Consider the following 57,671-nt stretch of genomic DNA (forward strand, 5'->3'; position numbering starts at 1 on the left):
GCTGACCATCTCGATCGGCGACGCCACGCCGACCGTCACGCTGCCGGCGGCGGGCGATGGCGTGACCACGGTCTATGAAGCCGGCCTGCCGGCCCGCAACGTGACCGAGCCTGCCGGCTCGCATATCGGCGCCACCAACACCACCGCCTCGGGCGTGATCGCGGTGACTTCGGTCGACGGCGTCGCCTCGGTCTCGCTCAACAACACGGCAATCACCGGCACCAGCGCGGCAACCGCGACGACAGTGCTCTCCAACAGCACCGGAACGCTGACGGCATGGTACGACGCCGCAACCAGCCAGATCCACTACACCTACACGCTGCTCGACAACACCGGCGACACCAACAACACCACCATCAGCGTCCCGGTCAGCGTCACCGACAATGACGGCGACACGCCCGTCAGCGGCAGCAACCTCACCATCACCATCGTCGACGACGCGCCGGTCGCCCACAATGACACCGACACAACCGTCTCCGCTGTCGCGACCGGCAACGTCATCACCGCCGTTGGCACCACAAATTCGGGCGCGGATACGCTCGGCGCGGATGGCGCCTCGATTTCAGGCGTGGTCGCGGGAACCAGCGGCACCCCGGTCATCAACGGAACGGGCGTTGGAACCGCAATCAGCACCGCGCTCGGCACCCTTACCCTGGGCGCCAATGGCAGCTACACTTACACGGCTAACCCGAATTCATCGGGCACCGACGTGTTCTCCTACACACTCAAGGATGGTGACGGCGATACATCGGTCACGACGCTGTCGATCACAGTCATCAACAGCTCACCCACTCTGGTGGCGGCGGCGGCGACAACGAGCGACGCGGCAGGCGACGACAACATCGTCGATTCCAACACCGATGGATTTACGGCCCAGAACCAAACCGGCACGATGAGCTTCAATTTCGGCGGAGACGGACCGAATGCGACAACGCCTTTCGCCTACAGCTATGACGGCGGTCTCGGCTCCGCAACCCAATCGCTTTCTCCCAACGGCCTGGGCCAGACGATCCTGACCCTCACCAGCGCGTCGTGGGTGCTTGTTCTCAACGAGGTGACGGGGGACTACTCCTTCAAGCAGACAGCTGCCTACCAGCACGATCTGGGGGCTTCGACGGATAGCGGCATTGTCACGGTCACTCTCACCGACAGCGACGGAACCACCGCGATCAAAGCCTTGACCATGACCATCAATGACGATGTCCCGACTCTCGGGACAATCGACCATGGCGTGGTGTCCAACGAAGCCAACGTTACGATTACCGGACAAATGCCGGTGGACGGCGGCGCCGATCATCCGATCACGGCGAGCTTGGCGGCGAATACCGCGCCGGCCGACCTGGCGGTGGGCGGCAACCCGGTTCACTACTATATCGATCCGGCGCACCCGGACATCCTGATCGCTTATACAGGCAGCGACCACACCATCGTCGCCAACCAGGTGTTCACGCTGACGGTCGACCCGGTCAATGGAACCTACACCTACAATGAACTGAAGGCGATCGACACATTCCACGCAAATACACTGGTCGGCGGCTCGTCATTCGGGTCCGGACCGCACGACTACCAGCAGCTAACCGCCGCCGGTGGAACGCAACTTTCGATCGTCAGCGGCTGGCATACCGACGGTTCGTTCGACCTCAATGCATGGCTCGCCGCAAACGCGGGCACAACCACGACTGGCATTGTGTTTGATCAGGTCAACGGGTCCACCGGAGGCTGGGGCGTTCAGAATGCAAATTTCAACAATGGTGAGTTGCTCAGATTCGATTTTGGCAGCGTGACTGACTACGATGGAGGCGGCACATTTGCACCGCCTGCGGCGGCATCGACCAATGTCACCGCCGCCACGTTCAGTTTCGACAATGCCGGCGCCAACTCGATGGCCTATGTCATCCACTATACCGACGGAACCACCGAATCCGCCAAATTCCAGCCTTCAACAAGCGGGATCACCATACCCGCGGGCACAAACACCAAATTCATAGACTATATCGAGTTCTACGATATCAGCGCCAACAACAACAAGGTTCAGCTGGTCAGCGTTACGACCGCCGACAACAGTGGCACGCGCGATCTCAACTTCAATGTCTCCGTCACCGACCATGACGGCGACACGGCCAGCAGCACGATCGGCGTCACCGTCGACGGCGACCACACTCTCAACGGAACGACCGGCGTCAACACGGTGATCGCCGGCGGCACATCCGCAGACTCGCTGGTCGGCAATTCCGGCAACGACACCCTCATCGGCGCTCAGAACGATACGTTGCTGAGTGGTGGAGCAGGCACCGACACGCTGCAAATCGGCGCCAATTTCACGAGCACAGGCGACAGTCAGATCACCGGCATCGAGACGATCCAGCTGACGTCGGCGGTGACGCTCAATCTTGCCAACCAGACCGAAGGGTTCAAGATTCTGGGATCGTCGGGCGCCGATACGATCACCGGCAGTTCGGGCGCCGACATCATCAATGGCGGCGCCGGCAACGACACCGTCACTGGCGGTGGCGGGGCAGATCAATTCCGGATGGCGACCAACACCGGGACGGACATCGTCAAGGACTACACGGACGGCACCGACAAGATCGGGCTTCTCGACACCGGCGTAACCGGCAACGGCAGCGTCAATTTCGCCAACACGACGGGAACGTCCGCCGGCACGGCCCTCAATGCCAGCGACTTCTCGGTCCGGGCCTCGATCTCCGCTCTCACAGCGGGCGATTCGGCGCATGTCGTTCAAATCAGCGGCGCGCAGACGTCGGCGGAAATCCAGACCACGACGGCCGGGGTGGCCGCGAACGCCTACGCGCTCGTTTTCGACTCGACCACCGGTCGCGGCGAACTCTGGTTCGACGCGGACTGGAGCACCACCGCTGGCCGCACCCAGGTCGCGACCTTCGACAACATCACTACACTGGCAGGGATTACGGCAATCACCGCGGCAGACATCGTCGTCTACAACAGCGCTACCGATCCGATCATCCTCGACTTGAACCATGACGGCTTTGCCTTCTCCGACCTCAGTCACGGTGTCCAGTTCGACATCAACGGCGATGGGCACAAGGACCAGGTCGCCTGGAACACATCGAATGACGGCATGCTGGCGATGGATCTCAACCATGACGGCAAGATCGACGACGGCAAGGAACTGTTCACGCAGAACTTCGCCGGCGGCAACTTTGCCAGTGGCGCGGCCGCGCTGGCTTCGCTCGACAGCAACCACGACGGCGTCATTGACCACAATGACGCGGCGTTCAGCAGCCTGCTGATCTGGAAGGACCCCAATGCCAACGGCATCAGCGATGCCGGCGAATTGTCGAGCCTTGCCCAGAATGGCGTGACCTCGATCAGCACGACGCCGACCGCCGCCGCCGACCAGATCGACGGTCAGGCCGTGACCGGGCACGGAACCTTCCAGATGGCCGACGGAACGACCGGCAACTATGTCGAGGTCGAGCTCGATACGTCGCTCGCGGCGGCGGCGCAGCCAGCCGTCGCTGCCGACGGCAGCAAGCTCTTCCACCTCGCCTCGCTCGAGGTGACCGACCTGATCGCCGACTTCCATGACGGCGACAAGATCGATCTTTCGAACCTCCTCAAAGGGCTCGGCGGTGTCTCGAACATGGTGGCCGAAGGTTTCGTCGAGATCGCACAGGCGAAGGACAATCCGGCCAACACCGAAGTCAAGGTCGACGCCAATGGCGGCGGCGACAACTACCACACCGTCGCGGTGCTGGAAAACTATGTCTTCCATAGCGCCGCCGATGCTGTGAAGATACTTTACGATGACAGCCACGCTAACAACCACCACGGCGCGGCCTAACGGGGCGAAAGGAACGGGGTAAGGAGCATGAACAGAATTTTGCGGGTAGCCTTCGGGGCCGGTCTCTTGTCGCTTTGCGCGACGGGGCTTGAAGCGGCCGACATCATCGGCGAGCCGACGGTCGACTATTGCCGGACGGCCGGCACGTCCAACCTGGTGCTGAACGACAACATCGTCGACCTCAAGGCCCAGGTGGTGAAGCTGATGGACGAGTCGGTCGCCGTCGCCAACAGCTCGGAATGGATCAACTCTTCGCGCCCCGCCTTCGTCTGGGCCTCGGAAGCCAAGGTCGCCTGCGGCATGGCCTATGGCTACCTGAAGACGAACTACAAAGACGAAGACACGCTCAACAAATGCGAGTGCTTCCACGACCGCATGGTCGAGTACATGAACTGAACGCACTTTGAAGCCACCGGTTGGCCGATGAGAGCCGGTGCAAGACTTGCCGAAGCCGCTCACCGGTGCGATCAGCACCCGGTTCTCAATGGACGAGACGGCGGGGTCAGGTCTGGCGTAAGATGAAGTGAAGATCAGACCGGGAGATACCCGGCGCGATATGGGGTTGGGGATATCTATGGTGGATGGCCGGCAGGTCCACGCTTCGTGGACGTGGGCGATTGCCCTCACGATCGGGGCGATCGTGTCGGGCTGCCAGTCGAAAAGCAACGTTTCCGACGTGCTCGACCCGGCCGCGATCGCGGCGACGTCGGTGCCGGCCGGCAGTGCGGTAACCGCGCCGGCCAAAGGCGCCCAATCACTCGGCACCGGCCCGACCAAGATCACCATGCTGCTGCCGTTGTCGGCCCCGGGGACCGCCGGAGAAACCGGCAGGAAGATGCTCGATGGCGCCAAGCTGGCGATGGCCGATCTCGGCGACAAATTGCTGACGCTCACGGTGGAAGACACCAAGGGCGACAGCGTAGTTGCCAGCGAGATGGCGGTGAAGGCGATCACCACGGATGCGAAGGCCGTCATCGGCCCGGTCGAACTGCCGTCCGCCCAGCACCTTGCCAAGCTGTCGGGGTCGAAACATCCGCCGGTGCTGGCGCTGGCCGACGATTTCGCCGGCGCTCCGGGTGTCTATGCGGTGCGCCTCAGCGAGGCGGACAGTGCGGCCGCCGGGGCCGCGGGCCTGGCGGCGAAGGGCCGCAAGAAATTCGTTCTGCTGGTCGCGGCCGGCCCGGACGCCGCCGCTGTCGAAAAAAGAGTGACCAACGGCCTCAGCATCTATGGCGCGGCGCTTGCTGTCACCATCCCTTACTCGGCAAGCGACGGCGGCACGAAGGTGGTCAACGACATGCAGGCGGTCGTCGATGCTCCCGACGCGGTCATCATCGCCAGCGGCGGCGCCAGCCCGTCGGCTATTCTCGATGCGTTGAAGTCGAAAGGAATTCCGGGAAAGGCGACCGCGGTGGTGGGGACCAACCGCTGGCTGGAACGCCCGCTCGAACCGGGGTTCGAAGGAGCCTATATCGCCACGCTTGATGCGAGTGAAGCAGGCCCTATCGCCGACCGCTTCAAGTCGGCCTACAATTATCCGGCCGACGCCAATGTCGCCTACGCTTATGATATGGTTGCGCTCACCGCGGGCATTGCCAGCTCGGTCGGGCCTGACGGCTTCAGCAATCGGGTCCTTGAGAACCGGAGCGGATTTCGCGGATCGACAGGTCTGTTTCGGTTTCGAACGGATGGGGCCAGTGAACGATCGATGCCGTTTTATCAGGTCCAGAAAGGTGCGCTCAAACTGGTCGAGAAGTCGACGGCCGCTTACTGACCAGGCCTCGGGATCTCGCTTGGGCTGATGGTCGCTCCGGCCCGCAGCCAACTGGCGACAGCGCTCGCAAGCGTGCTGCTTCTGGCCGGCGCGCTGCTGATCGTCTGGGCAAGGGGTTCGCTTTCCGTCGACGAGTCCACGCCGACGCCACCATCCACTAAGGATCATCAGACCGACCGGCCAACCATGCTCGCAATCCCGGAGCAACGACGCTCGCCGGCGCGCACGATCGCCGAGGATCTTATCGCGCCGCCGCAGCTCGATCCCGACCAGCTCGAACGGGTCGAGGCTCGCCCGCCGCTCAGCGATCTCGGCCTGGCCGTGCCTCCGAAAACGCCAATGCCGCAGGATTGGCGCGAGGTCCTGCTCTACCGTCCGATCGCCACGTCGTCCGTGACCTTCGAAGCGATGGGGCGCAGTCTGGCGATCAGTGGGGTCCGTGGTGTCGACCTAGACAAGATCTGTTCGTTCCACGATGTCGCATGGCCCTGCGGGCAGCGTGCGCGCGCCGCGTTCAATTCATGGCTGCGCGGGCGAGCGCTGAGCTGCTTCGTGCCGCCTGAAACCGAGCGCTTTGCCATCGCCGTGCCCTGCAGACTGGGCAGACAGGACGCCGGTGCCTGGCTTGTTTCCAACGGCTGGGCGACGGCGCTGCCGAGCGGCATCTACGGCAAGGCCGAGGCAGTGGCCAAGGGCGCCCAAATGGGGATTTTCGGCCCGCCCCAATAGCCGCATTGGCCCCAAACCGCCGCGCCTTGCCGGAAGCGGACGAGCTTCGGGCTAGGCTTGAGTCCCGCGGGCTGCCAGGCGCGCCGTCAGAAATGCTCCGATCGCGTCCATCGCCTTGTCCGCTGCCGACAGGTGGCCGACACCGGACAGAAAGCCGTGTGGCATTCCGTTCCAAATGTCGAGCGTGGCATCGACCTCGGCCGCAACGGCCCGCTCGAAATAGCGCGTAGCGTCATCAAGGAGCATCTCGTCGTCGCCGACATGTACGCGCACTGGAGGAAGGCCCGCCAGGCTCCCGTATAATGGCGAAGCCAGAGGATCGGCCGGGTTGTGACCAGCAAGGTAGGAGCGAACCAGCTCAACAACCTGGACCCGGGTGAAATACGGGTCGGCGGTCGCACGGCTCTCCCAGGATGCACCCGAGAGCGTCAGGTCCGTCACCGGCGACAATGCGACAGCTCCGGCTGGTTTGACGGTGTCGGAGCGGCCCGCAAGGATTGAGAGCAGCGACAGCGCGAGGTTGCCTCCTGCCGAGTCGCCGAGGATGACGATCCGCTGGGTGCCCGCTGCGACCAGGCCATCATAGGCGGCTTCAACGTCGCCCAATCCGGCCGGAAAGGGATGTTCGGGGGCCAGCCGATAGTCGGGGATGAAGGCTTCCGTTTTGGCACGCGCGGCTATGTGCCCGACCAAGTGGCGGAACGCCTCCGCCGTGCCCCAGTTGAACCAGCCGCCGTGGCAGTGCAAGAGCGCCTGCCCGGCCGCGGCGTCACTTGGTATGCACCACCAACCCGGGACGCCGCCCACGGTGTCAGATCGATAGGTGACATCCTCGGGCGCACCGACCTTGCTCATGATGGTGTCGAAGGTGACGCGAGCTCCGATGCCCTGCATCCGACCCTTATTTGGCATGGCGAGGCTGCCTAGTGCCACCATGGTTGCAGCGTCCTCAGAGGTGAGCGGGTGGATTGTGACCTGCGGTCCGGACCGAGCCGGGCTCTGAACGGCTGCCGATTTCATGACTGTTCTCTCCACTGGTAGAGCGTCCGTGCTCGATTTCAATTAACGAAACGTACCGTAATCATAAATCGACGTCAATTGCCTTTACGTACCGTTCTGTTAATTTTGGCTCATGTCCAAAATCCCCGTTTCGACACCCCGCTCCGGTCGGCCACGGAGCGATACCGCCGAAGCCCACACGGCGATCATGGATGCTGTTTACGAGCTGTTGCAGGAGACCTCGGCTCGCGACCTGACCATGGAAGCCATCGCCAAGCGCGCCAGGGTCGGCAAACCCACGCTCTACAAATGGTGGCCGAACAAAGCCGCACTGATCATGGCGATGTTCCAGGAGCGCGTTTCGGGGCAATTGAATGCGGTTGAAGCCGCGACGGCGGAGGAAGCCCTGCGTGGCAGGGTGCGTATCCTGATCGGCGAGTTCAACGGCCTGTTTGGCAAGTTCTTCGCCGACCTGATTGCAGAGGGTCAAAGCGATCCCGCGGTCTTACGGGAACTCTACGACAAGCACATTGCCGAACGGCGCGCGGCGGCGGCGGCGGATGTCGAACGCGGCAAGGCAAGGGGCGAATTTTCTACCGACACTGATCCTACCTTGCTGATCGATGCTATCTTTGGCTCGATCTATCTCCGCCTGCTGCTGAGGTTCGCTCCACTCACGGAAGGATATGGCAACGATCTTGTCGATCAGATCTTGCGTGGAGTACGACCAAAAGATCGCACGACGTGATGACGCACGAGCGTGAAAAGGCAAGTCAGAGGCTAGCGCCGTCAGTAATCGTAATCGCCATCGGCCGGAAGTTCAGTACGGCAGCTTTTCAAACGAAACGCCGACGCCGCTTCAAGCGATAGCAGCTCGGCTTCCGACCGGATTACGGCAAGCGTCGCCGGCGACCTGCCGGGCATCAGTCGCGCGATATGGACAGCCCTGCGAGAAGTGGAGCGTAGGCGGCGAGCCTGTGGGACACGAACTCGGTGAAGAGCCGGACGCGCTTGGTCTTGCGTGTCTCCCCCTGTGTGAGAAGCCAGAGCGTTCCATACATGTGCAGGTCGGTGCCCGGCACCCTCACCAGCAGAGGATCGGCATCGCCGACGAAGCACGGCAGCGTCGTGATCCCGAGCCCTTGTCGTACAGCAACGATCTGCGACCCGGCGTCCGTGGTCCTGAATGGAACCTCCGTGGTGCGAACCTCACCCTCGCTGGCCCAATCCGGAATTCCATGAATGCTTATGACGATCCACCGGATGGGATCGGGCGTGCCTGCACGCCATGCGGCTAGCCGATCGCGAGACATGTAGACGCCGCCGAACAGCTCCGGTCCCTTCAGGCCGTGAAGATTGAGTGGCAGGGTTTTGCGGTCGTAGACGACGCGGATCGCGACATCGGCCTCTCGGTTGGTCAGATTTGCCAGCTCGCCGAACGACAAGATTTCCATCTCGATGTCGGGATGCAGACGCGCGAAATCGGCGAAGTCCGGCATGAGCAGGTGTGTCGCAAGGGGCGGTGCCAGCGTTACTCGCAGAAGCCCGCGCACGCTCTGGTCGCGCCCGAAGACGCGCGTCTCCAGCTGGTGCGACGACGCTTCCATCTGGTTCGCGAGCTCGAGGACCTCCTCGCCCGCAGCCGTCAGGCGGTAGCCCGAAGGCAGTTTTTCGAACATCTGCGCCCCGAGGCGTTCCTCGAGCTGTGCGATGCGTCGCAGCACCGTCGAGTGGTTCACACCGAGGCGCCCGGCGGCAGCTCGCACCGAGCCGCCGCGCGCGACGGCAAGAAAGTAGCGAACGTCATCCCAGTCGATCATGGTGCAATCCCGCACCGCGCGGTGCGCCTTCCAAAGCCCGCACTCTAACGCATCCTACAGCGATACGGGCAGTCATTATAGCTTCTGTGTACGAGCGCAGCCCAATTCCGAACCGCGGACACAGATCGTCGCGGCTGGTGTCAGTTGCCCGGCCGGATCGATTTTGCACCACCGATGTGCGCGCTTCCGCACTCAACGCCTGACTCCGGCGAACTTATCTGCAGGCTCTCGGGGTTCTTCCCGAACGACCAAATGCAGAACCCGAAAGGAAAAGTCATGGGAAAGCTAGACGGTAAAGTTGCAGTCATCACGGGTGGATCGAGCGGCATGGCGCTGGCGAGCGCCAGGCGGTTCGTCGAAGAAGGCGCCTATGTTTTCATCACCGGCCGCAAACAGGAGGCGCTGGACGAGGCCGTCAAACTGATCGGCCGGAACGTGACCGGCGTGCGCGGCGACGCGGCCAATCTCGACGACCTCGACCGCTTGTTCGACACGGTCAAGCGGGAAAAGGGCAAGATCGACGTCCTGTATGCCAGCGCCGGCACAGGCGAAGCCGTCCCACTGGGCGAGATTACCGAGCAGCATTTCGATGCGACCTTCGGCCTGAATACGCGCGGCACGCTGTTTACGGTGCAAAAAGCGTTGCCGCTGTTCAACGATGGCGGATCGATCTTCATGACCGGATCGGTTGCTTCGTTGAAAGGTTTTCCTGGTTACAGCGTGTATGCCGCGAGCAAGGCGGCGCTGCACGCATTCGCCCGCGGGTGGCTCAACGAACTGAAGGGCAGGAATATCCGGGTGAACGTGCTGCACCCGGGGCCGATCGCCACACCGATGCAGGACCAGGTTCTCACCGAGGAAGCGAAGCTAATGTTCGAATCCCTGATCCCGCGGGGAAAGATGGGGCGTCCGGAGGAAATTGCGACGGCCGCGCTGTTTCTTGCTTCGGATGATTCAAGCTTCGTGAATGGGCTGGAGTTGTCTGTCGACGGCGGCTTCTCGGCCATCTGAATTCGCGCCGGATCGCCGGAAGCGGCTGACCGGCGGGATGCCCGGGTAGACACCACGCAAAGGCCGCCACACAGCGGACGGATAACCCAGCGCCGTTGAAGGCCGGGGATCGATATCAACACAAGATCGGAGAAGCATTATGAGTTACGCAATTGTAGGATTCGGCAAGATAGGCCAGGCCCTTGCCCACGCCTTTGCCCGTAAAAACATCAACGTGACCGTCGCGAGCCGCCGGCCGCCGGAGGCGTTGGCGCCGCAGGCTCGGGCGATTGGACCCACGGTCGTCGCCAAGTCGCTGCGGGAAGCACTCGAGGCCGACACAATCATCCTGGCGGTCCCGTTTGGGGAGCATCGCGAGGTTGCGAACGCCCTGCCGAACTGGAAAGGCAAGACGGTCATCGACGCGATGAACGCGTTTCCCGTCCCCGAAGAGCTGGAGGGCCTCCCGTCCTCGGCCTTCGTCGCGAAGTCGTTCACTGGCGCCAAGTTCGTGAAAGGGTTCAATCACCTGGTTGCGGCCACCCTGGCTACCGATCCGATCGTCGAGGGGGGCCATCGGGTCGTCTTTCTGTCGAGCGACGACGAGGACGCGATCGCTCCGGTGGCGGATTTGGCCAAACAGCTAGGCTTCGCACCCGTCAAGCTGGGAAAGCTCAACGAGGGTGGCGCGCTGGTCCACGCGCGCGGCCGCATCTGGGGCCAGCTCATCTTCCAGGATTTGTTCAAGAAAGAGCAGTAGTCGATCCACGACCGTGTGATCGACGGCGAGAACCGGTCGCGCGCGCCAACTTCTTCGAACAGCGCGCGACCGAATATTTGAAGGAACAAGACGATCACCAGAACTTGCCTGGCCCTGCGGCGTCGAGCGCGGACGGTCTCATTTTCAGCTTCGCTTTGCTAGAAAGCCGACCTTGCGTCAGCGTATCCTTCGGCAGCAATGATGGACGGCATCTTAGGATGAGCCTGGCTAGCGGAATTCATACGCCAGCCGCGTGTTTTAAGTTCCCTGTCCAGTCATTATTATTATAATAGCATAATCCAGACAGACGCCGACGGTGAGCCATGCGATGCAGTTTGAGCGGCAAGATCGCCCTGGTTACCGGGGCGGCCGGCGCGATCGGAAGTTCCATCGCCAAACGGCTGTCCGCCAATGGCGCCGCGGTCGTCGTTGCTGACATCGAGTTGGCAGGCGCGGAGCGCGTTGCCGCGGGCCTGGATGTGGCGATGGCTTGCGCTCTCGACATCCGCAATGCCGCATCGGCGCAGGCTACGGTCGAGGCAACCATCAAGCGCTACGGCCGACTCGACATCCTCGTCAACAATGCTGGTGTCAACACGCTGGCGCACCGCGTGACCATAGATGAATTCCCTCCCGAGGAATGGGACCGCATCACCGGCATCGACCTCGACGGCCTCTACATCATGAGCCGCGCCGCACTCGCCCCCATGCTCGCCGCAGGCAAGGGCGGGCGCATCGTCAACATCGCCTCCGTGGTTGGCCTAGCCGCAATGCGGCTGCAGAGCCCATTCGTCGCCGCCAAGGCCGGCATCATCCACCTGACGCGCTCGATGGCGATCGAACTGGGAAGCAAAGGCATCCTGACCAATGCCATCGCCCCGGGCTCGGTGATGACGGCGCTGACGGCAAAGCTGTTCTATGGCGACGACGGCAAGTTCGCCGGTCGCACCCAGGAATTCCTCGCCCATGTGCCGCTTGGCCGTCCCGCGCAGCCGGAAGAAATCGCCGAAACAGTGCTGTTCCTGGCCTCGCCTGCCGCCAGCTACGTCAACGGCCAGGTGCTGGCTGTCGATGGTGGCTGGACGGCAGGCTACATGATGTGAGTAATGCCATGCAAATCGATCTCGATGGCGCTACGGTAGCGCTTGATGGCGACAGCAATCCGGTTGCCGAAGCTGCGATCGCGGCGCTGCTGGGCAATGGCGGGATTCTTGGCTCCGACGCACACATCGCCAATATCCTGTTGATGTCCTGTCCACTGCGGCCGGGAAATGTGGCGGGCGATCCGCGGTCGCTCTATGCCGATGCGCGCAAGGCCGCGGTGAGCATGACCGAGCGCGGCAGCGGGCGCATCGTCTTCCTGCTGTCGGCGACGGCCGGCATGCCGATGCGCCGTCATCCGCGCTTTTCCATGGAGAATGCCTCTATTTTGGCCGGCATGCGCACGCTGGCCATGGAGTTCGGCCCCAAGGTGCTGGTCAATGCCGTCGGCGTCGGCGCGGTCGAGGATGAAACCTTGGTCTCGGGCGACAAGGCGATGCTCAGCCACACGCCGGTCGGCCGCGCCGGCAACATCGAGGAAGCGGTTGCGGCCGTGCTGTTCTTCTGCGATCCACTCAACACCTACACGACGGGCCAGATGCTGGTCGTCGATGGTGGATGGATGGCAGGCTATGGTCGCAATTTCTGAATTGGTGACGCTGAAGGCCGGAGCGCTTGAGGTCGGGCTCGTACCGCACGTCGGCGGCTCGGTGAGCGTGCTGCGCTGGCGTGGCATCGATCTCATGCGCCCGTTGTCGGATGTGGATCTTGAGGCCGGCAACGTGCTTGGCGTCGCCATGTTCCCGATGACGCCTTATGCCAACCGCATCGCCGGGAACGCCTTCGTGTTCGCGGCAAAGCATTGGCGGGTGCAACCCAACAATCCGCCGGAGAGATTCAACGTCCATGGCAGCGGCTGGCAACATGCCTGGACTGTCGCCGAAGCCGGCACCGTCAACGTCACGCTGTCATTGGACATCGTTGCCGGCGCCGATCCCTATTCCTATCGCGCGACCCAGGCTTTCGCCGTCTCCGACGAAGGGCTGAGCGTGGCCATGACGCTGACCAACACCGGGCCGGCGGCCATGCCGTTCGGCTTCGGCCTGCATCCCTGGTTCGATCGCGACCCCGACGTCACGGTGCAGTTCGGTGCCAAGCGCTTCTATCTCGAAGAGCCCGATGGGCTTTCGGGCGATCCGGTCACACTGCCACCTGAACTCCACTTCGCAGCCGCGCGGCTCTTGCCGGGCGGCTGGCGCAACAATGATTATGGTGGCTGGGATGGCGAGGCGGCGATCCGCTTTCCGGCACGCGGCGCCGGACTGCGTATCAAGGCCGATCCTGTCTTCAAGCATCTGATGCTCTATGCCGATCCCGCAAAACCGTATTTCTGCGTCGAGCCGCAGACCAACGCCTCGGGCGCTTTCAACCGAGCTCGATGGGACGATCCGGAAGAGGGCGTGATCGTGCTCGGTCCAGACGAGAGTGCTGCCGGCACGGTTAGGTTCATGCCCTTTGAGATCTAGAGAAGCCGCGCCAGCAGGCCACCATCGACTTGCATGGCGCTGCCGGTGACGAAGGATGCGGCGTCGGAGATCAGGAAACCGATGACCGTGGCGATCTCGGATGGGTTGGCGATGCGCGCGATCCGATTGGGTTCGAAGGACAGGCCCAGCGCTTCGGCGCCGCCGGCCGCATCCAATCCGTCGAGGGTCATGCGCGTGGCGACCGAGCCGACCAGCACGGCGTTGACGCGGATGCGGTCGACGGCATAGTCGAGCGCCATCTGCCGGGACAGGCCGACGACCGCTGCCTTGGTCGCGGCGTAGGCGGGCACGCCGGGAACCGTGGCGTCGGCATGCACGGAGGCGATGTTGACGACAGAGCCGCCACCCGCTGCGCGCAGCAGTGGCAAGGTGGCACGGCAGACGCGGAATATCGCCGTCAAATTGACGGCGATGGTCCTCTCCCAATCCTCGTCGGAAACCTCTTCAAGCCGCTTGCCAGTCGGATAGATGCCGGCGCAATTGACGACGGCGTCAAGTCCGCCGAAACGATTGACCGCCGCCGCCACGGCAGTCTGGACGTCGTCTTCACGGGTGAGGTCGCTCTCACGGAAGATCAACCGGCTTTCAGTGTGGCGGCTCGCAAGTGCCCTCCCGTCATCGCCATCCAGCCCGGTGCCAAAAACCTTGGCACCCTCGATGGCCAGGTACTCGGCAGTCGCACGGCCAATGCCTGTCGCAGCTCCTGTGACAAAAATACGTTTGCCGGCGAACATCACAGTGAAACCTGTGCAGCCATCGCATGGCGCTCTGCCTGCGCTGCCGTCACCGAGCGCAGCACGCGATCCTCGCCGCCTTCGCCACGGTTGAATTCATCGACAATGCGGCCATCGGCGATGACGAGGCAGCGGTCGCACAAACCGATCAGTTCTTCGAGCTCCGACGCGACGATGAGCAATGCCACACCCTTCTCGGCCAGTTCGACCACGAGTCGGTAGATTTCGTGCCGGGTCGCGGCGTCGACGCCCTTGGTCGGTTCGTCGAGCAGCAGCACTTTCGGCGCCCGCATCAGCACGCGGGCAAACAGCAGCTTCTGCTGGTTGCCGCCCGACAGATGGGTGACCGCGGCTTGCGGTGACGATGCCTTGACGTTGAGCGCGCGCATGGCGGCGAGGATTGAGCTGCGCTCCAGCCCGCCGCGCACCATGCCATACCGCGACAAGGGCGCGAGATTGCCGATGGTGATGTTGGCGCCGACCGGCAGGTTGAACAGCAGGCCGTCGCGCTTGCGATCCTCAGTCAGCAGCGCAATGCCGGCCGCGCGGGCATCGGCTGGCGATCTGACCGTTACAGGCTGGCCAGCGACGCGAATTTCACCCTCAGCGGCAACGCGGCCATAGATGCCGTGCAGGATCTCACTGCGGCCGGAACCCAGCAGGCCCGCCAACCCGACGATTTCGCCAGCAGCCACGGAAAGGTTGATGTCCTTTGCGCCATGGACTGCGCCGCTGTGACCAGCGACGGTGAGATGACGAACGTCCAGCGCGGTCGATATGCCGACAGGTGCGGCATGGTCGGGAAACAGTCGCTGCAGCCGCTGGCCAGACATCGAGAAGATAAAGGCCTCGGCATCAAAGTCCTCGCGGGCGATCCGTACCGCCACCTGGCCGTCGCGCAGCACGGTGGCGCGGTCGCAGATGGCGAGCACTTCGGGCAGACGATGGGTGATGTAGATCATCGCCACGCCTTGCGCCTTCAGGTGGCGCAACACGCTGAACAGCGCGTCGACTTCGGTTCCGGAAAGCGAAGCCGTCGGCTCGTCCAGCATCAGCACGCGCGGCTTCATAACAATGGCACGCGCGATCATCACCAGATGGCGCTGCGCCGAGGTCAGCGACGCGACATAGGCCCTGGGATTGATGTCGATGCCGAGGTCGGCAAAGATTTCGCCTGCACGCTGCTCGAGTTTGCGCTGATGGACGAGCATGCCGGCGCCCAAGCCGGTTCGGCCGGCAAAGACGTTCTCGGCGACCGAAAGCTGTTCCAGCACCTCGATTTCCTGCGGCACGTAGCCAACGCCGCTCGAGCGCGCATCGGCGGGAGAGGCAAAGCTGACGGGCTGGCCGTCGAGCTGGATCGTGCCGGTGTAGGAGCCTGCTGGATGCACGCCGTTGAGGATCTTGACCAGCGTCGACTTGCCGGCGCCGTTCTGGCCCAGCAGGGCGTGAATCTCGCCAGGAACGACGTCGAAATCGACGCCGCGCAAAGCCTGCACGCCGCCAAAACTCTTGACGATGCCGGTGGCTGAAAACAGCGGCTCTTGGGCGGCTCCGGACACGCGATCCTCTCTGGACGTTGTGCCGGGTCCGCGAGACGCGGACCCGGCGGCAGGCGTTACTGGCCGGCGCTGTCGAGCATCTTGTAATAGGGGGCGAGATCGGCTGATGTGATCACCTTGGCCGGCAACGGATTGCTGTAGGGCACGGTCTTGCCCTGGGCGAGATCGCCCAGCAGTTCGGCCACCTTGGCGCTTTCTTCATAGAGCGGTTGCGCAACGATGCCGTAGGCGGCGCCGGACTTCACCAGGTCGAGGTTCTGCCTGATGTAATCCATGCCGATGATGACGACATCGCGCCCGGCCTTGCGGGCGGCACCCGACCAGGTCTGGATCGAGTTGCCGGTGGTGCCGAAGGCGGCGGTCACATCGGGATTGCCCTGCAGGATGGCCACTGCCTTGGCTTCGGCCGCCGACGGCTCAAAACCTTCCATCTGCGTGTCGAGCACCTTGATACCGGGGTACTTCGCCGCGATGGTCTTGCGGAAGGCATCCGACATGGCGTTTTCCGTATCGTTGGAAGCGCCTTGCGTCAGCGCCACGGTGCCCTTGCCGCCGAGCTTGTCGCCGATGGCGATTGCCGCATTGGCGCCGACCTCGGCGATGTTTTCGCCGGTAGCCGCCTTCAGGCCCTTGACGGTGCCTTCGGGCGGCAGCACATGCCAAGTGACTATAGGAAAGCCTTCCTTGGCCAGCTTGGTGATGTAGGAATAGATCGCCGGATCGACGCCGTAGACACCGACGGCGTCGTATTTGGTACGGGCAAGAGCGGCTTCGGCCAGCGGCAGGGTTGCTGGAATGTCCCAGTTGGTGGCGCTCGGGTCGCCGACGACCTCGCAGGTGTAGCCGAGTTCCTTGCATTTGTTGAGGAAGCCAGCCTGCATCAGCCGATGCACTGGGTGGTCCTTCATCGCCTGTACCCAGAGCAGGTGGACATCGGCCGCCCGGGCCAAGCTTGTCGAACCAAGCGACGTAGCCAATGCCGCTGCAACAAGGGCGCCTCGGATCAGGCCGTTCTTCAGATTTATTCTCATGTCGTACCTCCCTTGGTTCGCCAGCATTTTGCCGGCGCAATATTCATGTTCGCTGCGATTGCTCAGGTCCCGGCGATGAAGTAGCGGCGGCGCACTATGTCGAGGCCGACGGCCATCACCATGATCACGCCGACCGCGATCTGCTGCCAGTTGGAGTTGACGCCGATAACGACGAGGCCGCTCTGCACAATCTTGAGCAAGAGTATGCCGATGACGCCGCCGGCCACCGTGCCGGCGCCGCCGAACAGGCTGACGCCGCCAACCACGACGCCGGCGATGACGGTCAGTTCCCAGCCGCTGCCGATCGAGGTGCCGCCGCTGCCGAGATCGGCCATGACGAACATGCCGGCGATTGCCGACAGCGCGCCGACGGTGATGAAGGCACCTATCTTGTAAGCCTTGGTGTTGATGCCAACGAGATGCGCCACTTCCTTGTTGCCGCCGGTGGCATACATGTTGCGCCCGAGCACGGTGCGCCGCAGCACGAAGTCTGCAACCACGGCCGCAATGATGAAGAAGGCAAAGCTCCAGCCGAGCCCGAAGGCGAGATCGGTGCCGCCAATATCATTGATTGCGTCCGGCAGCGGATAGACCGGGTAGCCGCCGGTCACCACCTGGAGCAGGCCCTGGCCGATGAACAGCATGCCGAGCGTCTGGATGAAGGCAGGAATGCCGAGCCTGACGACGATCAGGCCGTTGAGAAGGCCGATCAGCGCGCCGACGCCGATACCGCCGACGATGCCGACCGTCACCGGCAAGGCGGCCGCGGTCATCAGCTTGGCGGCTACCACCGCGGAGAGGCCGGCGACCGAACCGACCGACAGGTCGAACTCGCCGGCTACCAGCAGGATGGTCTGGCCGATGGCGATGATGCCGACGAAGGACACGACGTTGAGGATGGCGCGGATGTTGCGCTCCGACAGGAAGGCCGGTTCGAGCAGCCAAAAGAAGGCGATCAGCAAGGCCATGGCCGCCAGCACGCCGACCTCGCCGACGGCAATGACGCCGATCAGCCGCCGCCGAAACGATTGCGCGTCCCGGAGCGGCGAGCTCACCTCAGCCGCGCTGTTCATCCTGACCTCCCTGGCGGTGCTGTCGCTGGCTCTTGCGGCCGGCTCCACGCACCCGCGCCAATCACCGCGCGCTCCTCTTGGCCATTAAGATTATAATATTATAACTTGTCAACGGCGAAAATTCCGCGGCCCCGCGTGTCGCTGGAAAGCGACCGTCGCACCCGCTATGAATGGCCGGTTCGCGCGATCCACAGAACGTCGCTTTTGTGCGGTCTCGCTCTGTTGGAGCAGTGGATGACCGATAAGCCGCCGGCAGACGAGAAGAAGCCGCAACGCCTTGGCGTGCGCGAGATCGCCAGGCGCGTCGGGGTCGCACCGATGACGGTGTCGCGCGCGCTGTCCAATCCCGACATGGTCTCGCCGGAGACGCGCGCCAAGGTGCTGGAGGCGATCGAGCAGGCCGGTTTCGTGCCCAACCGGCTGGCCTCCAGCATGCGCGGCAATGGCCGCATGATCGGCACGGTGGTGCCGCCGCTGATCAATTCCGGCATTGCCGAACAGGTGCAAGGCATGTCCGACGAATGCCATGAGAGCGGCTATTCGATGCTTCTGGTGCAGGGCGAATTCACCCAGGAAGCCGAGGAGAAATCGATCCGCAATCTGCTTGGATGGCGCCCGGTCGGGATGATCCTGCAGAGCTTCGTGCAAAGCGAGACGGCGCGCGCGCTTTTGAAGAGCAGCGGCGCGCCGGTGGTCGAGATTTCGGAGATCAAGGGCCGCAAGCCGATCGACATGGTGGTCGGCGTCTCCAATTTCGAGACCGCCCACGCCATGACCATGCATCTGGCCGCCAAGGGCTACAAGCGTATCGGCTTCGTCTCGACGCCGATCCACGGCAATGACCGTCTGCAGCAGCGCCGCACCGGCTATCACGCAGCCCTTACTGAACTCGGCATCAAGAACCATGCCGACATGGAGGTCGAGGTGCCGATCACTGCGCAGGGCGGCGCCGAGGCGCTGGTGACGCTGACCTCCCGCCACAAGGATATCGATGCCATCTTCTTTTCCAGCGACACGCTGGCTGTCGGCGCTGTGCAGGAATGCCACCGACGGCGCTGGGCGGTGCCGGGGAAAATCGCCATTGCCGGCTATGGCGACATGGATCTCGCAGCCCAGCTCTATCCGCCGCTGACCACGGTGAAGGTCAATCGCTACGAGATGGGCCGCCGCGCCGTGCGGCAGCTCCTGGCAAGGCTCGGCGGCAACACCAAAGTGCCGACCATCACCAGCCTCGGCTTCGAGATCGTCGACCGCGAGAGTGCGTGACATTTTTCGTCATCCACGGGCGGAGCGGGAGCGAAGCAGACGCGCAGACCCGAGGATCCATGCCGTGACCTCGATCGTAGGTGCGGCGGAGCAGAATTCTGGACCGCAGTGACGCTCGGGAGTCCCGGCATGGATCCTAGGGTCTGCGCCGCGTCGTTTCGCTCCTTGCTCCGCCCTAGGATGACGACGAAGGGGAGCTTCGGCTAGTCTAAGGGCTGCGCTTCCCCGTTTCTTCACGCCGTCCGAGTCGCTTCTCCCAGCCTTCCGCATGAACGTTGAGGTAGGCGTTGGGATCGTAGGGGTGATCCTTGATCGCATCGATGTCGAGATCGATACCGAGCCCCGGCGCGCCCGGCAACGACAGATGGCCGTTGTCCGGATTGACAGTCGGATGCCAGGTGACGAGGTCGCGCGTCCACGGGTCGTTGAAGGCGTCGAAATGCTCCTGGATGAGGAAGTTCGGCACCGCGGCGGCCAATTGCAGGCACACCGCCGTCGCCACCGGGCCGCCGCTCTGGTGCGGGGCGATGTGGCTGCCATGGGCAAGCGCGAGGTTGGCCACCTGCATTGACGGCGTAATGCCGCCGAGCGACATCGGCTCGGGCTGAAAGATGTTGACGCCACCGCCCGCCGCCAGCGTGTAGAACTGGCCGACCGTGTCGTACATCTCGCCCGTCGCCACCGGGATCGGTGAGCGATGCGCCACTTCGTGCACCGTCTCCTGACGGTCGCGCGACGTCGGCTCTTCCCACCAGTAGATGTCGAGATCGGCGAATTTTTGCGCCGCCTGCAGCGCCGCGATCTCAGTGAAGCGCGCATGCACGTCGATCAGGAGCAGCGTGTCCTTCGGTAGCTTGTCACGCAAGGTTCGGCAGATGGCATAGGACAGGTCCAGTTCCTCGCGCGAGATGAACCCTTGCGCCGTGCCGAACGGGTCGAGCTTGAAGGCCTTGAAGCCTTTGGCCAGCACAGCCTTCGCGGCCTCCAGAAAGGCGTCCGGCGTGCGCTCGGTGCGGTACCAGCCATTGGCATAGCCGAGCACGCTGTCGCGCAGCTGGCCGCCTAGAAGCTGGTGGATCGGCACGCCGAGGCTTTTGCCGAGGATATCCCAACAGGCGACCTCGATCGCCGCGATCACCGTGCGATGGATATGGCCGCCATCGAGCGAGACGCTGTCCAGCATGCGCTTGGCCAGCGCATTGATGCGACGCGGGTCCTGGCCGATGGCGAGATGCTTGAGCTCGAGCACACCGGCTTCCGTGGTCCTGATGAAGCCGTTCAGCGTGCCTTCGCCGATACCATGGATGCCATTGTCGGTGTGGACCTTGATGAACAGCCAATTCTTCCAGCCGGCGCCGACGGTAAAGGTCTCGATTTCGGTGATCTTCATGCGGAACCCTAACTCAGCGCAGCAATCGTTGCGATGACGGCCTCGGTGGTCAGGCCATACTTCGCTTGCAAGGTCGGCACCGCGCCGCATTCGATATAACGGTCCGGCAGGCCGATGCGCGTTACTTTCTTGGCAATGCCGGTGTCGAACAAGGCCTCGACGACAAGGCTCGCCAGGCCACCGACGACAACGTGGTTTTCCGCCGTGACGATATGTTTGAAGCCAGCGGAAAATTCGGCCACCGCCTCGGCGTCGAATGGTTTTATCGTCGGCACGTGCAGCACGCCGGCCGAGATGCCTTGTTTGCGCAACGCATCCACCGCATCCAGTGCCCTTTCGGTCATGAAGCCGGTCGAGATGATGCCGACATCGCTGCCTTCGCGTACACGCCGCGCCTTGCCGATCTCAAAGCGATAGCCCGGCTCGAACACCATAGGCACGCTGCCGCGCAGCAGCCGCATATAGACTGGACCCCGATGCCCGGCGATCGCCTCGGTCGCCGCCTCGATCTCGGTCGCGTCGCAGGGGTCGATGATGGTGAGGCCGGGGATCATGCGCATCAGCGCCAAATCCTCGATCGCCTGATGCGTGCCGCCATAGCCGGTCGTCAACCCCGGCAGGCCGGCCACGATCTTGACGTCGAGGTTGGAGTGGGCGAGCGCGATGGCGACAAAATCAAAGGCGCGCCGCGTCGCGAACACGCCATAGGTGGTGGCGAACGGCACTTTGCCGGTGCGCGCCAGCCCGGCGGCGACAGCGACCAGATTCTGCTCGGCCATGCCGACATTGAAGAAACGGTCCGGGAACGCATCGCGGAACGGCAATATGTCGGTGTATTTGCCGAGATCGGCGGTTAGCCCGACAATGTCGGGCCGGCTCTGGCCAAGCCGCGCCAACGCCCGGCCGAAGGGAGCCTCGACGCTCCGCCGGCCGCCGCCGACCGCTTCGTCCTGGCCCATGGCCAGCGTGCGGCCGACCTCTGTCGCCGTGCCGCTCATCGGGCTGCTTCCTTTTCGAACTCGGCGATGATGCCGTCCCATTGCGCCACGTCGATGCGGAAGAAGTGCGATTTCTCGCTTGTCTCGATGCGCGGCACTCCCTTGCCGGGCAGAGTACGCAGCACGATTGCCTTGGGCTTGCCATTGCGTTCGCGGGCATCGGCCAGGGCGCCGACCACAGCTGTCATATTGTTGCCGTCGATCTCCGATGTCTGCCAGCCGAAGGCACGCCATTTGTCGGCCACCGGTTCCATGTCGAGCACCACGGGTCCATCGGCCTGGATGCCGTTGCAGTCGATCAGCGCCACCAGCCCGTCGAGCTTGAAATGGCTGGCCGACATTGCCGCTTCCCAGGTCGAGCCTTCCTGCATCTCGCCATCGGACAGTTCGACGAAGACGCGCGCGTCGGATTTGTCGACGCGCAAGCCCAGCGCCTGGCCGACGCCTTGTCCCAGGCCATGGCCGAGAGAACCGCCGATCATTTCGACACCGGGCGTGGTGTCGAGGGTCGACATTTCCAGCCGACTGTTGTCGGCGCCATAGGTAACGAGCTCCTCGACCGGAAGGATGCCGGCCTCGGCCAGTGCGGCCCACAGCGCGATGGAATAGTGTCCGGTGGACAGCAGGAAACGGTCGCGGTCGGGCCACGCCAGATTCTGCGGGTCGTAACGCAATTCGTGGAAATAAAGCGCCGCCAGCGCATCGGCGATGCCGAGGCCCTGGCCGATATAGCCTTGGCCCTGGCCGCGCGCCATGGTCAGCATATGGCGGCGCAACTGCGTCGCCTTGCGTTCGAGCGCGCCGATGTCTGCAGTGCTGGGTGGGGAGTTTCGCGGCATCTGATCAGTCCTTGTCGAGCCCGCCGGACATGTTGAGCCGCTCAGCGGTCATGTATTTCGGCGCGTCGAGGCAGAGCCAGATGACGGCTTCGGCAACTTCGGCGATCTCGGCGCGGCGGCCGAGCGGGATGCGGCGCGTGCGCTCGTCGAGGAACGCTTGCAAGTCATTGCGGCCATTGGCGCGGGCGAGGTCGACTTCGGTCGAGCGCTGCATCTCGGTGTCCATCATGCCGGGCGCCAGGCTGTTGACCAGCACGCCATAAGGCGCCAACGCCACGGCGGCAGCGCGGGTGATGGAATCGACGCCGGCCTTGCTTGCCGTGTAGGCGGTGTAATCGGGCAGCGCCATGCGCGATCCGGGCGACGTGATGTTGATGATGCGTCCCGAGCGCTGCTCGCGCATCACCCGGCCCGCCGCCTTGCAGGCCATGGCGAGCGCGGTAACATTGAGCGCCAGCGTACGCGTCCAGGCCTTGTAGGAGGCATCGAGGAACGGCTCGATCACACCATAGCCGGCATTGTTGACGAGGATATCGATCCCGCCCCAGCGCGCGACCATTTTCTCGACCGCTGCTTCCGGTTCGCCCTCCTGGGTGAAATCGCTGACGATGCTTTCGGCTTCCGCGCCGGCTTCGCCAATCTGTCTGGCGGTTTCAGCGAGCCCGTCGCCATTGATGTCGGTGACCGCGACAACACAACCGCGCCGGGCCAACTGGATCGCCACCTCGCGGCCGAGGCCGCCGGCGGCGCCGGTGACCAGGGCTCTCTTTGGTGTCGTGTTCTGATTTTCGGCGGGCAAGCGAACACCCCTCCCGGTGGCCATCTTGACGGGATTGATACCGGTACCATAAATGGCTGTCAACGCCGATGTGCTATTGTCCCGTCGACCGCACGGTCCGCCGCAATGGGGAGAAAAAGATGAAAGTCGTCGCGCTCGAAACGCTGCAGCTGGCTGAATTCCCGTTCCTGTTCTGGCTGCGCGTCCACACCGATGCCGGCATCATCGGCACCGGTGAGACCTTCTGGGCGCCGGGGCCGGTCGCCGCCTACATTCACGACAATGTCGCGTCCTATCTCCTGGGCAAGGACCCGCGCGATATCGAACTGCACGACCGCACGCTGGGCAGCGTCTATGTCGGTGCGCGCGATTCCGGCGCCGAAGTGCGCGGCAATTCCGCCGTCAACATCGCGCTGTGGGATATTTACGGCCAGGCGCTCGGCGAGCCGGTCTGGCGGCTGCTTGGCGGGCGCACGCACAGAAGCGTGCCGATCTACAACACCTGCGCCGGCTACAAGCATGTCCGCGCTACGAAGAAGAACGCGCTGTTCGAGCGCGGCGAGGACTGGTCGCTGAAGGCAGGCGATTCCAATGAAGGCCCATACGAGGATCTGCTCGCCTGGCGCTACAATGCCGGTGACCTCGCCAAAGGCCTGAAGTCGGAAGGCATCGGCGCCATGAAAATCTGGCCGTTCGACATCGCCGCCGAGGCATCGAACGGCACCCGCATCTCACTTGCCGATCTCGACAAGGCGCTGGAACCTTTCCACAAAATTCGTGATGCCGTCGGCCGTGACATGGAAATCATGGTCGAGCTGCATGGGCTATGGACCTTGCCGCCGGTGCTGCGCATCGCCGAGGCTCTGAAAGCCTATGACGTCGCCTGGTTGGAGGAGCCGGTCCGTTACAACGAACTCGACGCCATGGCCGAGCTCGCTCGCCACACCGCGATCCCGATCGCCGCCAGCGAGCGGCTGGCGTCGCGGCAGATGTTCAAGCAGTTGATCGACAAGCGCGCGGCTTCGGTGATCATGATCGACCTTGCCTGGTGCGGCGGCCTCTCCGAGGCGCGCAAGATCGCCAATATGGCCGAAGCCAGCGAACTGCCGGTGACCTTGCACGATTGCACGGGACCGATCGTTTATGCCGCAAGCTGCGCGCTGTCGGCGACCCTGCCGAACGTCAACTACCAGGAGGCCGTGCGCGCCTATTTCACCGGATGGTACACCGAGATCGTCGCTGACATTCCGCCGGTCAAGGACGGCCATGTCGCGCCGCTCGAAGGGCCGGGGCTTGGTCTCACCCTGCGGCCGGAGCTTTTTCAGCGGCTTGATGCCACGGTGCGTATCACCAAAGTCTAGCTCCGAAATGGCTCCGTCCGGAGCCAGTAGACATTATGCTATTATAATCTATGATGCGCCGAAGCGAGTGACCAACAAGCTCGCCGCCGGCACCATGTCGCCCGGCGCCGGATGGATTCAGGGAGGCCTCGGTGGCAATTTCAGCAGCGCGAGCGCGCGACGATTTCAAGAGCGCTCCAAACCTGCCTGACAAGCAGGTTCTGCTCGACCTGTTCGAACGCATGGTGCTGTTGCGCCGCTTCGAGAGCATTGCACAGATCGCTTGCCGCAAAGGCGAAACGCCCGGCTTCCTGCATCTCTACATTGGCGAGGAGGCGACGGGCGTTGGCGTCTGCGCGCATCTGCGGCCAACCGACTGGGTCACCTCGACCCACCGCGGTCACGGTCACGCGCTGGCCAAGGGCGCCAATCCCGGCCGCGTCATGGCCGAGCTGTTCGGCAAGGCCGACGGCATTTGCGGCGGCCGCGGCGGCACCATGCATCTCTACGACCGCTCGGTCGGCCTGTTCGGCACCAACGGCATCGTCGCCGCCGGCATCGGCCATGCCGTCGGCATCGGCATGAGCGCCCGACAGCAGGGCCGAGACGACATCGGCGTCGCCTTCTTCGGCGACGGGGCCGCCAACCATGGTGGCTTCCATGAGGCGCTCAATTTTGCCGCCGTGCAGCGGGCGCCCGCGGTGTTCATCTGCGAGAACAATCTCTACGCCACGGCGACGCCGCTGAAGTCGATCACGCTCAATCCCGAGATCGCGACCAAGGCCGCTTCCTACGGCATGCCTGGCGTCGCGGTCGACGGCAACGATGTCTTCGCCGTCTGGCTGGCGATGAAAGAAGCCAGCGAGCGCGCCCGCGCCGGCAAGGGGCCGACGCTGATCGAGGCTAAGACCTATCGCACCGTTGGGCACCATGAGGGCGATCCGGTCATTGGCACCTACCGGACTCAGGAGGAACTCGACGCCTGGATCAAGCGCGATCCGATCGACATGTTCCGCAAGAAGCTGATCGAGGAGTACGGCATCGCCGATGCCGAGGCGTTGGCGGCCATCGAGGCACGCATCGAGAAGGTGGTCGAGGAGGCGCTGAGCTTTGCCCGCAATTCGCCCGAGCCGGACCCGGCAACGGTACGCCAGCATGTTTTCGCCGATCCGATCAATCCGCCCGCTGCCCTGCAACCGCGCGCCGTCGGCGGGACGCGCACGCAAGGCTGGCTCGAAGCGGTGCGCGACGGCATCGCCGAGGAGATGCGCGCCAATCCGGCGATCCTCTATTTCGGCGAGGGCACTGGCGAGCGTGGCGGCAGTTTCGCCCACACCAAGAACCTCTGGCAGGAGTTCGGCGCCGAACGCATGGTCGACACGCCGATCTCGGAACAAGGCTTCACCGCCGCCGCCGTCGGCGCCTCGGCCACCGGCGCGCGCACCGTCTCCGACCTGATGTTTGCCGACTTCGCGTTCGAGACCGCCGGGCAGATCTTTCTGCAGGCCGCCAAGCTGCGCTACATGACCAGTGGCCGGATGAGCGCGCCGATGGTGGTGCGCGTCGGCGCTGGCGCGCTGCGCAGTTCCGGCCCGCATCACAGCGGCATCTACCATCCGGTCTTCGCCCATATGCCGGGCCTCATCGTTTGCGTGCCATCGACCCCGGCCGACGCCAAAGGGCTGATGAAGACGGCGCTGAGGGCCGGCGATCCGGTTATCATGCTGGAACCCAAGGCGCTCTTTGCCTCCAAGGGCGAGGTGCCGGTCGGCGAGCATTTCGTCCCGTTCGGTGTCGCCCGCATCGCGCGAGCCGGCACCGACATCACCATCGTCGCCGCCGGCCAGATGGTGCAACGCGCGCTGGAGGCTGCCGAGGCGCTGACCGCCGAAGGCATTGAGGCCGAGGTTATCGACCCGCGCACCATCATGCCGCTCGACATCGAGACGATCGTCGCCAGCGTCCGGAAAACCCATCGCCTGCTCGTCGTCGACGAAGCCTGGGCGATGTGCGGTCTCGGCGGCGAGATCGCGCAGGCCATCAATGAGCTCGCCTTCGACGAGCTCGACGCCCCGCCCGGCCGGCTGCACACCGCGCCGACCTCACATCCTTTCGCGCCGGTGTTGGAGCGCGCCATGCTGGTCGACGCCGCGCGCATCGCCGAAGGCGCGCGCGATGTCATTGCCGGGCGGCCACCGGTGCCGGATCACTGGTACACGGTCGGCCTGAAGAGTGCGCCGATCCAATCATCGCCTGCTCCGGTCAAAGCCGCATCGCCTACGCCACCGGCCCCCTCGCCCGCTGTTACCGACGACCACGAGCCGGTGACCATGCCATTCGGCGACCTCACCGTCAGCGAGGGCACCGTCATCAAATGGCTGAAAGCGATCGGCGATCCGGTCAAGCAAGGCGAACTGATCGCCGAGATCGAGACCGACAAGGCCGTGGTCGAGATCGAGGCGCCCATCACCGGCACTCTAGCCGCGATCGATCAGCCGGTCGGCGCCGTGGTGCCGATGGGCGGCCGCATCGGTGGCATCAAGAAATAACCACCACAATACGAAATCCGAAGGGCTGGCATGAAGATCCTGTGCGCCAACTGGCAAGCCGCCGACGAGGCAGAACTCGAGCGTGAGCATTATCCCGATATCGAATTCATTCTCGCCAGATCGACCAATGACAAGGCGGCAGCGCTCGATCCGGCGATCTGCGAAACGGTCGATGCCGTCATCAACTATTCGCCGACCCACAATGTCGCCGCCGCTCCATCAGCCTTTCCCGAGGCTCGGATCGCCGTGCGTTCCGGAGTCGGCTTCGACAACATCGACACGGCGGGCTGGGGCGCGCGGAAAATTCCGGCTTGCAATGTGCCGGACTATGGCACCACCGAAGTCGCCGACCATGCCATCGGCCTGATGCTGGCGCTGACGCGTGGCACCTCTGCCTATGGCGCCGAGCTTTCAGGCTATGGTGCCGAAGGTTGGCATTTTTCCAAGGCGCCGCTGGTGCGAAGGCACAAGGGCGCCACCTTCGGCATTGTCGGGCTTGGCCGCATCGGGCTCGCCACCGCACGCCGCGCCGCGGCCTTCGACATGAAGGTGTTATTCTATGATCCGCATCTTCTGTCCGGTGTCGATTTGTCGACCGGCCATGAGCGGGTCCATTCGCTTGGTGAACTGATGGGGCGGTCCGATGTGGTCAGCGTGCACACACCGCTGAGCGAGGAAACCCGCAAGCTGCTCGGCGCCAGCGCTTTCGACTCTGCTAAGCCTGGCCTTGTGCTGATCAACACCGCGCGTGGCCCGATCGTCGACCTCGACGCGCTCGAGGCCGCCATGCGCAAGGGCACCGTTGCCGGCGCCGGGCTCGACGTGCTGCCGAGCGAGCCGGGCGATCTCGATCATCCGCTGCTCGCGGCATGGCGCGCCCGGGAGCCCTGGATCGCCAACCGGCTGATCGTCACACCGCACGCCGCCTTCTACAGCCCGGCATCGATGCGCGACCTCCGGCTGAAATCGATCGAGGTCGTGCATGCCTATCTCGCCGAGGGGCGGCTCACCAACTGCGTCAATTCAGAGTATCTGAAATGAACATGGCGGCGTCATCGACACGGCGGCTCGCAGCTTCGCCCTATGCCCGTCGCCTGGCGCGCGAGCGGAGCCTGCCGCTCGAAGCGCTTCGCGGCAGCGGCCCCGGCGGACGTATCCTGGCCGCTGATGTGCAGGCTTTCGTTCCGGCTGCCGCGCCGGTCGTTTCACCCGATGCCTTCGCTCCCGTGCCGGCGCCTTCTCCCGCCGCGTCCCACATCGCTGCCTTTGCGACGTCCGTTGCCCTCGGTGCGCTGCGAGATCTGCTGACGGCGCTTGAGAGCTCGGGACATGTATTCGCTCTCGACGACGTGTTGTTGCGCGCTGCCGGTCGAGTGTTTGCCGAGACGGCGGACGCCGCCAAGGTTGATGGCGTTGCCGTGGCGTTGGAACTGACGGGCCGCCAAGCTGTGTTCGCGACAAGTCCGGAGATGTCCCTGACATCGCTGCGCGCAATGCGGCTTGCAGCTTTGAACGACAGCCGTGACGAAACGGAAAAACCGGCGGCGCTGTCCCTGAGGCTGCTTGCGGCAGGCGACATCCGGCCGGTGATGATGCCGCTCTTGCCTCGCCGCGCGATGCGCCTGACCGTCTCGTCCAACACAGCGGGCGACGATGCCGAATGCCTGCTGACGGTGAATGCGGCAAGCGTTGATGAGGCCGCTGCTGCCTCGTGGTTAGCGACCCTGAAATCGGCGATCGAACAGCCGCTCCGGCTGTTCGTCTAAGACGGTTGATCGCCAACAGCCTTGCCTAGCCTGTTGCAAAGGAAGCTATTATAAAAGCTTCGACAAGAGGCGCGACGAGGCACATGGACCATCCTACCATCGACAGTCTTCCCAGGCGCACGCTCGGCCGCGCCAATGGCCCGCTCTATCGCCAGTTGGCCGACATATTGCGCGAACCGATCGGCAACGGCACCTTTCCCGTCGGCGGCGAACTGCCGAAGGAAGCGACCATTGCCGAGTATTTTGGCGTCAGCCTGATCACCGTGCGCCAGGCGCTGCGCGATCTCGAGGCCGACGGCCTGATCCGCAAGCGCTCCGCCAAGCCTGCGGTGGTCGCGGCGCGCAGCCCCTCGGTCAATCTGAGCTGGAAGTTCAAGAATTTCGCCGACATGGCGGCCTTCACCAAGGACGCGCAGTTGAAGATAAAATCCTACCGCAAGGAGGTTTCGCCCATACTCCAGCGCCATTTCGGCATGGGCAAGGACGAGCCTGGCTATTGCCTGCGCAGCGTGCTGTCGATCGGCGAGCAGCGCAAGGCGCAGATCACCACATACTTCCCGCCGGACGTTGGCGCCCGGCTGAAACGGGAAGATTTTTCCGACGTGTTGATTTTCCGCTCCGTGCAAAAACATCTCGGTCTGCGGCTCGACGTGGCGCATGTCACGGTGCGTGCCGAGATCGCCGACGAGGCGGTTGCCGCCGATCTTGGCATCACACTGGGCAGTCCGGTGCTGACGGTGGAGATGCTCTACCAATCGGCGGATCAGCGCAGCATCGAATTCTCCGTTGCCCGCCACCCCGCCGATATCTTCAGCATCACCTACGACGCGCCGAACGATCTGTCCTGAAACGTGCCGAAGCCGGTATTTTCCGATGCGGAGCGCATAGACAGGCTCATAAAATTATAATAGCATGATAGCTAGGCTGAAGCGCTGGCCACGGGAGACGTTGCGCGGGAAAATCCAGCGCATCCCGCTCGCGGAAGCAGCCTCGGGGGAACGTCCGGTCAAATTGACATTCGCAATTGGTACCGGTATCAATTTGTCGTCTTCATCCGATCAAGATGGCGCAGTCCATCACCGGCTGAGGCAGGAAATACAGGGAGGAAGACCATGAAATTGAGGAGCTTGAGCGCCGTCTTGCTGGCGTTTGCGGCGTCGACGGCTGCGATGCCTGGCCATACCGAAGACAAGAAGCCATACACCATCTATCTCTCCAACAATTTCGTCGGCAATGACTGGCGCCAGCAGATGGAGCGCGTTGCCAATGTGGCGGTCAACAAGGGTCCGCTGAAGGGCCGCGTCGACCTCAAGATCGAAAATGCCGAAGGCACTGTGCAGGCGCAGATCAATTCGCTGAACAACATCATCCGGCAAAAGCCGGCCGCGATCCTCATCGATGCGTCGTCGGCCGAGGCGCTCAATCCGACCATCAAGAAGGCCTGCGACGCCGGCATCATCGTTGTCAGCTTCGACCAGACCGTGTCGGCCGAATGCGCCTACAAGATGCATTCCGACTTCGACATCATGGCCAACAACCAGGCCGAATGGATGGCCTCCATCCTCGGCGGCAAGGGCAAGGTGCTGATGGATCGCGGCCTCGCCGGCGCGCCGATCTCGGAACAGTTCGAGAAGAATTTCGGCGCCGTGCTGAAGAAATATCCGGGCATCGAGATCGTCGGTTATTTCAACGGCAATTATGCCGCCGGTCCCGAACAGGAAGGCGTCGCCAGCCTGCTTGCCGCTCATCCGGAAGTCGACGGCATCTTCTCGCAGGGCTACGGCACCGGCGCCATCAAGGCGTTGCAGAATGCCGACCGGCCGATGGTGCCGATCGTGGCCGCGGCCTTCAACGGCACCGGCGTTACGTGCGCAGAGACCAAGGGCGCCAAATGCTGGCTCGGCGCCAATCCGCCGTCGCTGTCCGCCGAGGCAATCAAGCTTGCCGTCGATATTCTCGACACCGGCAAGAAGCCGGCCGACACCACCGTTCTGTTCAACTCGCCCGGCCTGACCACGGATATGGTCGATGCCAAATACGCGCCGAATTCCTCGGCGGTGAAGATCGAGCTCGGCAAGACCGTATTTCCCGATCTGGCGCCGGGCCTTTCCTTGCCAGTGTCGCCGAGCTGGGTCGAGATCACGCCGAAGGAGGCCTCGGGAACCTGAGTTGATGAGTGCAAGGCGCAGCATGCGGCGCCGCTGTTTCGAAACGAAAATGGGAGGAGAAAATCATGAAAACATTGAGCCGTAACATCGGCCTTGCAGCACTTGCCGCCACGGTGATGGCGATCGGCATGCAAGCCGGTCATGCCGAGGACAAGAAGCCCTACACTATCTATCTCTCCAACAATTTCGTCGGCAATGACTGGCGCCAGCAGATGGAGCGTGTCGCCACCGTGTCGGTCAACAAAGGGCCGCTCAAGGGACGCGTCGACCTCAAGATCGAGAATGTCGAGAACACCGTCCAGGCGCAGATCAATTCGCTGAACAACATCATCCGCCAGAAGCCGGACGCCATTCTCGTCGATGCCGGCTCCGACTCTGCTTTGAACCCGACCATCAAGAAGGCGTGTGACGCCGGCATCGTCGTCATCTCCTTCGACCAGGTGGTGACCGAGCCCTGTGCCTTCGCCGTCGCCTCCGACTGGGACCGCATCCCCTCGGTGATGGCAGAGTGGATGGCGACGCAGCTCGGCGGCAAGGGCAACATCATCCTCGACCGCGGCCTTGCCGGCGCGCCGATCTCGGCGCAGTTGCAGGGCGGCTATGAGAAGGTTCTGGCCAAGTATCCCGACATCAAGGTCGTCGGCTATTACAACGGCAATTATGCGCTTGGACCGGAACAGTCCGGCGTCGCGGCGCTGCTTGCCGCCAACCCGAAGATCGACGGCATCATGACGCAAGGCTATGGCTCTGGCGCCATCCAGGCGCTGAAGGATGCCGGCCGGCCGATCGTCCCGGTCGTCGGCTTCTCTTACAATGTCGCCGCCGTCACCTGCGCGCAGACGCAAGGCGCCAAATGCATCCTTGGCTCCAACCCGGCCTACCTCTCCTCGGAGGCGATCAAGCTGGCCGTCGACATTCTCGACACCGGCAAGAAGCCGGCTGAACGTTCCGTATCGGTCAAGGGCGACTTCGTCACCACCGATCCCTTCGAGTCCAAGCTGTATCCGGGCACCAAGATGATCAAGATCGCGATTGGCGAGAATGCCTTCCCCGATCAGGCGCCCGGCCTGACGCTGCCGATCACGCCCGACTGGGTCGAGATCACCGCTGCGGAAGCCGCGGGCAGCAAGTAACATCCCGTGACCACGACCCTGTCTCCCGGCATCGCAAGATGTCGGGAGAGCTTTTCGAAGGCGCATTCATGGACCTCGTCACCGTCAACGGCCTGTCCAAACGCTATGGCGGCATTGTCGCGCTGAGCGAGGCGACGTTCAGCGCCCGTGCCGGCGAAGTGCACGCATTGCTTGGCGAGAACGGCGCGGGCAAAAGCACCTTCATCCAGATCCTGTCGGGCGCGGTGCAGCACGATGGCGGCTCGATCCTGGTTGATGGCCAGGACTATCGCCCGGCCCATCCTGATGCGGCCCAGGCGCGCGGCATCGCCGCCGTGTTCCAGGAATTGTCACTGATCCCCGATCTCAGCGTCGAACAGAACATCTGGTTCCGCCACGAACCGCGAACCTTGTTGCGCACCGTCAACCGCGGCGAGATGCGCCGCAAGACGCTGGCGCTGCTGGAAAAATACAATTTCCCGACGCTGCGCCCCGACCAGGAGCTGCGGCGGCTGACTCTTGCCGAACGGCAGATCGTCGAGATCGCCAAGGGATTGGCCAAGGACCCGCGCATCCTGATCCTCGACGAGGCGACCTCGGCGCTACCGGCGCGGGAGGCTGAATGGCTGCTCAAACTCACCCGGCAACTGGCGGCCGAAGGCCGGCTGGTCATTTTCATCTCGCACCGCATGGCCGAGGTGCGCGCCATCGCCGACCGGCTGACCATCTTCCGCAATGGCGGCACGGTCGCCGCGCATGACGCCAATGCGGTGTCCGACAACGAGATCGTCACCCAGATGATCGGCCGGCATCTTGACCGGCTCTATCCCGAACGCATCGCCACCGCGACCGATCGCATCGCGCTGAGGACCAAGAACTTCTCCAGCGGCAGCCGGCTTTCCGGCGTCGATTTCGCACTGCGCGAAGGCGAGGTGCTCGGTGTTGGCGGCTTGCAAGGCCATGGCCAGCGTGAACTCTTCCAGTCGCTGTTTGGCGCCACGAGGGCGAGCGGCACGATCGAGCTTTGGGGAAAGCCCACATCGATCGGCAATCCACGCCAGGCGCTGACCGGCAAGGACGGCATCGCGCTGGTGCCGGAAGACCGGCGCGGGCAAGGCCTGCTCTTGACCAAGAGCGTGCGCGAAAACCTCACTTTGTCGGTCATAAAGCGCTTCACCGAAAACGGCCTGCTCAGCCGGCAAAAGGAAGCGGCGTTGGTCCAAGAGATGGTCGACTTCCTGCGCATCAAGGCCGGCACGCCGGAACAGCTTGCCGGCACCTTGTCCGGCGGCAACCAGCAGAAGGTCATCTTCGGTAAGATGCTGCTCACCCAGGCACGCGTGCTGCTGCTCTACGATCCGACGCGCGGCGTCGATGTCGGCACCAAGGGCGAAATCTTCCAACTGATGCGCGACCTCGCGGCCAAGGGCTATGCGATCCTGTTCCATTCCAGCGACATGCCGGAACTCGTCCATGTCGCCGACCGCGTGCTGGTGATGCGCAACGGCCGTATCGCCGCGACGCTGGAGGGGGATCACATTTCGGAGGAGGAAATCCTGCGCGCCGCGATGCTTGAAACCAGGGCGGCCTGAGGCATGGTGATGTCCGCTTCGGAGAGACCGTTGGAGATGGCGCAAAAGCCAGCTGAAATGAAGCCCGCCAAGCCGGGCATCGACTGGCGGGGCCGCTTGCTCGACCGCGCGCCGTTCCTGGTCGCCTGCCTGATGCTGGCGTTGATTGTTGGCATCTATGGCAGCTTGCAATCAGGCGTCTTCACGCTGGATGAGATCAACCTCGACACGGCGGCGGCGATGACGCTGATGCTGGCGGCGACGGGGCAGACCATCGTTCTGCTGCGCGGCGGCATCGACCTGTCGATCGGCGGCATGATCAGCCTCGGCACGGTGATCGCGGCAACGCGCTTCACGGATGATCCATCGACTGTTGCGTTGTGGACGTTGGTCATTCTGACGCTCGGCTTCCTCATCGGCGCACTCAACGGTCTGCTGATTTCGCTGCTCAAGTTGCAGCCCTTCCTGGTAACGCTCGCAACCTGGTCGATCCTCAACGGCGTCGCCATGATCATTCTGCCGACCGACGGCGGCAGCATTCCCGGCTGGTGGGTCGGCTTCGCCTCCGCGCAGTTCGTCGGCCTGACCAGCCCTGTCTGGATGCTGCTGGCGCTACTGCTGTTCTGGTGGTGGTTCCGGGCCACCGGCGTCGGCCTAACCATCCAGGCGACAGGCTCCAACGAAAAGTCGGCCTTCCTGTCCGGCGTTTCGATAACAAGAGTCAACCTCGTCACCTATGGTCTGTCCGGCCTGTTCGCGGCGGGGGCGGCGCTATTCCTGGTGACGCAGACCGGCGCCGGTTCGCCAACCATCGGCAAGGATTATATCCTGCCTTCCGTGGCGGCGGCGGTCATCGGTGGCGTCAGCCTGTTCGGGGGGCGGGGGCATCTCGCCGGCACGCTGATCGGCGCTTTCGTGCTGACCCTGATCGGCAATCTGGTCTTCGTCCTGCATGTGTCGAGCTACTGGCAGCCGGTCGCGTCCGGCGTCATCCTGCTGCTCTCGGTGCTGGCCAGTTCCGTCGCCGAAAAAGCCGCAAGGAACCGCGTCCAATGAACGCCTTCCTCGCCCGCAACCGGCTGATCGTGCTTGCCTATGCCGGCATGGTCGTGCTGCTCCTGGTCACGGCGCTGTTCTCGCCGGGCTTCCTCTCGGTCTCCAATATGCGCTCGACCGTCGTGCTGGCCGCCTTCGTCGGCATTGTCGCGCTCGGCCAGACCTTCGTCATCATCGGCGGCGGCATCGACCTATCGGTGCCCTGGGTGTTGAATTCGGCGGCCATCATCATGGCGCTGCTGTGCGGCGGCCAGGACCTGCCGCTGGTCTGGGTCATGCCGATGCTGCTCGCCGGCGGCGCCTTCATCGGCCTGATCAATGGCATTGGTGTCGCCCAGTTCGGTGTGCCGCCGATCATCATGACGCTGGCCACCAATGTCATCCTGCAAGGCCTGATCCTGGTGCTGACCGGTGGCTCGCCGACGCCTTCCGCGCCGGCTTTGATCCAGTTCCTGTCGGTCGGGCGCGTCGGTGGTTTTCCGGTGATCGCGCTGATCTGGCTGGCGCTGACCCTGGTGGCGACGCTGCTGCTTTCCAAGGCGGCGTTCGGCCGCCATCTCTATGCTTTGGGCACCAGCGCCACGGTCGCCGAATTCTCCGGCGTGCCGACGGCGCGCACCACCATCCTGACCTATGTCATCTCAGGCCTCACGGCTGCTTTCGCCGGCATGCTTTTGACCGGCTATTCCGGCCAGGCCTATCTCGGCATGGGCGATGCCTATCTGTTCACCTCGATCGCCGCGGTGGCCATTGGCGGCGCCTCAATTCTCGGCGGTAGCGGCCACTATCTCGGCACCGTCGCCGGCGCCATGGTGCTGACCATCCTCACCGGTCTTTTGCCGGCGCTCAACCTGTCGAGCGGCGCGCTGCTCATCGTCTATGGCGCGGTGATCCTGCTCACCGTCTCGATCGGCAGCGAAACCTTCGCCGGCCTCGGCGGCAGATTTCGCAGAAAAGAGGGCTGACCATGGTCGAAATCACTTGCGTCGTCGGCGCCAGGGCCGAACTCGGTGAAGGCACGCTCTGGGATCCCAAGGCCGGTGTGCTGTGGTGGATCGACATCTGGAAGAAGCTGATCCATCGCTACGATCCCGCGACCGGCAAGGACGAGACTTTCGAAACGCCGGAGTATCTCGGATGCCTTGGCCTGCGCGAAAAGGGCGGCCTGGTGTTGACCATGACCAACGGCTTCCACTTCTTCGACCCGGCGACCGGCAGGTTCGAGGCGATCGTCGATCCGGAAGCGCACATGCCGGCAACCCGCTTCAACGACGGCAAGCCGGACCGCCAGGGACGCTTCTGGTCGGGCTCGATGTTCGAAGTGCCGGGCCAGCCGATCGAATTCATCGGCGCGCTCTACAGGCTCGATCCCGATCTTTCCGTGCACAAGATGGTCGACGGCATCGGCTGCTCCAACGGGCTCGCGTGGAGCCCGGATTCGAAAACCATGTATTTCTCCGACAGCCATGCCGGCGCGGTGTGGGCCTATGATTTCGATCCCGCCACCGGCGGCATCGAGAACCGCCGCACCTTCATCGACATGACGGTGACCGGCGGCGTCGCCGACGGCGCGACTGTGGACGCCGAGGGCTGCTACTGGGTGACCATCCCGGTGACCAGCAAGGTCTGCCGCTACGACTCCAAGGGCAAGCTGATGCAGACCGTGCTGCTGCCGACCGACCTGCCGACCTGCTGCGAATTCGGCGGCAAGGATCTCGACATCCTCTACGTGACTTCGGCCGTGCTCAGGCGTCCCGCCAGCCATTTCGTCCGCCAGTCAAATCCAGGCGGCCTGTTTGCACTTGATGTCGGCGTCAAAGGCCTCACCCTGCCGGCATTCAAGGGTTGACGATTCCAAACAGCGGCTGAGATCATCAGCGGCATCTTCACTCTACGGTCGCGTTACGGACCGATTCTGTTCCTGCGGTTCATCCTCTGGGCCGCAGTCACACGTGGCGACAAAAAGCCCTTATTTTTGCTGCTGATGATTGTAAACCAATTCAGAGAGCGCCTGCAACTTCCAACAACTTGAACTCAGGATCACACTCTGCGACCGTGTTTGCTTAGAGACGGTCGTCAGCTGACACCGAACAGTTCGCTGAGCCACGCCATCTGTTCGCGCTCCTGATAGCCCTGCCCGCCTTCATGGTTGTTGAATTCGTATTCAACGATGGTCTTTTCGCCCGCGTAGGCATTGAATGCGCCATAGACGGTAGAGGGCGGACAGACTTCGTCCATCAGGGCCACCGAAAACAGCGCCTTCGCCTTGGACTGCCGGGCGAAGTTGACGCAGTCGAAGTAGTTGAGTGTGTCAAAGACTTTCGCCCTCTTTTCGCGATGCTGCGCCAGGAAACGGACTATTTCCAAGTAGGGATCGCGCACGGCGGTCTGCACAGCTCGCCGAAAGTCGCACAGAAAGGGCACGTCGGGCATTACGGCCTTGACACGCGGATCGATGCCGCCAACCGCGAGCGAAATACCCCCGCCCTGGCTGTCTCCGCAGACCGCGATGCGTTCGGGATCGACGAAGTCCAGCCCTAGGAGAGCATCTATCGCCCTCACAGCATCGGTAAACAGGCGTCGGTAGTAGTAGTCGTTCTTGTCCAGCACGCCACGCGTCATAAAGCCGGGAATGGACGAAGTCGAGCCGACCGGATCCGCGGTCTCACCGACGCTCCAGTCGCTTCCCTGCCCCCGTGTATCCATTCGGAAATAGGCAAACCCTGACGCCGCCCAATGCAGTTGCTCATGCGCCAAGCCGCGGCCGCCGCCATAGCCGATGTACTGCACGACGAGCGGCAGCCGTCCCTTGCGATGCGTCGGCAAGATTAGCCATCCTTTGATCGGATGACCGCCAAATCCCGGAAACGTGACGTCGAAGGACTGGACCGCCTTGAGCGTCGTCTGCGCCGGCGCGATACTGACCTCGCCGCCGGCCTGGCGGGCCTCGGCGATGGTCGACATCCAGAACTGGTCAAAGTCCCCGGGCATGGTGACACCGCTGACATACGCGCCCAGTTCGGGCTGGATCAGATCCGGGAACGGCATTGTCCCTCCAAAGTTGAATGGGAAAAAAGCCCCAAGGCGACGTGACCGCGCCATCCATATCCCGTTTAGCTGCCCGTCTTGATCTGGGTCCAGAGGCGGGTGAGGACGCGCTGCTCCTTGGACCCGTAGGGAGAAATCGTGAAAAGCTTCTTGAGCGTTTCCTCCGTCGGGTAAACCGACGTGTTCTTCAACACTGCTTCGTCGATGAACTTCTGCGAGGCGAGATTACCGTTGGCCGTTTGGACATAGTTGGTTGCCTTGGCAATGACTTCCGGTCGCATCAGGTAGTTGATGAAGGCGTGCGCCTCGTCGACATGCTTGGCATCAGCAGGGATCGCTAAATTGTCGAACCACATATAGGTGCCTTCCCTGGGGATCAGGTATTCGATCTTGACCCCGTTCTTGGCTTCATTGGCGCGGTTCTTGGCCTGCAGCACGTCACCCGACCAGCCGATGCTGATGCATTTATCGCCATTCGCCAGATCGTTGATATAGGCAGAGGAGCTGAAGGTGCGGACGTAGGGCCGGATTTTCGTGTAGATGTCACCGCCGGCTTCGAGGTCCTCTTTCTTCTTGCTGTCGCCGTCCTTGCCGAGATAGTTCAAGGCAACGGCCACGGTCTCCTCCGGGGCATCGACGATGTTGATGCCGCAGTCCTTTAGCTTGGCCGCATTCTCCGGCTTGAAGAGCACGTCCCAGCTGTCGATCGGCATGTCGCCGAGCGCTGCCTTCACCTTGTCGACATTATAGCCGATGCCGGTGGTGCCCCACATGTAGTTGACGGCATATTCGTTGCCTGGGTCATACTTGGCCAGGCGCGCCATCACGTCGGGCCACATGTTCTTGAGGTTCGGCAGCTTGGACTTGTCGAGCTTCTGGAATACGCCGGCCTGAATTTGCCTGGCCAGAAAAGGTCCGGTTGTAACCACCACGTCATAGCCGGAGCCGCCGGCAAGCAGCTTGGTCTCAAGAATTTCGTTCGAATCGAAGGTGTCGTAGACAACCTTGATGCCGGTCTCCTTGGTGAAATCGTCAAGGATGGAACTGTCGATATAATCAGACCAGTTGTAGACGTTGACGACCTTTTCCTGCGCCAACGAGACGCCTGCGGAAAACAGGACGGCCGTCATCGTGACAGCCAGTCCGAATAGCTGTTTCTTCATGAAGATTCTCCTGTTTGTGGCGCTGCCATTCTGGTGGCAGGCTGTTGCTCCATTCTCAAAGGGGAAGAGAGGCGTTGATCCCTCTGGAGGCCCGCCCGTCATCCGTTCTCTGGCAATGAATTGGCGGGCTCATTGCTGCCTTCTCAAGCTGTCATCAAAAGCGTTGACGAAGATGTCGACTTCGTCGCGCGACCAAATCAGCGGGGGGCGTAGCTTGAGCGTGTTAGGCGTGCTTTTCCCGATGAGGATGTTGCGGGCGAGCATGCCGTCAATGAGTCGCTCGGTCTGTGCGATGGCTGGCTGCTTTGTTTGGCGATCCGTCACCAGTTCCACGCCGGTCATCATTCCAAGTCCGCGTACGTCGCCGATGATGGCGTGCCGTTCAGCCAGACGCCTAAGCCCCTGTCGCAGATAATCTCCGATGGCGGCGCTCCGCTTGATCAGGTCTTCTCGCTCGATGACGTCGAGCACGGCCATGCCGGCCGCGCACGCGACGGTGTTGCCGCCGAAGGTGCTGAACAGCAGCGGATAGGTGCCATTGAGGAACCGGTTCATGAGTGCGGAGCCGAGAATGACGACGCCGAGAGGGTGGCCATTTCCAACCGGCTTACCCATCGTTATGAAGTCAATATTGTCGTCCTTGAGCCCGTTTGCCGTGAACCCCCAAAAAGTTCCCATGCGGCCACAACCGGCCTGCACCTCGTCCGCGATGACGAATCCGCCCGCCGATCGGACCTTTTCGGCAACGAGATTGAAATAGTTTTCAGGCGCCCGCAGCACCCCGCTCGAACACAGGGCGGTGTCGACCATGAATGCCGCCGGCCCGTGGCCCCTTTCGCGCAGGGTGGCTATCGCCCGGTCGGCGTCGGCAGCGTATTTTTCCGCCGCTTGCGGGTCGTTGGCGAAAGGTCCCCTGTACATATCCGGGGCCATCAAGGTTTCAATTCGCTTGGGATGCTCGTCAGCGGGAAGGTGACGCCAGCTTTCATTGGAAAGCGCCGTCGTGAGCTCGGTGCAGCCATGGTAAGCTTGGTCGATGATCAACCCGCCGTCTTGTCTGCTGAGCGACATGGCTATCTGCATCGCCAGGTCGTTGGCTTCGCTGCCCGAGTTGACGAAGATGCAGGTGTCGAGGTGATCAGGCAGGTCGGCGGTCAGGCGCGCTGCATACTCGACCGCCACGTCGCACATGTACCGCGTATTGGTGTTTAGCGCGCTGGCCTGGCGGTAGATCGCTTTGGCCACGTGCGGGTGGCAATGTCCAATCTGAGGGACGTTGTTGTAGACATCCAGATAGGCGGTGCCATCGGCGGCATACATCCAAGCACCGTGGGCGCGCACGAGGTGCAGTGGCTTTTTGTAGAAATGCCAGATTGGTCCGAGGTGCGCTTCGCGCTCACGCCTGAGCGCCTCATAGTCATAAGCGAGGTGCCCGCCATCGTCGCTCAGAGCGCCATACACCGGAAACCGGCATGCCTGCCGAAGCCGACGAACCGCCTGTGCGCGACCCTGGCGGCTGAGCAACTCCATCATTCGAGGATAATGGCTGGCATTCTCGATATGCGGGATGCCGGATTCATCGCTGCCCTCTCTCGCGGCCACGATGACGGTGGCCATGGCGAGGCGCAGGAGCAGCGCGTCGAAAAGGAGATCAATCTCGATATCTTCAAGCGGGTATGTCGAATCGAATCCCGATGTCACGTCGCAAAGATAGGCGATCGGATCGTCATCATGGCTCGAGAATGTCTCGGAGGCGGTGGCGATGTCCGCAACAATGGAATTGTGGCCCATATCGCCAAAATCGATGATTCCAACCGGCGATGTGCTGTCATTGGGATCGACAAGGATATTGCCGCCATGCGAATCCTGATGCACGACTTGGCGACGCGTCTTCAGCAATTGGGGAAGGGTAAAGCGCTCGGCGCGCTCGAAAATCTCCTCGCACAATTGCCGAAGGCTGGCGTCGGAGATCTTTGCTATCTGCGGGCGCAAGGCTGCGGCACGTGAGATGTCCCAGAGGTGCGCATTGCTGCCCGCGTAAGGATGAAAAAAATCGCGCAACGCGTAGGCAAGCCGTCCTACCATTGCGCCTATGTTGAACCGGGTACGGGCGCAAAACGCTTCCTCAACCTGCTCCATCACCTTTCCCGGAAGGAAAGTAAGCACACGCATCATGTGCCGGGAGCCGCGCTCGTCGCCGATCCATTCATAGGGTTCGCCAGAGAGGGACGGAACAACGCGAGGCACGGGAAGGGCGGGATCGCGCTCGAAGATATGGTTCAGGGCTTTGACCTGCATATCCACGACGCCTTCAGGCTCGCTCGCATTCGATATCTTGACGACGACGTCGCGACCATCGGCGCGCTCGATCCGCCAGGATAGATCGCGCTCGGAAGCCAGTTGCCTGTACGTCCCCTCGATCCCGTAACGGGCCGCGACGACGCGCCTTGTCGCATCCAGCGAAAAATTGGGAAGGTTGCGAAGCAGCAGAGCGTCCGTGCTCATTCGATACCTGAAGCCAAAGATCAAAACGCTCGACGCGGCGGCCACGTCGCTGCTGCACATTTGGCAGGGAAGTCCGCAGATGGCGTTTTTGCCCTGCGCATCGCCAGCCGTGCTAGAGCCTAGACCTCTGCCGGCGTGGAAAGAATATCATTCAAAGAACCGATACATTGGTTTTTACAAATGCATCCGGTGTGCCTTGATGATCGTGTCGCGGACATAGGCGACGTTGGCAGCCTGTTCGCCTGCGCGCGTGGCGACCTCGATGTCGGCGAAATAGGCCTCATCTGCCATGGGAAGCCGGCGCAGACGCCCCTGCTGTTCGAACAAGCTTGCAAAATGTATCGGCAGGACCCCGAGGTAGGCGCCAGATAGAACCATCAAAAGCTGCGCCTCAATGTCAAAGGTTACGCGGTTTGCGGCCGGGTTGTCGAAGCAGTGTCGCCGAATACCATACCAATAACCTCTGTGTACCCAGGGATGACCGTAGCATTCCGTACTTGTAATCGCTTCGTCTTTTCGGTGAAACAGGGGATGCGCTGACCCGCAAAACACCGCATGCTCTTCTCGGTAGATGATCTGGTATTTCACGCTTGCGACTTTGATGTCGGAACCACCTATTCCAATGTCTATCTCGCTTTCGGCCACCGCCCTCGTTATGTCGTTGGGTCGCATGATCTTGAGATTCAACTCTATTTCCGGTGCTGTTGCGGAAAGCTCGGCGATTGCATCGGGAATCCGTAGATTCGGGTCGGTCGCCATGCAGTCGACAATACCGACGCCGACCTTTCCCGCCAAAGCGCTTCTGAGGCACGAAAGCCGGGCCGAGTTGGCGTCCAGCATCCCGGCGATTTCCGTGCTGATTTCGTAGACCCGACGCCCCTCCTCCGTTAGCGAAAACCCGCGACGTCCCCGTTCACACAACTTCACCCCGAGCCGCTGTTCAAGCGCGGTGAGATGGTTGGAGACCGTGGGTTGGCTAAGCGATAGTTCCATCTGCGCCGCAGACATGCCGCCATTGCGGGCCACGCTTTCAAAGACGCGAAACAGATGGAGATCGGACCCCGATATCTTCATGAAAGCAGATTGCACCAAATGCATCGGATGGCAATTCGAGGAGCCGTCCGCCGACGATACACCGTCAACGCGGTCGGCATCGAACGCTAGCAAATCGAAACGGCCACAAGCCCGCCAGGCGCGTCCGGATAGGTGCACTGCCGACCACTCTCCCGCCTAAGAATGCCCTAATCGGGTATTGACGCCGCCTCAATCCGGATTTTATGATACGTGGATACAAAAATACTTTCCGGGGGTGCCGAGTGCCAGCAGCCTTTTCCGTAGAGCCACCCACATCCGCGACTGCGGAGCAGGAAGCGTACAGGCATGTTCAGCGGGCCCTTCGCCTCGGTCGCTACAAACCGGGCGACCGGCTCATTCCCGAGGAGATCGCGGCCGAGATCGGCATGAGCCGCATGCCGGTGCGAGAAGCCTTTCGGCGTCTGGCTGCCGACGGGCTTGTGGTTCTGCGCCCCAACAGGGGCTGTGTCGTCGCCGGACTCACGGTTGATGAACTGTACGAGATCTTCGAGATACGTTCCGTTCTGGAGGGACTCGCCGTCAGGCTGGCGATGCCGCGGATCGATGAGGAGGAACTCGAAGAGTTCGAGCGCCTCCTCGAACGCATGGAGCGCGCCGGGCAGACTGGCGGCAGCGACTGGGTGGTCCGCCATCAGGAATTCCATGGCCGCATCTGTGCGCTCAGCAGGAGGCCCAAGCTCATCCACCAGATTTCGGCACTGCATGTGGTGATAGAGCCTTACATGCGCCTCTGGTTCGATGACGCCGACAAGCCGCTATCCGCACGCGAGGAGCATGCCACCGTGATCGCGGCCCTGCGATCGGGCGACGCTCTTCATGCGGAACAGGTCATGCAGGATCACATTCTCGGCACAGCACCGATGTTGGCCGAATTCGTGACTCCGAGTCCGGGATCAACCCGGGCAGGAGAAAAGGCCTAAGACCGGCAAAAAGACCGGAACCGGCCTCCAGATCAACATAAGAAAGGGGAACGTATATGAAAATTCATAGCCTGGCCGCCGTCGCGGCCGTATTCGGCATGCTTGGCTTTGTCCAGTCCACATTCGCTGAGGATGCTCCAAAGGCCATAACCATCGCGACCGAGGGTGCCTACGCACCCTGGAACTTCACCAACGCAGACGGCAAGCTCGACGGTCTGGAGATCGATCTCGCCAACGATCTTTGCGCACGGATGAAAATCAAATGCACCATCATCGCCCAGGACTGGGACGGTCTTATTCCATCGCTGAAGGTTGGCAAATTCGATGTGATCATGGCCGGCATGTTCATCACGCCGAAACGCCTGGAGACCATCGACTTCACGCAGCCTTATGCGATCGATCCGGGCGGGTTTGCAGTCGCCAAGGATAGCGATCTGGGGAAGCTCGGCGCTTCGGCCGAGAAATTCAAACTGGACGATGAGGCTGCTACCAAGGCCGCGGTCGACAAGTTGAAGCCGCTGCTGAAGGGCAAGGTGGTCGGTGTCCAGGCGGCCACGGCCATGCTCGAATTCGTCAAGAAATACTTCGGCGACACGGTGGAAATCCGCGAATACAAGACCACGGAACAGCATGATCTCGATCTGGCAGCGGGCCGCATCGATGCGATATTCGCTCAGAAGACAGCACTTGCCGCGACGCTCGCGAAACCTGAATTCTCCGGCTTCACGGTTGCAGGTCCGGGCTTTGTCGGCGGCCTGTTCGGCGCCGGAACGGGTGCGGGACTGCGCAAGGAAGACACCAAGCTCAAGGAGATGCTGAACGACGCGATCAGCGCCGCGATCGCTGACGGCACCATCAAACGCATCTCGGAAAAATGGGTGAAGACGGATGTGACGCCGGTCAAGTAGGCGCTGGCGGGCCTGTCTGGCGGATCGGCATTGATCGACCCGCCGGACGGCGCGCTGAAGCTTCGGTTCACATGATGGATACATTGCATATTCTTTCCCTGGGCAAGGGCGGCTGGGGCGGCGCCTTGTTGCTGGCGGCGGGCGTGACGTTTGCGCTTTCCGTCCTCGGTTTCCTGCTCGGCGCCGTCTTCGGCGCAGTGGCAGCAGGAGGCCGGCTCTCGACGAGAGCTCTCCCGTCATGGCTCGCCAAGGGCTATGGCACGGTGTTCAGGGGCGTGCCCGATCTGCTGACGATCTACCTGCTGTATTACGGCGGCAGCATTGCCCTGACGCAGCTCGGCAAATTCTTCGGCGGCGCCGGCTTTATCGGGCTGCCGGCATTTGCGACGGGCGTCCTGGCGATCGGCATCATTTCGGGCGCCTATCAGGCCGAGGTCTATCGCGGCGCGTATCTCGCCGTCGATCTCGGCCAGTTTGAGGCTTGCAAGGCGCTCGGCCTGTCCCGTTTCCAATCCCTGCGCCTCGTCATCGTGCCGCAACTGATGCGGCACGCCCTGCCGGGGCTCGGCAATGTTTGGCAACTCGTGCTCAAGGATTCGGCGTTGATCTCCGTGATCGGCTTGGTGGAGTTGATGCGGCAAGCCCAGATCGGCGCTGGATCGATGCGGGAGCCCTTCGTCTTTTATATAGCGGCCGCAATGCTTTACTTCCTCATCGCTGCCGTGACCGGTTCGGTCTTCCGCTACGGCGAGGCTCGGGCGTGGCGAGGCATGGTCCACGCATGATCGACTTCGCCTTCTTTGTGGAGATCATTCCCGCCCTTCTTTCAGGCTTGCCATTGACGTTGCAGCTTGCCGGCTCGTCGATCGCCATCGGCTTCGTCCTGGCCCTGCTGCTCGCACTGGCCCAACAGGGGAACCACCGGATACTGGTCTGGCCCATACGCTCCTTCGTGGCTGTCTTTCGCGGCACGCCGCTGCTCGTTCAGATCTTCCTCCTCTATTACGGCCTCGGCCAGTTCCGTCCGTCGCTCCAGGCGGCCGGGCTCTGGTGGCTGTTCCGCGAGCCCTACTGGTGCGCCATCATCGCGCTCAGCCTCAATACCGCGGCCTATGGAAGCGAGATCCTGCGCGGGGCGATACAGGGGGTGCCGCGCGGCTTGATCGAGGCAGCCTCCGCCTTCGGCATGTCACGCTTCCTGACATTGCGCCTCGTCGTTCTGCCCCTGGCGCTGCGCCAAGCCATCCCGAGCTACAGCAACGAGATCATCCTCATGATCAAGGGGACGTCGCTTGCATCGATCATCACGCTGATGGAGGTGACGGGCATCGCGCAGGGGCTTATTTCGCAGACATATCGGGCCGTCGAGGTCTTCGTGGCAGCCGGCGCGATCTATCTCACCATCAATTTCACAATCATCTCGGCACTGAACGCGCTGGAGACGTGGCTCACACCCTACCGGGCGCGGGCCTGAGACGTGCCTCTCGGCAAGGACGAGGAGAAATAAAGAGAAATGCGCAATTTCGAGAAGCCGACACGATCCGTTGCCGTGTCGCGCCATGCGATGGCGGCGACCTCGCACCCTTCCGCCACCCTCACGGCACTGCAGATCATGGAGGCAGGTGGCAATGCGATTGATGCCGCCATTGCAGCCTGCGCGGTGCAGTGCGTTGTGGAACCGGGTTCGACCGGCATCGGCGGCGACTGTTTTGTACTTTATGCGCCCAACGGCTCCGACAAGGTCATCGCCTATAACGGGTCCGGCCGCACGCCGGCGGCCCTCACTGCCGACTGGTTCAACGAGCGGGGACTGACGGAGGTACCACGCCAGTCGCCGGCATCAGTAACCATCCCAGGGGCGATCGACGCGTGGACACGCCTCCACGCCGATCACGGAACTCTCCCCTTCGCCGACGTGCTTGCACCCGCGATCCGTTTTGCCGAGGAGGGTTACGCCATCACTCCCCGTGTACATCGCGACTGGTCCCTTGAACAAAAGCTCCTGGCAACCGACGTCACGGCCGCGCGAATCTTCCTTCCCGGCGGACGGGCGCCAAGGATCGGAGAGGTTCATCGCCAACCAGAGCTGGCACACACGCTAAAACGCCTTGCTGCAGAGGGACGCGATGCATTCTACGAAGGCCCGGTCGCCGAGGACATGGTGTCCTATCTGAATTCGCTGGGCGGGCTCCATACGCTGGAAGATTTCGCACATGCACGCGGCGAGTATGTGACCCCAGTGACCACCGACTTTCGCGGCTACACAATCCATGAATGTCCCCCGAACGGTCAGGGCATCATCGCGCTCCTGATCCTCAACATCCTGAGTCGCTTCGGCGCCAAAGGGGATCCCCAGTCGTCCGACCGGCTGCATGTCGAGATCGAAGCAACGCGCCTTGCCTATGCCGCCCGTGACGCCTGGATCGCCGATCCAGAAAAGGCGGATGTCCCGGTTGACCACCTGCTGTCCGACGAACTGGCCGACAGGCTTGCGGGAATGATAGACCTGAGAAAGGCGCTGACCGACCTGCCGCCTTTCGAAATGCCGCTTCATCGCGACACCGTCTATATCTCGGTGGTCGACCGTAATCGGAACGCGGTAAGCTTCATCAACTCCATCTTCGACAGTTTCGGCACCGGCCTGGTCTCTCCTCGCTCGGGAGTGATCCTGCACAATCGCGGTCAAAGTTTCTCGCTCAAGCCCGGTCATGCCAACAGGATCGGGCCGTCAAAACGGCCGCTTCACACGATCATCCCAGGCATGGTGACGCGCAACGGCAGGGTGGAAATGTCGTTCGGCGTGATGGGCGGCTACTATCAGGCGCTCGGCCATGCCCATCTGATATCCAAGGTCCTCGACTACGGAATGGACCTCCAGGAAGCGATCGATCTGCCGCGTGTGATGCCGACATCCAACGGGACGAGAGTCGAGGCAGAGCACACGATTGACGGCTCGACCAAAGCCGAGCTCGAACGGCGAGGCTTCACCTTTACTCCGGCGGAAGATCCGATCGGCGGCGCTCAGGCGATCCGCATCGACTGGGAGAACGGCACTCTGACCGGCGCATCCGAGCCTAGGAAAGATGGGATCGCTCTGGGAATCTAGGGCTCGGGGGGCATAATCTGAACACTCTGCGTTCGCAGATGAAGAACGAGACGCTCCTCGCCGTCGGTGACTAAGCCGACTATCCGCGCGCAGCAGCCATGCAGCTTCGGTCGGGTCCGCGCAAGCAGCGCCTCGATATCGACGGCGGCCAGCGGGTCTGGCGCCATTGGTCCTCCGAACCGGCTGTTCAGGGCTCGTCCAGCATAGGGTAGTTGCCGACCAGCAGCTTGCCGAGGCTGGTCCGGCCCTCGGCGTGCCAACGCAATTGCTGGCATGAGGCGCGAAGCAGACCCGCCTTTGTGCACGCCTTTCTACCCCATAGCCCTCCCCCGTTCCGCCATCCATCACTGGCGACGAACGAGCGGCTTTACGGAGGAGGAAAGATGAGTTCTTGATGCTCGCAAAGCCGAGCGAAGGGTCAGACATCGACCTGCTCTGCGTCGAGGGGTAGGAATGGCCTGCGCAGCGGGCCGAGGTTTCATACCGATCGGCCACCGTCCTGAACCAGTTCGGCCAAATCTATTTGCTATGTGCGTCACTCCAACATTGCCGTCTGGAGTTGCCAACTCTACGAAAGGCGATCGCTTTGAACCCTTCCAACGTCCCGATGACCATCGCCATGCTTCCAGACGGCACGCGGCTTCCGGTCATCGACACGACCAATGCCGCCTTTCGCGTCGACGATAATCCCGCCGCTCTTGCCAACTGGCGAACTCAAATCGCGGACGCGCCTGCGTCTCGACCCCGAACTGCCGCAACCGAGTCTCTCGTGCCGATGCCGGACCTGCTCCGCCGGATGTTCGCTACCTCGTCCCCGTTTTTGGATGGCCTCGCAACCTACATTCTGAAACTCGGTCCGAATGCCCTGCCTGGCGCCTTCGACACCGAGATCGAGCGCCGCCTCATGTCCAGTCCAAATGCCTTCTCGTTGCGCGTCCGGCTGCAGCAGGTCGCGAACCTCATGGCCAGCGCGCTTTCGGACGTGGCTGGCGACCATCCCATCCGCCTGATCTCAATAGGAGGCGGCACTGGCATCGAGGCGGTGAACGCGATAATCGTTCATGCCAGCGCCAGTGCGACAATGGGCTGCCGATTCACGATCCAGGTGCTGGACCTGGAGGATGATGGGGTCCCATTCGGCCGCGCCGCCGTCGCGGCGCTTATCCGACCGGGCGGTCGGCTAGCCGGAGCGGTCGGCGACTTCGGCCACGCGCGCTACACGTGGGAGAAGCCCGAGCACCTAGCCTCGGCGACGGGGCGCGTCGACGGTGAGTTTCTACTCGCCTCTTCAGAGGGGGCGCTCTTCGAATACGCATCCGATGATGCAATTCTAGGCAATCTCAGAGCCCTGCGCGCGATTGGTGACATCGGCGTTGCAGGCAGCGTGATCCGCGACGATGGGGCAGGCCAGGCGATGGTGGCGCACAGTCCGTTCCCGCTTCATGCACGCGGGCTGCGGGGCCTGAGTAGGCTGGCCCGCCGGGTTGGCTACCGCGTCGCCGCCGCCAAGGAGGGCGTCGCCACCGATCAGTTCCTACTCGCCTTCTGACGACCCCCCAGTCGACTCCGCAAGCCCTCGTTGACTGGTACGCTGAGGCGGGCGGACTACCCTGCCTCCGGCGCGCCTGGGCCGACGGTCGCTCAGACTTGCAGAAGTTTGAACTTATTAGGGCTGACCGTTCTGCAGGATGTCTGCTCCTCCACTATCGTATCAGAGCGTACAAACGGATACCGAGCTAAGAATAGGTGGCATGTGCAATATTCCCTCAGGTCACAAACCCGCCCTGCGGGCCGAGGCTCATCGCTCTTTATGCAGAATTGATTATCAGAATTGAGCGGGAAAGGTGCTGCTGTCACCGTATCCTCGTTACGCGCGCCGCCCTTGACTCACTCCCACTCTATTATTCCGTTGCATGATAACGTATTGATTTGTCAGCACAAAGTTTTTCCGCACCTCTCAAAGAACCGTACTCTCGATCCGTCAGAAAATCGCGCTCTTGAATTCAAAGGAGAATTTCCACAATTCGAAATCTGCTCGGTTTCAGCAGCCATCGACATCGATTTTTGACGTCAGCGGCAACCAATGACTATCCGCTCGATAGTGGAAAAAGACCGTCATCGTCGGCGATTGCGACGGATCGTGACCTGGTTAGGTTGCGCCGATCGTCGCCAACGCCCGTTGATGCACATCCCCGATCGCTTCAACGACGCCGCGGGGATTATCGCGCTGAACGAAATGACCGCTGGTTCTTGAGGATCAATCGCTGATCTTTTCGGCTCCGACGAAACGCCAAACGCGAGCCGGCCAATCGAGGCGGCGGCTTTTCGCCGTCCTAGCGCGTAGCGACGATCACGTTCCATTTCGTAGATAAGCTGGGGCGCTCTACGCTCGTGCCCGAAAACCCAGCGTGGTGGAGCGCGGTCCTGACTTCATCGACGGCTCGCAATGTAAAGATGTCGACCGGCATATTCATCGGCGCCATGTATTCTTTCGGCAGAAAACCGATGATAGCGCGACCGCCAGGAGCAAGAACTCGATGGATCTCGCTGCAGCCGGCTCCAAGGGAAGTCCAGAAATAGACGGTATTTACCGTGATCACGTTGCTGAAGTTGGCGGCCTGGAATGGGAGTGCCTCGACGGTTCCGACACGAAAATCGGCTCGCCCGTTTTGGATCGATCGACGAAACTTCGCGCTGGCCTGACGGACCATTTGTTGCGACCGATCGATGCCCGTCACACACAGCGGCATTTCGAGCAAGCGCGGAAGCGTCAATCCGCCGCCAAAGCCGATTTCCAGAATCCGATCCCCGGGTTGCACATTCAACTGCCGAACGGCAAACGCGTTCATTTGCGCGTTATGACGATTCATTAGCAGTCCCATCATCCGGCCCAACAAGCCTTTTGGGTGCGAAAGCTGCCGTGCGATGAACCGGGGCGCCATGTGCTGTTTTTCCTTTTGATCGAGTGCCCGTAGTGCCGTCAATTCGGAAGCGACAGGAGGCCTCACAACATCAGAACGCTTCTCCAAAATAAATTGCATAAATCCGTTCTTTCGCTATACATTTATGCATGGGAAAAACGGAACCCTCCTGGGATCTCTACCGAACCTTTCTGGCGGTGGTCCGCGATGGAAGTTTTTCCAAAGCAGCGCAAAGGATCGGCGTCACTCAGCCGACTGCGGGCCGACACATCGAAGCGCTGGAAACCCTGATCGGCGCGCGGTTGTTCACTCGCCTGCCTAGCGGCCTCGTGCCGACCGAAGCGGCGCGCAGACTGCTTCCTCACGCCGAGACGATGGCCATCGCCGCTGGGGCCTTACAGCGTGCTTCGTCTGGTGAGACACGCGACGAGAGCGGCGTTGTCCGGCTCACCGCTGCTGAGCTTATCGGTCAGGAAGTTCTGCCGGAAATTCTGAGTCCGTTCTGCGCAAAATATCCGGGCATCGTGCTCGAACTCAAACTTTCCAATCGGAATGAAGACCTACTGCGCGGCAACGCCGATATTGCCGTTCGCATGGTCCGGCCGACGCAACAGGCGTTGATCGCGCGCCGCATTGGCGAGGTGAAGCTCGGACTGTTCGCGCATCGCAGCTACATTAATGTGTTCGGCGTGCCCAAGGCGCCGGCAGACATCAGTGGGCACCGTCTGATCGGCTTTGACGAAGACCAGCATATTCTGCGGCCTGCTGACGGTGGCGCGCCTCCGCCAAGCCGCACGCAGTTCGGTTTTCGCTGCGACAGCGCATCAATGCAGGCGGCGGCCCTTCGCGCCGGGATCGGCATTGGTTCCCTTCACGTAAATACGGCACGCCGAAACCCGGATCTCGTCCACATTTTGGAGAAGACCTTCACCTTCACGCGCGAAATGTGGCTTGTCATGCACGAAGATGCGAAGGCGACGCGCCGCATACGCTTGCTCTTCGACCATCTCGTGAAAGGTCTTACCGCTTATGTGAAAGAAAATTCGTGACTATCGAACCGATTGTCCGCGACGGTCCGAGAGCCTGACGGATTCAACCGCGTCAGCCTAAGGCCCCGGCGGAGACTATAATTCCGGCCATGATGCGGAACCTCGGATCGCGTCGCCCGTCTTTCGAGGATTTGTATCGCGCCGTCGATCGCCGACCCGATCTCCGGAAAAAGACCGTCATATCGGCAGTGTTTACCTGACGGTCTTATCCAAAAACCGCTTATCATCCTTGAGAAGGACCGTCGGAAACACCGTCATATGTGCGGAGCTGCATCAACGGATGGGGCGGTAGACCGCTTGAAAAAACAACAACTTAAAGCGATCGAAGTCTCAATCGATGATGGGGCTTGGATCATCAACAAAACCGTCAGCAACCCTCTAACTTTCCTACGTTATTCTACTCCAGCGCCCTCCACGATATCCCATACCCCTCACTCCCACTCGATTGTTCAAACAGCAGATAACTCATTGAAATTACTGTCAATTATTTTTTAGAATCCCGACAATGCCGACACTAGAACCGTCAAAAAACTACGCTTTTGATTTTAAAGGGAAAATCGTCGCAAAAAATATTTTGAGGTTTCACCAACTATCGGGACCAATCGGCAATTTTTGTGCCTTGGGGCGTTTGCTGGCACGCCTTAGCCCGCCTCGAAAAGTACCGTCATTGCTTCAAATAGATGCATTTTTTCGTTGCGAAATCAATGATCATGGTGGGCCGGGAGGACTTAGCAAGAGCGTTGATTTCATTGACATTTTCGTGGGCCAAAATCAGAAGTCTTTCCGTATGGTACCGTGACCGCCATACAGTCGACTTTAGCTAACAATACCTCGTTCGTGAACGTTCGAAGCCATGATCCAGCATGACCGCAATAAGGCGACCGCTTTCAGGGAATGCCAGCCTATAACCTGACCTTTCATTCGGACTCGGGTCACGGCTGGCTATCGGCCGATCAGCGTCAGCCCGAACAGGATGACGAGCCAAAGTCCGGAAGCCGGAACGGCGAGCCGCGGCAAGGTGCCGGTCAAGTGCATGAATCAGGCTCGCCTTCGCGGCGGCGATCGCCAGGTTGAGCGCGACGTTGAATCCGCCGAGAAACACCAGCCCTTCTCTTCAGTTCCCTGCGAAATCACCTCTGCCGGTGAACGCGACATCACGGCCGCGTGTCGAAATGCTTCACGTGCTCAGACCATCAGGACTTCTCGGGCGAGGATGGTGGCGAAAGGCTAAGCTCAAGTTGCTCTAAGGGTCGGCCTGGACCTGCGATCTGAAGACACGCTTAAACCAGAAAATAGACGGAAAACCTGTCTTGCGGGGGCATGCGCCTGCGGCATTTCGAGACATCCAAAACTTCCCCGGACAGCCCTTCGCTTGGTGGGAGACCTGTAGAGTTAAGACCTTTCTCGACATCGGCTGCGGATCAAACGCTCCTTATGCATACGACAAAGGCCTTTGAGCCGCTTCGATGGAACGTGACGACCGCGGCCGACGAACTTGACGTTTCGGTCGGCACGGTCAGCCAGCAGATCCGCTCAGGCGAACGACTCCCAATCAGGCTTCATCTACCAAACTAGCCTCAATCTTCCGCAGGTGCTCGCGCGCGATCTTCAACAGCGCTTCGGCGCTTTCATGCGGCGTCCACCCTTGTGCTTCTGCGGCAGTCACCAATTCCGCAAACGCGGGTTCCAACGCAACTTCACAGTTGACCGCCCGATCTGGATTGCCGTCAGGTAATATTGGTGGTTCGACGGATTGGGGCATCTCTTGCGTTACCGCAGTCCCAAAAAGCCCAGAATTGCAATGACTATGACAATGGCTCCAACGAGCCAAATAATCCTATTCATGGTCTCTCTCCCGGTTCGTGGAAGCCCGCGCCTCTGGCAAAGAACGCGGGCCGATCGGAGACCCGATCTTCGGCAGGGGATGGAGGGCATCACCCGCCGCCAACATCAACTTTTAGAGATGGCTAATGTTCCGTCTTGCCGGCTCAACGTCGATGAGGTCGTGTCTGGCGACAACGGCGTTTGCGAAGACACCTATCGCGTCACGGCAAGTCCGATGGAGACATCTTAGCGGAACCTAATGTTATCTCGTAAGTTAGGCGAGAAATCAGGAACGCGCGCCATGCGTAGTGACGACATCCGAACAGTGCTGGATTGGGCAACTTTATCGGCAAACGATCCGCTGATCGGAGGCAGTATCGCCAGCCGTGTCTCTCAGACGCATGCGCACAATGACAACGCATTGCGGAGCGCCGGGACTGTGCCAACGGAAACTGGCCCCGCTGCGGTACCCGCACGAAGGGACATGACCGCACCAAGATACAATGATGTTCTGCTGATCCGAATTCTTGTCGTGATTATCGGGATTTATGTATCCGCTGTTTTTGCGATAGCGGCGCTGCTCCTTCTATAATCCACGGATGGCCATGATCCCCTCGGGATGAGCGAACCAGCGGTGGAGCTCGATTTTGATGGCGGTCGCCTCACGCTGACACGAAAACGTGACGCCATCGTTCCGTCGACGGTAGGTCCGTGGCCCACCCGTCTTCAGGACGTCGGGCGATTGGCATGGCATAAATTACACATTGAACGCCGCAATGTCGCTTTGAGCCGGCTGCGCTGTCTTCCACACGCAAATCGCGCATGCGAAGGCGTCGATATGGCAATACAATCTCATCTTCATTCGAATGATGCGGTTCGTCCCACCGAAGTCCATGCTGAATCAGCCGGCGAACCCCTACCCAAACAAATGTCGGTTAGGCCCGGCCGCCTGGAGCCAGCCAAGTGGTCGGGCCGAGTGAACTGGCGGTGGACCCTGTCCGCATCAACGCTACTGTCCGCTACCGCATCGCATGACACCGACGACTAAGGTTCCGCCCTGCGTTGAAGTGATCGAAGCTTGCGACCAACTTCGCCCTCCTATTGGCGAAAAGCCCGGGACAGCTGATCGTTGAGAGGCTTCAGCAAGTAGGACCAGACACTGCGCTGGTCCGTTCTTATGTGGACCTCGGCGGGCATTCCCGGTTTGAGTACCTTTGCTCCCGTCAGGCAGTCCACCTTGTTTTCAACACTGATACGCGCCGAGAAATACGAGAGCTGGTGTTGCTGATCCTTGATCAGATCTGCCGAAACGCGCCGAACCTTGCCTTGGCAGGCAGGCGTCGTGCCGGCATCGAAGGCCGGAAAGCGGATAGACACGGACTGACCAGGACGAACATCATCGATGCGGGATGGCGGGACGAGCGCATCCACGACGAGATCGTCGGCATCGGGAACAACCATCATGAGCACTTCCCCGGCACCGATCACACCGCCGATCGTGTGGACGGACGATTCCTGTATTGTTCCCGACTGCGGAGCGCGGATGGTTGTCTTGGTCAACTCGTCCTGCGCCACAACTCTGCGCTCGTTAAGTTCCGTCACCTTGGCTTCCGTCTCGCGGAGCTCGCTCGTTACGTCGCTGCGTCTTTGCTCATCCAGTTGGAGGATTTGCAGCTCTGTCTCGCTGACCCGGGCTTCCGCCTCCGCGACAGCCGCCGCGAGGCGTCCGGATTCGCCGTGGGCTCGCGTCGCCTCCAGCCTGATGTTGCTCAACCTGTCCTTGGACACCAGCTTTTTCGAATAGAGCGCTTCGACGTCGGTCCGATCGTGATCCAGGAGGATCACGGACTCGTCTGTCGCGGCCTGTTGCGCTTTCAGTCCCTCAATCTGATTCTCGAGTTGCTTCGAGCGGCTTTGCAATTGTGCCTTCTGTCCGGCCAAAGCAGTCGCACGGCTTTCGAACACGGCACGCTCACCATTGACAAGCTCGGCCAGTCCCGGCTTGCCCCTCTCGGCCTCGAGACTGGCCGGAAGCATCATCTCCGGCAGCCCCTGACGCTCAGCCTCAAGTCGTGCAAGACGAACAGTCGCGCGGTCGAAGTCCTCATCGATTATCTGCAGGTTGGCCCGTGTCAGGGTATCGTCAAGCCTGACTACCACATCGCCAGCATGCACATGATCACCGTCTTGCACGAAAATACCGCCGATGGTGCCGCCGGTCTGATGTTGGATTTTCTTTATGTTGCTTTCGACCACCACCGTGGCGGGCGCGATCACAGCGCCGGCGATCTTGGTCCAACCGAGCCAAAGCCCTCCCCCGGCAACCAGCAGGATTATAGTCACCAGGCCCAGGATTAGATTAGCGCGGATGCCGTCCGATGCGTCGAGCGGATTGGTCCCCGCTACCCGGCTTGCACGACCGGCCGGGGCACGTGGCGACATGGCCGCATCAGACACAGGGCAAGACCTCACGCATGGCCGCCCATTCCTTTCTGCAACGGGACGACAGCGCCTTGTCGTTCCGCAACTGACGCGAAGGGCCGGACAACGTTCGCAAGGATGTCCTCGCGGGGGCCAAAAGAATGAAGTTGCCCATTCGACATTACGAGTACCGTGTCGATATTGGTGAGAGCGGAGGGTCGATGCGCAACAACGATGACAATGCCGCCACGCCGACGCACCGCCAGAATCGCCCCGGCCAACGCGGTATCGCCGTCGACGTCCAGGTTTGAATTCGGCTCGTCGAGAACGACCAGAAACGGATCACCGTAGAGTGCCCTGGCGAGCCCGATAAGTTGTCGCTGTCCGGCTGAAAGCTCGCTTCCTCCTTCCCCTACGCGTGTTTGGAAGCCTTGCGGCAAACGCATGATCATTTTGTCGATGCCGGTCGCTCCGGCAGCTGCCAGCACGCCTTTTGCGTCGCCCTTGCCGCCGAACCGGGAAATGTTATCGGCAACCGTGCCATCGAACAGTTCAACATCCTGTGGCAAATAGCCAATGTGGCCACCGAGCCGTTCCGAATCCCATTGATCGAGCGAGGCTCCATCCAACCTTACCGTTCCATGAAACGGCTTCCATACGCCGACCAAAGCGCGTACGAGCGTGGTTTTTCCGGATCCGCTGGGGCCGACGATGGCCAGTCCGGCGCCCGCTGACAGTTGGAAGCTTACGTTGACCACGGTCGGTTTTTGCCGGCCTGGCGGTACTATTGTCAGCTCTTCAACCGCCAACATGGCCAGGGGGCGTGGCAACTCCATAAACTCGTTCTGGCCACCAAAATTGTCCAACGCCGCCGCCAGTTGGGAATAGCTCTGCCGGAATGCCACGAACCCTCTCCAGTTTGCGATCGCCGCGTCGACGGGTGCCAGCGATCGGCCCAGCAAGATGGAGGATGCAATGATCACACCCGGTGAAGCCTCGCCCCCGATCACGAGATACGCGCCAAGCCCCAGAACGGAAGATTGCAACGCCATGCGAAGGGCCCTCGATAGCGAACCGGTTGCACCAACGATGTCGGAGAGCCGCTCCTGGTGCAGCAGATAGGCATGGTTGATCGCGCTCCAGCGCCGGCCGAGCCGCCCCGAAAGGCCCATGGCACGCACGACCTCTGCATAGCGGTAGCTGGAGTCGGCCAGATTACGCTGGATCAGAAGCGCTTCAGAAGCGCGCGCTGCCGTTCCACGGCCGAGGATTTCTGCGACCAGCGTCAACAGGACGACAACCACCGCCCCGATCGTTGCGAGTATACCCAGCGAGGGATGTAGCAGGTAGATGATGACCAGATAGAAAGGCATCCAGGGGGCGTCGAAGACGACGGTCGGCCCCAATCCTGAAAGAAATCCACGCACTTGATCCAGATCATGGAGCGGCCGCACCCGGCTCGCGCCCAGCCCGGCGATGAGCGGGAGGGAAAGTGAGACAGCGAAGACCCGCTGTTGGAGATTCTTGTGAAGACGATTGCCGATTCGAACCAGCAGGCGAAGGCGCACAAAGTCCAGCAGTCCATAGACCGCGTATAGACCCAGCATCCCTATGGTAAATCCGACAAGTGTGGGAACGCTCTGTGAGGGCAGAACGCGATCGTAGATTTGCAGCATGTAGATGGAGCCGGTCAGAGCGAGAATGTTGATGACCGCCGAGAACACCCCCACACCGACAAGCGCTGGCACACAGTCAAGTATGGCAGAACGGAGATCGAGCCGTTCCCCTTGGTTCATGGCCTACGGCCTTTCACGCCAAAGTGCCGTGTGGCAACATTGGCTCCTACGAAAACCGACAAGCTCCTACCTTCTGGAAGCAGATTGCTTCCCTCCACTGGCGAACATTACGTCCCGCTAACCTACGTGCCTTTGGCGCAAATGCAGCAAAATCGTGACGCGCCTCCTAGAAACCTCGAAATGAAGCATCAAATCG

The 57,671-nt window shown here is 61.9% G+C and carries 48 protein-coding genes; 31 read left to right on the top strand and 17 right to left on the bottom strand.

The window, feature by feature from the left end; all coding sequences use genetic code 11:
* From AB6802_RS15295 to AB6802_RS15310, 4 genes are all read left to right on the top strand, one after another.
* On the top strand, positions 1 to 3,826 hold a 3,826-nt coding region (locus AB6802_RS15295), incomplete at its 5' end, for a beta strand repeat-containing protein (RefSeq protein WP_371010963.1).
* A gap of 27 nt (positions 3,827 to 3,853) precedes the next feature.
* Positions 3,854 to 4,222: a hypothetical protein gene (locus tag AB6802_RS15300; RefSeq protein WP_371010964.1), complete on the top strand. Its 369-nt coding sequence runs from the start codon at positions 3,854 to 3,856 to the stop codon at positions 4,220 to 4,222.
* Positions 4,223 to 4,400: 178 nt separating this feature from the next.
* Positions 4,401 to 5,600: an ABC transporter substrate-binding protein gene (locus tag AB6802_RS15305; RefSeq protein WP_371010965.1), complete on the top strand. Its 1,200-nt coding sequence runs from the start codon at positions 4,401 to 4,403 to the stop codon at positions 5,598 to 5,600.
* Between the two features lie 27 nt (positions 5,601 to 5,627).
* Positions 5,628 to 6,329 carry a thermonuclease family protein gene (locus AB6802_RS15310; RefSeq protein ID WP_371010966.1) on the top strand — a complete coding sequence of 234 codons (702 nt, stop codon included), beginning with the start codon at positions 5,628 to 5,630 and terminating at the stop codon, positions 6,327 to 6,329.
* A 51-nt stretch (positions 6,330 to 6,380) separates the two neighbouring features.
* On the opposite strand, the gene AB6802_RS15315 is transcribed toward AB6802_RS15310, so the two are convergent.
* Positions 6,381 to 7,349 (bottom strand): alpha/beta hydrolase, encoded by a 969-nt coding sequence (locus tag AB6802_RS15315; protein WP_371010967.1) that lies wholly within the window; start codon positions 7,347 to 7,349, stop codon positions 6,381 to 6,383.
* A 187-nt stretch (positions 7,350 to 7,536) separates the two neighbouring features.
* On the opposite strand from AB6802_RS15315, the gene AB6802_RS15320 reads away from it, so the two are divergent.
* Positions 7,537 to 8,076, top strand: coding sequence for a TetR/AcrR family transcriptional regulator (locus AB6802_RS15320; protein ID WP_371010968.1), 540 nt, complete (start codon positions 7,537 to 7,539; stop codon positions 8,074 to 8,076).
* 175 nt (positions 8,077 to 8,251) lie between these two features.
* Here the strand turns inward: AB6802_RS15320 and AB6802_RS15325 are convergent, their stop codons facing one another.
* Complete coding sequence (locus AB6802_RS15325; protein WP_371010969.1) at positions 8,252 to 9,148, bottom strand: LysR family transcriptional regulator; 897 nt, start codon at positions 9,146 to 9,148, stop codon at positions 8,252 to 8,254.
* Between the two features lie 276 nt (positions 9,149 to 9,424).
* Between AB6802_RS15325 and AB6802_RS15330 the strand changes: the two genes are divergently transcribed.
* From AB6802_RS15330 to AB6802_RS15350, 5 genes are all read left to right on the top strand, one after another.
* Positions 9,425 to 10,159 (top strand): SDR family NAD(P)-dependent oxidoreductase, encoded by a 735-nt coding sequence (locus AB6802_RS15330; protein ID WP_371010970.1) that lies wholly within the window; start codon positions 9,425 to 9,427, stop codon positions 10,157 to 10,159.
* A gap of 139 nt (positions 10,160 to 10,298) precedes the next feature.
* Complete coding sequence (locus tag AB6802_RS15335; RefSeq protein ID WP_371010971.1) at positions 10,299 to 10,898, top strand: NADPH-dependent F420 reductase; 600 nt, start codon at positions 10,299 to 10,301, stop codon at positions 10,896 to 10,898.
* A gap of 335 nt (positions 10,899 to 11,233) precedes the next feature.
* Complete coding sequence (locus tag AB6802_RS15340; protein ID WP_371010972.1) at positions 11,234 to 12,001, top strand: SDR family NAD(P)-dependent oxidoreductase; 768 nt, start codon at positions 11,234 to 11,236, stop codon at positions 11,999 to 12,001.
* 8 nt (positions 12,002 to 12,009) lie between these two features.
* Positions 12,010 to 12,588 (top strand): SDR family oxidoreductase, encoded by a 579-nt coding sequence (locus AB6802_RS15345; protein ID WP_371010973.1) that lies wholly within the window; start codon positions 12,010 to 12,012, stop codon positions 12,586 to 12,588.
* Positions 12,572 to 13,465, top strand: a complete 894-nt coding sequence (locus AB6802_RS15350) for an aldose 1-epimerase (RefSeq protein WP_371010974.1) — start codon at positions 12,572 to 12,574, stop codon at positions 13,463 to 13,465. The genes AB6802_RS15345 and AB6802_RS15350 overlap by 17 nt, the downstream gene beginning before the upstream one ends.
* Here AB6802_RS15350 and AB6802_RS15355 read toward each other — a convergent pair.
* From AB6802_RS15355 to AB6802_RS15370, 4 genes are all read right to left on the bottom strand, one after another.
* A complete protein-coding gene (locus AB6802_RS15355; RefSeq protein ID WP_371010975.1) occupies positions 13,462 to 14,220 on the bottom strand; it encodes an SDR family NAD(P)-dependent oxidoreductase in 759 nt (252 codons plus the stop codon). The genes AB6802_RS15350 and AB6802_RS15355 overlap by 4 nt on opposite strands.
* Positions 14,220 to 15,782 carry a sugar ABC transporter ATP-binding protein gene (locus AB6802_RS15360; RefSeq protein ID WP_371010976.1) on the bottom strand — a complete coding sequence of 521 codons (1,563 nt, stop codon included), beginning with the start codon at positions 15,780 to 15,782 and terminating at the stop codon, positions 14,220 to 14,222. Before AB6802_RS15360 ends, AB6802_RS15355 begins: the two co-directional genes overlap by 1 nt.
* A 56-nt stretch (positions 15,783 to 15,838) precedes the next feature.
* Positions 15,839 to 16,813: a sugar ABC transporter substrate-binding protein gene (locus AB6802_RS15365; RefSeq protein WP_371010977.1), complete on the bottom strand. Its 975-nt coding sequence runs from the start codon at positions 16,811 to 16,813 to the stop codon at positions 15,839 to 15,841.
* A 62-nt stretch (positions 16,814 to 16,875) separates the two neighbouring features.
* Complete coding sequence (locus tag AB6802_RS15370) at positions 16,876 to 17,886, bottom strand: ABC transporter permease (protein WP_371010978.1); 1,011 nt, start codon at positions 17,884 to 17,886, stop codon at positions 16,876 to 16,878.
* 234 nt (positions 17,887 to 18,120) lie between these two features.
* On the opposite strand from AB6802_RS15370, the gene AB6802_RS15375 reads away from it, so the two are divergent.
* Positions 18,121 to 19,152, top strand: a complete 1,032-nt coding sequence (locus AB6802_RS15375; protein ID WP_371010979.1) for a LacI family DNA-binding transcriptional regulator — start codon at positions 18,121 to 18,123, stop codon at positions 19,150 to 19,152.
* Positions 19,153 to 19,360: 208 nt separating this feature from the next.
* Here AB6802_RS15375 and AB6802_RS15380 read toward each other — a convergent pair whose 3' ends face one another.
* Genes AB6802_RS15380 through AB6802_RS15395 form a run of 4 tightly spaced genes read right to left on the bottom strand, consistent with a single transcriptional unit; the run spans position 19,361 to position 23,178 of the window.
* Positions 19,361 to 20,542 carry a mandelate racemase/muconate lactonizing enzyme family protein gene (locus AB6802_RS15380; RefSeq protein WP_371010980.1) on the bottom strand — a complete coding sequence of 394 codons (1,182 nt, stop codon included), beginning with the start codon at positions 20,540 to 20,542 and terminating at the stop codon, positions 19,361 to 19,363.
* 8 nt (positions 20,543 to 20,550) lie between these two features.
* Positions 20,551 to 21,540, bottom strand: a complete 990-nt coding sequence (locus AB6802_RS15385; protein WP_371010981.1) for a transketolase family protein — start codon at positions 21,538 to 21,540, stop codon at positions 20,551 to 20,553.
* Complete coding sequence (locus AB6802_RS15390; RefSeq protein WP_371010982.1) at positions 21,537 to 22,379, bottom strand: transketolase; 843 nt, start codon at positions 22,377 to 22,379, stop codon at positions 21,537 to 21,539. Before AB6802_RS15390 ends, AB6802_RS15385 begins: the two co-directional genes overlap by 4 nt.
* 4 nt (positions 22,380 to 22,383) lie before the next feature.
* Positions 22,384 to 23,178, bottom strand: a complete 795-nt coding sequence (locus AB6802_RS15395; RefSeq protein WP_371010983.1) for an SDR family NAD(P)-dependent oxidoreductase — start codon at positions 23,176 to 23,178, stop codon at positions 22,384 to 22,386.
* 119 nt (positions 23,179 to 23,297) lie between these two features.
* On the opposite strand from AB6802_RS15395, the gene AB6802_RS15400 reads away from it, so the two are divergent.
* The 11 genes from AB6802_RS15400 to AB6802_RS15450 all read left to right on the top strand — a co-directional run bounded on the left by AB6802_RS15400 (position 23,298) and on the right by AB6802_RS15450 (position 36,568).
* The gene (locus AB6802_RS15400) at positions 23,298 to 24,518 is read left to right on the top strand and encodes a mandelate racemase/muconate lactonizing enzyme family protein (protein ID WP_371010984.1); all 1,221 of its coding nucleotides are present in this window, start codon (positions 23,298 to 23,300) and stop codon (positions 24,516 to 24,518) included.
* 131 nt (positions 24,519 to 24,649) lie between these two features.
* Complete coding sequence (locus AB6802_RS15405) at positions 24,650 to 27,046, top strand: thiamine pyrophosphate-dependent enzyme (RefSeq protein WP_371010985.1); 2,397 nt, start codon at positions 24,650 to 24,652, stop codon at positions 27,044 to 27,046.
* 30 nt (positions 27,047 to 27,076) lie between these two features.
* A complete protein-coding gene (locus AB6802_RS15410) occupies positions 27,077 to 28,087 on the top strand; it encodes a C-terminal binding protein (RefSeq protein ID WP_371010987.1) in 1,011 nt (336 codons plus the stop codon).
* The gene (locus tag AB6802_RS15415; protein WP_371010988.1) at positions 28,084 to 28,812 is read left to right on the top strand and encodes an E3 binding domain-containing protein; all 729 of its coding nucleotides are present in this window, start codon (positions 28,084 to 28,086) and stop codon (positions 28,810 to 28,812) included. Before AB6802_RS15410 ends, AB6802_RS15415 begins: the two co-directional genes overlap by 4 nt.
* An 83-nt stretch (positions 28,813 to 28,895) precedes the next feature.
* The gene (locus AB6802_RS15420; RefSeq protein WP_371010989.1) at positions 28,896 to 29,660 is read left to right on the top strand and encodes a GntR family transcriptional regulator; all 765 of its coding nucleotides are present in this window, start codon (positions 28,896 to 28,898) and stop codon (positions 29,658 to 29,660) included.
* Positions 29,661 to 29,924: 264 nt separating this feature from the next.
* The gene (locus tag AB6802_RS15425; protein WP_371010990.1) at positions 29,925 to 30,980 is read left to right on the top strand and encodes a substrate-binding domain-containing protein; all 1,056 of its coding nucleotides are present in this window, start codon (positions 29,925 to 29,927) and stop codon (positions 30,978 to 30,980) included.
* Positions 30,981 to 31,045: 65 nt separating this feature from the next.
* A complete protein-coding gene (locus AB6802_RS15430) occupies positions 31,046 to 32,113 on the top strand; it encodes a substrate-binding domain-containing protein (RefSeq protein ID WP_371010991.1) in 1,068 nt (355 codons plus the stop codon).
* Between the two features lie 68 nt (positions 32,114 to 32,181).
* Entirely contained in the window at positions 32,182 to 33,684 is a 1,503-nt protein-coding gene (locus tag AB6802_RS15435) for a sugar ABC transporter ATP-binding protein (RefSeq protein WP_371010992.1), read from the top strand.
* Between the two features lie 36 nt (positions 33,685 to 33,720).
* Positions 33,721 to 34,719 (top strand): ABC transporter permease, encoded by a 999-nt coding sequence (locus AB6802_RS15440; RefSeq protein WP_371010993.1) that lies wholly within the window; start codon positions 33,721 to 33,723, stop codon positions 34,717 to 34,719.
* Entirely contained in the window at positions 34,716 to 35,684 is a 969-nt protein-coding gene (locus AB6802_RS15445) for an ABC transporter permease (RefSeq protein WP_371010994.1), read from the top strand. Before AB6802_RS15440 ends, AB6802_RS15445 begins: the two co-directional genes overlap by 4 nt.
* A gap of 2 nt (positions 35,685 to 35,686) precedes the next feature.
* On the top strand, positions 35,687 to 36,568 hold the full coding sequence (locus AB6802_RS15450; RefSeq protein ID WP_371010995.1) for an SMP-30/gluconolactonase/LRE family protein: 882 nt from the start codon (positions 35,687 to 35,689) through the stop codon (positions 36,566 to 36,568).
* A 227-nt stretch (positions 36,569 to 36,795) separates the two neighbouring features.
* On the opposite strand, the gene AB6802_RS15455 is transcribed toward AB6802_RS15450, so the two are convergent.
* The 4 genes from AB6802_RS15455 to AB6802_RS15470 form a co-directional block, all read right to left on the bottom strand.
* On the bottom strand, positions 36,796 to 37,767 hold the full coding sequence (locus AB6802_RS15455; protein WP_371010996.1) for an acetylxylan esterase: 972 nt from the start codon (positions 37,765 to 37,767) through the stop codon (positions 36,796 to 36,798).
* Positions 37,768 to 37,832: 65 nt separating this feature from the next.
* The gene (locus AB6802_RS15460; protein WP_371010997.1) at positions 37,833 to 38,930 is read right to left on the bottom strand and encodes a polyamine ABC transporter substrate-binding protein; all 1,098 of its coding nucleotides are present in this window, start codon (positions 38,928 to 38,930) and stop codon (positions 37,833 to 37,835) included.
* A gap of 129 nt (positions 38,931 to 39,059) precedes the next feature.
* Positions 39,060 to 41,495 (bottom strand): aminotransferase class III-fold pyridoxal phosphate-dependent enzyme, encoded by a 2,436-nt coding sequence (locus AB6802_RS15465; RefSeq protein ID WP_371010998.1) that lies wholly within the window; start codon positions 41,493 to 41,495, stop codon positions 39,060 to 39,062.
* Positions 41,496 to 41,609: 114 nt separating this feature from the next.
* On the bottom strand, positions 41,610 to 42,647 hold the full coding sequence (locus AB6802_RS15470; RefSeq protein ID WP_371010999.1) for a LysR family transcriptional regulator: 1,038 nt from the start codon (positions 42,645 to 42,647) through the stop codon (positions 41,610 to 41,612).
* A gap of 104 nt (positions 42,648 to 42,751) precedes the next feature.
* Here AB6802_RS15470 and AB6802_RS15475 point away from each other — a divergent pair, with 104 nt between their 5' ends.
* The 6 genes from AB6802_RS15475 to AB6802_RS15500 all read left to right on the top strand — a co-directional run bounded on the left by AB6802_RS15475 (position 42,752) and on the right by AB6802_RS15500 (position 49,013).
* Entirely contained in the window at positions 42,752 to 43,450 is a 699-nt protein-coding gene (locus tag AB6802_RS15475) for a GntR family transcriptional regulator (RefSeq protein WP_371011000.1), read from the top strand.
* 56 nt (positions 43,451 to 43,506) lie between these two features.
* Positions 43,507 to 44,358, top strand: coding sequence for a transporter substrate-binding domain-containing protein (locus AB6802_RS15480; protein WP_371011001.1), 852 nt, complete (start codon positions 43,507 to 43,509; stop codon positions 44,356 to 44,358).
* Between the two features lie 71 nt (positions 44,359 to 44,429).
* Complete coding sequence (locus tag AB6802_RS15485; protein ID WP_371011002.1) at positions 44,430 to 45,143, top strand: ABC transporter permease; 714 nt, start codon at positions 44,430 to 44,432, stop codon at positions 45,141 to 45,143.
* Positions 45,140 to 45,832: an ABC transporter permease gene (locus tag AB6802_RS15490; protein WP_371011003.1), complete on the top strand. Its 693-nt coding sequence runs from the start codon at positions 45,140 to 45,142 to the stop codon at positions 45,830 to 45,832. Before AB6802_RS15485 ends, AB6802_RS15490 begins: the two co-directional genes overlap by 4 nt.
* A 39-nt stretch (positions 45,833 to 45,871) precedes the next feature.
* The gene (gene ggt / locus AB6802_RS15495; RefSeq protein WP_371011004.1) at positions 45,872 to 47,464 is read left to right on the top strand and encodes a gamma-glutamyltransferase; all 1,593 of its coding nucleotides are present in this window, start codon (positions 45,872 to 45,874) and stop codon (positions 47,462 to 47,464) included.
* A 607-nt stretch (positions 47,465 to 48,071) separates the two neighbouring features.
* Complete coding sequence (locus tag AB6802_RS15500) at positions 48,072 to 49,013, top strand: hypothetical protein (RefSeq protein ID WP_371011005.1); 942 nt, start codon at positions 48,072 to 48,074, stop codon at positions 49,011 to 49,013.
* A gap of 784 nt (positions 49,014 to 49,797) precedes the next feature.
* Here the strand turns inward: AB6802_RS15500 and AB6802_RS15505 are convergent.
* A complete protein-coding gene (locus AB6802_RS15505) occupies positions 49,798 to 50,505 on the bottom strand; it encodes a class I SAM-dependent methyltransferase (RefSeq protein ID WP_371011006.1) in 708 nt (235 codons plus the stop codon).
* Between the two features lie 29 nt (positions 50,506 to 50,534).
* Between AB6802_RS15505 and AB6802_RS15510 the strand changes: the two genes are divergently transcribed.
* The 3 genes from AB6802_RS15510 to AB6802_RS15520 all read left to right on the top strand — a co-directional run bounded on the left by AB6802_RS15510 (position 50,535) and on the right by AB6802_RS15520 (position 53,850).
* A complete protein-coding gene (locus tag AB6802_RS15510) occupies positions 50,535 to 51,434 on the top strand; it encodes a LysR family transcriptional regulator (RefSeq protein WP_371011007.1) in 900 nt (299 codons plus the stop codon).
* Between the two features lie 505 nt (positions 51,435 to 51,939).
* Positions 51,940 to 52,233 (top strand): hypothetical protein, encoded by a 294-nt coding sequence (locus tag AB6802_RS15515; RefSeq protein WP_371011008.1) that lies wholly within the window; start codon positions 51,940 to 51,942, stop codon positions 52,231 to 52,233.
* Positions 52,234 to 53,559: 1,326 nt separating this feature from the next.
* A complete protein-coding gene (locus AB6802_RS15520; protein WP_371011009.1) occupies positions 53,560 to 53,850 on the top strand; it encodes a hypothetical protein in 291 nt (96 codons plus the stop codon).
* A 506-nt stretch (positions 53,851 to 54,356) separates the two neighbouring features.
* Here the strand turns inward: AB6802_RS15520 and AB6802_RS15525 are convergent.
* On the bottom strand, positions 54,357 to 55,700 hold the full coding sequence (locus AB6802_RS15525) for an HlyD family type I secretion periplasmic adaptor subunit (RefSeq protein ID WP_371011010.1): 1,344 nt from the start codon (positions 55,698 to 55,700) through the stop codon (positions 54,357 to 54,359).
* Between the two features lie 26 nt (positions 55,701 to 55,726).
* Positions 55,727 to 57,475, bottom strand: a complete 1,749-nt coding sequence (locus AB6802_RS15530) for a type I secretion system permease/ATPase (protein WP_371011011.1) — start codon at positions 57,473 to 57,475, stop codon at positions 55,727 to 55,729.
* Between the last annotated feature and the right edge of the window lie 196 nt (positions 57,476 to 57,671).

Source organism: Mesorhizobium sp. RCC_202, from assembly GCF_041355295.1.
Classification (GTDB): domain Bacteria; phylum Pseudomonadota; class Alphaproteobacteria; order Rhizobiales; family Rhizobiaceae; genus Mesorhizobium.

What these genes read in the sequence shown, in the direction of transcription:
- AB6802_RS15315 (WP_371010967.1), bottom strand. Translation starts at nt 7,349, where the DNA reads ATGAAATCGGCAGCCGTTCAGAGCCCGGCTCGGTCCGGACCGCAGGTC.
- AB6802_RS15490 (WP_371011003.1), top strand. Translation starts at nt 45,140, where the DNA reads ATGATCGACTTCGCCTTCTTTGTGGAGATCATTCCCGCCCTTCTTTCA.
- AB6802_RS15330 (WP_371010970.1), top strand. Translation starts at nt 9,425, where the DNA reads ATGGGAAAGCTAGACGGTAAAGTTGCAGTCATCACGGGTGGATCGAGC.
- AB6802_RS15530 (WP_371011011.1), bottom strand. Translation starts at nt 57,475, where the DNA reads ATGAACCAAGGGGAACGGCTCGATCTCCGTTCTGCCATACTTGACTGT.
- AB6802_RS15400 (WP_371010984.1), top strand. Translation starts at nt 23,298, where the DNA reads ATGAAAGTCGTCGCGCTCGAAACGCTGCAGCTGGCTGAATTCCCGTTC.
- ggt (WP_371011004.1), top strand. Translation starts at nt 45,872, where the DNA reads ATGCGCAATTTCGAGAAGCCGACACGATCCGTTGCCGTGTCGCGCCAT.
- AB6802_RS15310 (WP_371010966.1), top strand. Translation starts at nt 5,628, where the DNA reads ATGGTCGCTCCGGCCCGCAGCCAACTGGCGACAGCGCTCGCAAGCGTG.
- AB6802_RS15465 (WP_371010998.1), bottom strand. Translation starts at nt 41,495, where the DNA reads ATGTGCAGCAGCGACGTGGCCGCCGCGTCGAGCGTTTTGATCTTTGGC.
- AB6802_RS15520 (WP_371011009.1), top strand. Translation starts at nt 53,560, where the DNA reads ATGCGTAGTGACGACATCCGAACAGTGCTGGATTGGGCAACTTTATCG.
- AB6802_RS15430 (WP_371010991.1), top strand. Translation starts at nt 31,046, where the DNA reads ATGAAAACATTGAGCCGTAACATCGGCCTTGCAGCACTTGCCGCCACG.
- AB6802_RS15515 (WP_371011008.1), top strand. Translation starts at nt 51,940, where the DNA reads ATGCCGACACTAGAACCGTCAAAAAACTACGCTTTTGATTTTAAAGGG.
- AB6802_RS15445 (WP_371010994.1), top strand. Translation starts at nt 34,716, where the DNA reads ATGAACGCCTTCCTCGCCCGCAACCGGCTGATCGTGCTTGCCTATGCC.
- AB6802_RS15320 (WP_371010968.1), top strand. Translation starts at nt 7,537, where the DNA reads ATGGATGCTGTTTACGAGCTGTTGCAGGAGACCTCGGCTCGCGACCTG.
- AB6802_RS15385 (WP_371010981.1), bottom strand. Translation starts at nt 21,540, where the DNA reads ATGAGCGGCACGGCGACAGAGGTCGGCCGCACGCTGGCCATGGGCCAG.
- AB6802_RS15415 (WP_371010988.1), top strand. Translation starts at nt 28,084, where the DNA reads ATGAACATGGCGGCGTCATCGACACGGCGGCTCGCAGCTTCGCCCTAT.
- AB6802_RS15350 (WP_371010974.1), top strand. Translation starts at nt 12,572, where the DNA reads ATGGTCGCAATTTCTGAATTGGTGACGCTGAAGGCCGGAGCGCTTGAG.
- AB6802_RS15355 (WP_371010975.1), bottom strand. Translation starts at nt 14,220, where the DNA reads ATGTTCGCCGGCAAACGTATTTTTGTCACAGGAGCTGCGACAGGCATT.
- AB6802_RS15425 (WP_371010990.1), top strand. Translation starts at nt 29,925, where the DNA reads ATGAAATTGAGGAGCTTGAGCGCCGTCTTGCTGGCGTTTGCGGCGTCG.
- AB6802_RS15370 (WP_371010978.1), bottom strand. Translation starts at nt 17,886, where the DNA reads ATGAACAGCGCGGCTGAGGTGAGCTCGCCGCTCCGGGACGCGCAATCG.
- AB6802_RS15420 (WP_371010989.1), top strand. Translation starts at nt 28,896, where the DNA reads ATGGACCATCCTACCATCGACAGTCTTCCCAGGCGCACGCTCGGCCGC.
- AB6802_RS15305 (WP_371010965.1), top strand. Translation starts at nt 4,401, where the DNA reads ATGGTGGATGGCCGGCAGGTCCACGCTTCGTGGACGTGGGCGATTGCC.
- AB6802_RS15485 (WP_371011002.1), top strand. Translation starts at nt 44,430, where the DNA reads ATGATGGATACATTGCATATTCTTTCCCTGGGCAAGGGCGGCTGGGGC.
- AB6802_RS15505 (WP_371011006.1), bottom strand. Translation starts at nt 50,505, where the DNA reads ATGCAATTTATTTTGGAGAAGCGTTCTGATGTTGTGAGGCCTCCTGTC.
- AB6802_RS15390 (WP_371010982.1), bottom strand. Translation starts at nt 22,379, where the DNA reads ATGCCGCGAAACTCCCCACCCAGCACTGCAGACATCGGCGCGCTCGAA.
- AB6802_RS15480 (WP_371011001.1), top strand. Translation starts at nt 43,507, where the DNA reads ATGAAAATTCATAGCCTGGCCGCCGTCGCGGCCGTATTCGGCATGCTT.
- AB6802_RS15345 (WP_371010973.1), top strand. Translation starts at nt 12,010, where the DNA reads ATGCAAATCGATCTCGATGGCGCTACGGTAGCGCTTGATGGCGACAGC.
- AB6802_RS15380 (WP_371010980.1), bottom strand. Translation starts at nt 20,542, where the DNA reads ATGAAGATCACCGAAATCGAGACCTTTACCGTCGGCGCCGGCTGGAAG.
- AB6802_RS15300 (WP_371010964.1), top strand. Translation starts at nt 3,854, where the DNA reads ATGAACAGAATTTTGCGGGTAGCCTTCGGGGCCGGTCTCTTGTCGCTT.
- AB6802_RS15525 (WP_371011010.1), bottom strand. Translation starts at nt 55,700, where the DNA reads ATGTCGCCACGTGCCCCGGCCGGTCGTGCAAGCCGGGTAGCGGGGACC.
- AB6802_RS15440 (WP_371010993.1), top strand. Translation starts at nt 33,721, where the DNA reads ATGGCGCAAAAGCCAGCTGAAATGAAGCCCGCCAAGCCGGGCATCGAC.
- AB6802_RS15335 (WP_371010971.1), top strand. Translation starts at nt 10,299, where the DNA reads ATGAGTTACGCAATTGTAGGATTCGGCAAGATAGGCCAGGCCCTTGCC.
- AB6802_RS15365 (WP_371010977.1), bottom strand. Translation starts at nt 16,813, where the DNA reads ATGAGAATAAATCTGAAGAACGGCCTGATCCGAGGCGCCCTTGTTGCA.
- AB6802_RS15455 (WP_371010996.1), bottom strand. Translation starts at nt 37,767, where the DNA reads ATGCCGTTCCCGGATCTGATCCAGCCCGAACTGGGCGCGTATGTCAGC.
- AB6802_RS15510 (WP_371011007.1), top strand. Translation starts at nt 50,535, where the DNA reads ATGGGAAAAACGGAACCCTCCTGGGATCTCTACCGAACCTTTCTGGCG.
- AB6802_RS15325 (WP_371010969.1), bottom strand. Translation starts at nt 9,148, where the DNA reads ATGATCGACTGGGATGACGTTCGCTACTTTCTTGCCGTCGCGCGCGGC.
- AB6802_RS15500 (WP_371011005.1), top strand. Translation starts at nt 48,072, where the DNA reads ATGACCATCGCCATGCTTCCAGACGGCACGCGGCTTCCGGTCATCGAC.
- AB6802_RS15435 (WP_371010992.1), top strand. Translation starts at nt 32,182, where the DNA reads ATGGACCTCGTCACCGTCAACGGCCTGTCCAAACGCTATGGCGGCATT.
- AB6802_RS15460 (WP_371010997.1), bottom strand. Translation starts at nt 38,930, where the DNA reads ATGAAGAAACAGCTATTCGGACTGGCTGTCACGATGACGGCCGTCCTG.
- AB6802_RS15410 (WP_371010987.1), top strand. Translation starts at nt 27,077, where the DNA reads ATGAAGATCCTGTGCGCCAACTGGCAAGCCGCCGACGAGGCAGAACTC.
- AB6802_RS15450 (WP_371010995.1), top strand. Translation starts at nt 35,687, where the DNA reads ATGGTCGAAATCACTTGCGTCGTCGGCGCCAGGGCCGAACTCGGTGAA.
- AB6802_RS15375 (WP_371010979.1), top strand. Translation starts at nt 18,121, where the DNA reads ATGACCGATAAGCCGCCGGCAGACGAGAAGAAGCCGCAACGCCTTGGC.